Source organism: Exiguobacterium sp. s149 (genome assembly GCF_018618395.1).
GTDB classification, from domain to species: Bacteria; Bacillota; Bacilli; order Exiguobacteriales; family Exiguobacteriaceae; genus Exiguobacterium; species Exiguobacterium chiriqhucha.
Map to the genome: position 1 here is coordinate 1 of NZ_JACSLZ010000016.1, position 43,653 is coordinate 43,653.

Below are 43,653 nucleotides of genomic sequence, written 5' to 3' on the forward strand. Positions count from 1 at the left end.
ATAGCTCTTTAAAAATGACGAAGCTTGCGCTTCATTCAAACATTGTAAAACTTTTTTTGCCTCATCGTTCAGTTTTCAAAGTTCGTCTGTCGCTCATTGGCGACTCTTAAAATAATACAAGTCATCGACACAGTTGTCAACCACTTTTTTTATCCTTTTCCGCTGCCATCAGCGGCAACGTTTATTACTTTACCGCATCCCTAAATAGAACGCAAGACTTTTTGCAAAAGTTTTTCTAAAAAAGTTTTTATCCTCTTTAAATCAGCAACATTCTCTATAGAAAAACCTCTCGCCCGTAAGAGCGAGAGGTTAAAACGATTCTTTACTGTTGGTGTCTCATCGTCGGGAACAATAGAACATCACGAATCGATGGTGCATTCGTCAACAACATGACGAGGCGATCGATTCCGATTCCAAGACCGCCCGTTGGTGGCATTCCGTATTCGAGTGCCTCAAGGAAATCGTTGTCCAATTCATGGGCTTCGTCATTCCCTGCTTCTTTCTCAAGAAGTTGAGCTTCGAAACGCTCACGCTGATCAATCGGATCATTCAATTCCGTGAAGGCGTTAGCATGTTCACGACGAACGATGAACAATTCAAATCGATCCGTGAAGCGTGGATCTGTATCGTTCTTTTTCGCCAATGGCGATACTTCGACAGGATGACCTGTGACAAACGTCGGTTGTAACAATGTTTCTTCAACTTTCTGCTCAAAGAATTCATTGACGATGTGACCGAATGTCATATGGTCTTGAATCTCGACACCGTGCTCTTTTGCAAGCGCACGTGCATCTTCATCAGACATCTGTTGCCAGAAATCGACGCCTGTTTCTTCTTTAACCAAGTCGACCATGTGCGCACGTTTCCAACCGACAGCCAAATGAATCGTATCTTCTCCATACTGAACGTCCGTCGTGCCAAGAACTTCTTGGGCTACGTGAGCTACGAGTTCTTCTGTCAAATCCATGATGTCATTATAGTCCGCATACGCTTCATACAATTCAATCATCGTGAACTCTGGGTTATGACGTGTTGAGATCCCCTCGTTACGGAAGACACGGCCAATCTCATACACGCGCTCGAGACCACCGACAATCAAGCGTTTCAAATGAAGCTCGATGGCGATCCGCATATATAACTCCATATCAAGTGCATTATGGTGCGTCAAGAACGGACGGGCCGCCGCTCCACCTGCGATTGTATGCAACATCGGCGTTTCGACTTCCAAGTAACCGCGATGGTTCAAGAAATTCCGAATTTCCGAGATAATCCGGCTACGCAGAATAAACGTTTGACGCGAATCGTTATTCGTAATTAAATCCAAATAACGTTGACGATAGCGTTGCTCAACATCTTTTAAGCCATGGTATTTATCAGGAAGCGGACGAAGTGCTTTTGTTAAGAGTTCGAACTCTTCAACATGAATCGACAATTCGCCGACGTTCGTCTTGAACAGCTTCCCTTTCACCCCGACGATGTCACCAAGGTCAGATGACTTAAATAAATCGAACGGTTCGTCACCTACGTCATTTTTACGCACATAGATTTGGATTTGTCCTGTGACGTCTTGGATGTGGGCAAAGAAGACTTTCCCTTTTCCACGTTTCGTCATGATTCGTCCGGCAAGCGTCACTTCGACGTCTTGTTCGGCCAAGGCTTCTTTTTCAATCGCCTCATATTGTTCATGTAATTCACCGGCGTGGGCAGAACGTTCGAACCGACGTCCGAACGGGTCAAGCCCTTGTTCACGCATCTCGGTCATTTTTTCAAACCGAACCTGCATTTGATCATTCATTTCCAACTCGTGACTCACTACTCCATTCACTCCTCTATACGTATTGGGGATGTTCCTAATAAAAAACTGTCAGCCTCACGGCCAACAGCACAGCCTAAACCGTTTGCTTGTGTGGTTCACTTTTTCGCCAAACAAGCTTACCACAAATCAATTTTTTTCACTAGTTCACACTTCTTGCATGTGTCGCTCGAGCTGTTCCACAAAATGATACAACACGATGCCAAACGCATCTCGCGATTCCGTTTCGTTGATTTGCTTCCGAACCGGGCCGCTGCCTTTCAACCCTTTCAAGTACCATGCCGCATGTTGACGCATCTCGCGAACGGCGGTTACTTCTCCTTTGATGGCAATCAAGCGATCGAGATGCAACATACAGATGTCGATCTTTTCACGCGCCGCTGGTTCTGGCGGAAGTTCACCAGTCTCCAAATACTGCACCGTTTGATACAGCATCCATGGGTTACCGAGCGCTGCCCGTCCGATCATGACAGCATCGACACCATAATGATCAATCGCATGTTTTGCTTCTTGTGGTGTCGAGATATCGCCGTTACCGATAATCGGAACTGTCGCAATCTTCTTGGCTTCGCCAATCCAATCCCAGTTTGCGGTTCCTTCATATTGTTGAGACCGCGTACGACCATGAATCGCAATCGCCGCCGCTCCGCCAGATTGAGCCGCCCGAACATTGTCGAGAATATAAATATGGTCTTCGTCCCAACCGAGGCGCATTTTGACCGTGACCGGCTTATCGACCGCATTCGAGACGGCGTTCACCATCTCGTAAACTTTGTCCGGGTCGAGCAACCATTTGGCACCCGCCTCACACTTCGTGACTTTCGGGACTGGGCAACCCATATTGATATCGATGATGTCCGCATTCGTGTTTTGATCCACGTACTGGGCCGCTCTGACGAGTGTGTCTTTCGAACCTCCGAAAATCTGAAGGCTGAGCGGTTTTTCCCGTTCATCGACGTACAGCATCCGGAGCGTTCTTGCATTCTCCAATAAAATCCCTTTATCGCTGACCATTTCCGCACAGACGAGTCCCGCGCCGAATTCTTTCGCGATCAAACGAAACGCAGGGTTTGTCACTCCGGCCATCGGGGCAAGGACGGCGCGGTTCTTTATATCGATGTTACCAATCTTGAACCCTGACACTTCTCCACTTCCTTTGCTAACGTTAAACCGAGCTGACCAATGATTGTAACGGTCCGAGACGGACGACATCTTGTCGTTCCGACGCAGGAAGGGCTTCTAGCCATGCCCGCACCGTCATTCCCTTTACCTCGACCGCCGGAGCAATCTCCGCGAACGGGGCAAGGACAAAAGCGCGTTCATGCATCCGTGGATGCGGAACAGTTAACTGCTTCGATTGTATATCTTCGCTGTTATAGACCAAGATGTCAAGGTCGATTGTACGCGGTCCATTCTTGAATAGTCGTTCTCTCCCTAGGTCCCGTTCAATCTGTTGGAGTTGAAGCAAGGCCGCTTCCGCAGAAAGGGACGGCTCGACTTCGACGACCATATTATAGAAGGATGGCTGATCTGTGTATCCGACCGGTGCCGTCTCATATACGGATGACTCTTTCGTTACCTGAAGACCGTTTACCGCCATCGCTTGAATCGCTTCTGCTAGATAGTTGGCACGCTCCCCAATGTTCGATCCCAACGCTACGTACATCATACGTTCCGTCTCCGTGTCATCTCGATCGCGACCGAGTCATAATGACCCGGGATGGGCGGGTCCGGCTTGATGACTTTGACGGTGACGCTTTGAATTTTGTCACTGTGGGCCAAGACAGCCTTCGTGATGCGTTCACCCAGCGCCTCGAGCAGATTGACCGGCTCACCGGTGACGATCTCTTCCGTCAATTGATAGAGACCCGCATAACTGACTCCGTCTGATAAATCGTCCGATTGTCCCGCCGGCGCCAAATCCAACTCACACATCAAATCGATGTTAAAGCGTTGACCGAGTCGATTCTCTTCTTCAAACACACCGTGATAGCCATAGAAACGCATCCCATTCACAAACATCTTATCCAATTTGTCCGCCTCCCAGCATCGCGTCCATCATGAGTGACGCTCGTTTATTCTCTCTTACGTCATGGACCCGAATCCACGCACAGCCTTTCATGATGCCTAGACACGTCGTCGCCAGTGTCCCTTCTAGTCGTTCTTCAGTCGGTAAATCAAGCGCTTGCCCAATAAATGATTTCCGCGACGTTCCGAGTAACACCGGATAACCGAGGTTCGTGATCACGTCGAGTCGATTCATCAACTCCATGTTTTGCGCATAGTCTTTCGCAAAGCCGATTCCCGGGTCTAACCAAATCATCTCATCCGGCACACCGGCCGCTTGGGCGATTTCAATCGATTCGTACAAGTCACCGACGACCTCCTCAATGAAATGGCTATAATTTCGATTGTCGCGATTGTGCATCAAGATGATGGGAACGTTAAACGCCCTTGCCACTTGTGCCATCGATTGATCGCCCCACTTCGAGCCCCAGACGTCATTGATGATATCTGCCCCGGCTTCTAATGCCGCCTTTGCCACCACCGGTTTGTACGTATCGATCGAGATGAGCACGTCGAGCTCTTGCTTCAGTTGACGAATGACAGGAACGACTCGCTCGATTTCTTCTTCCACCGAGACGAACCGGGCTCCCGGACGTGTCGATTCCCCGCCGATATCAATCGCGTCCGCTCCGTCTTGAACGAGTTGCTTGGCGTGAGCGACCGCCTGTTCGAGCGCCGTATATCGTCCTCCGTCCGAAAACGAATCCGGTGTCACATTTAAAATTCCCATGATTTTTGTCATCGCGTTTCTTCCCTCTCAATCGCATGCAACAAGACAGACCAACATGCTTTAAATTTTGCCCCGTCTTTTCCTGGATAGCTGTTCCCGGCATAGTCTGTGACCGGAGCAATCTGTTGAACCGAATTGGTCAACCAAATCTCGTCTGCCTGTGTAAGTTCCGCAAACGTCACATCACGTTCCTTCACATCAAACGTATCCATCACCCAACGTCGCGTGACCCCAGCCAGAGGTCCTGTCGCGAGCGGCGTCGTCCAAAGTTGGTCAGCTTCGACCCAGAAGATATTCGAGACAAGCCCTTCTACGACATGTCCTGAGTCATCGGCGAACAGCCCTTCCGCCTCCCGATCAACGAGCATGCGCTTCCCTAATATATTGTTCATATAATGATGGGATTTTAAGCGGAATGAAGCTTCGGGCCGACTTCTTGGAAACGGAATGGCTTCCAACCGTTTTTCGACGGGTTGAAACGACTCCGGCAGCGGTTTGACGAGTAGCGTCACGTTCGGATGCGTGTAGCGTCCGTCATAGAGTCCAAGTGGCGCCACCCCCGCGGACACGTTCAAGCGCACATACAGGTTCGGGGTCCCGTTTTGACGAACGACGTCTTGAATCGCCTGCTCCATCTCTTGTTTCGTATACGGTAAATCAATCCATAGTTCCGCTAAGCTCTTCTCGAGACGTTCCCAGTGAAAATCAAACAAGAATGGGATGCCATTGAACGTTCGAAACGTCTCGAATAGGCCCATCCCATATAAAAATCCGTGATCTTCAATCGGAATCGTTACTTCAGAGCTGCCCCTTAGTTCGCCGTTATGCCAAAGCCACATGACGATACACCTCGACGAAATTACGAATCATGTCTTTGCCGTGTTCTGTCAAAATCGCTTCCGGATGAAACTGGACCCCTTCAATCGGTAACGTTTCATGCCGGAGTGCCATAATTTCTCCTAGGCTCGTCTCGGCCGTGACTTTCAAGCACGACGGTAACGCATCTCGTTCGACCGCGAGCGAATGGTAGCGTGTCACGATTGTCTGTTGCGGGATGCCGTTAAACAGCGTGTTTCCGTCATGTTGAATCGCTGACGTCTTACCATGCATGAGCCGCTCGGCATGGACGACTTTTCCGCCGAACGCTTGAGCAATCGCTTGATGTCCTAGACAAACGCCAAGAATCGGGATGCGACCGGCAAACGCCTGAATCGCATCGATGCTGATACCCGCCTCACTCGGTGTGCACGGACCAGGCGAAATGACGAGATAACTTGGGGCGAGCGCTTCAATTTCCTCGATCGTGATGTCATCGTTACGACGGACGACGAGTTGTTCACCGAGCTCCCCAAAGTATTGAACTAAATTGTATGTGAACGAGTCATAGTTATCGATGAGTAAAATCATACCGTCGCCTCCGTCATTTCTTTCGCCGTCCATAGCGCTTTCGCCTTGGAAAGTGATTCGGCGTACTCCGCTTCAGGATCCGAATCAATCACAATCCCGGCACCAGCCTGAACATGGGCGATTCCGTCCTTCACGACCATCGTCCGAATCGTGATGTTGAACACGAGGTCATCATCCCAACTAAGCCATCCGTATGAGCCGGTGTAAATCCCACGCCGGACCGGTTCGAGTTCCTCGATGACTTCCATCGTCCGGATTTTCGGCGCCCCGGTGATGGTGCCGCCCGGGAACATCGCGCCAAGTGCTTCGGCTCCCGATACGCCGTCCCGCATCAAACCGCGCACGTTCGAGACGATATGTTGGACGTGCGAGTATTTCTCGATGACCATCAGCTCATCGACATGCACTGTCCCGTAAGCCGCGACTTTGCCCAAGTCGTTTCGTTCAAGGTCAACGAGCATGACGTGTTCGGCCCGCTCTTTCTCATTGTCGAGCAGCGTCCGAGCCAGTTCCAGATCTTCCGCCTCATCCCGGCCTCGCGGTCTCGTTCCGGCGATCGGACGGGTCGAGATGGCGGCGCCATGTTTCTCGAGCAACAGTTCCGGTGAAGCCGACACCATCGTAAGCGAGTCGTCAGCGAAATAACCCATATACGGTGACGGGTTCACTTTCCGGAGCGTGTCGTAGATGTGACGTGGATGCGCGAGCAACGGTTCCGATTGCCGCACGCTCAAGTTCACCTGAAACACATCACCCTCGACGATATAGTCTTGAATCTTTTGCACCGCCGTCACGAACTTCTCTTGTGACAGCGAGCGTGAACGTTCGAGCGTCCCGCTTGCGACCGGCGGGAACGCATAGTGCGTCTCGGTGTGCCAAAGGGCGGCAAAGCGATCGAGTTTCACCTCTACCTGGTCGTCCGCCGTGACGAGCATATATAAGAGCGATTCTTCTTCATCGAAGACCGCCACTTCATCGAACAGTAAGAAGGAGACATCCGGTGTCGCCAAATCGTCCGCTGCCTGCCGTGGTAACCGTTCGAGCGTTCGGGCCACGTCATAGCTCACATAACCGATCATCCCGCCAAAAAACGGGGGAGCGCCAGCCGGTCGCTCGGTAGCGTACCGGGTCCGGATTGTTTCGACGATGTCGAGCGGCTCACCGTACAGTGTTTCCGTCGCATCTGATGTAGCGAACGTTCCGACCCCATCTTTCACGTGAAGCGTAGCGAACGGTTCAATCCCGGCCATCGTATAGCGGCCGACGCGTCCACTCTCTAACCACGCGTAGTGCTTCTCCCCTTCCGTCAATGTCATATACGTGTCGTACATTTTCTCTTTTGTCATGCGCATGGTTTTGAACGCTGTTTGTCTCACGCCACATTCCCCCGTTCCACTGATTCATGCCTTTAATTGTACACAAGAAAAGGCAGTTACCGAAAGAAGTTGTCTCCCGGTAACTGCCGTTTGTTTACGAGCGTACGCTATCTGATTCTTCATCGAATTGATAGAGCGGTGTGCTGAGGTAGCGTTCTCCGTTTGATGGGATAATCGCCAGCACGTTTTTCCCTTTGCCGAGACGTTTCGCCGTATCGACAGCGGCAGCGATCGCCGCCCCAGACGAGATGCCTCCGAGCACGCCGTTCGTTTTGGCCGCAAGACGTGCGTATTCGAACGCCTGATCGGTCGTGATTTGAAGGACACCTTCATAAATCTCCGTATCGAGAATCGACGGGATGAACCCGGCCCCGATGCCTTGGATTTTATGCGGGCCTGGTTTACCGCCCGATAAAACCGGTGAATCGACCGGTTCGACCGCTAGGATTTGTACGTTCGGATAGTGGGCTTTCAACACTTTACCCGCTCCCGTAATCGTTCCACCTGTCCCGACGCCGGCGATGAACGCATCGACTTGGAGGCCTGACGCATCGAATGCGTCGACGATTTCAGGTCCCGTCGTCATCTCGTGCACGTTCGGGTTGGCTTCATTGTTAAATTGCTGCGGGAGGAAATAACCGTTTTGTTCAGCCTCTTCCGTCGCACGACGAATCGCTCCGCCCATCCCTTCAGGACCCGGCGTCAAAATGAGTTCCGCACCGTAGCCACGAAGCAGATTGCGACGTTCCATGCTCATCGTTTCCGGCATGACCAAAATCGCTTTATAGCCTTTGGCCGCACTGACCATGGCAAGACCAATCCCTGTGTTCCCACTGGTCGGTTCGATAATCGTATCTCCTGGCTTCAAGACCCCTTCTCGTTCCGCCGCTTCAATCATCGCGAGCGCAATCCGGTCTTTTACGCTAGAGCCTGGGTTCATATACTCCAATTTTAAGTAAACCGTGGCATCTTCAGCGCCAGTCAATCCATTCAACTTCACAATCGGTGTCTTTCCAATCAGGTCTGTTACTGAATCTACGATACGCATTTCATTTCCTCCTCCATAATTCCGACTATTCCGATATTGTAATCATACCCTATCAGATTCAAAATATGCAATTTGGAGCAAAGCGGTCAGCGTGCTTGTTGTTTCATCGTTTCTAACTGTTCCGCCGAGAAGTGGTATTTCTCGCCACAGAAATGACAAACCGCTTCAGCGCCGCCATCTTCTTCAATCATGTGACGAATCTCTTCGGCACCGAGTCCGATAATCGCGCTCTCCATACGGTCGCGGCTACATGTGCAATTAAATTGGACCGGTTTTTGATCCAACACTTCGAGGCTGTCGCCAAGGAGCATCTGCAGCATTTCTTCTGGCGTTTTCTCTTCCCCGATGAGGACCGACACCGGTGGGAACGTCTTGAGCGCCTGTTCAAGCGCTTGAATCGTCTCTTCTGACGCATCCGGCATCAATTGAACGATAATGCCACCAGCCGCAAGAATCGATTCATCTTCCGGGAGGACGAGCACACCCGCACCAACGACTGACGGCACTTGTTCTGACGTCGCGAAGTAGTACGTGAAGTCTTCGCTAATCTCACCCGTTTGAATCTCAGACGAGCCGCCGACAAAATCTTTCAAACCGAGGTCTTTAATCACCGAAATCGTCCCGCGTCCGACGGCTTCACCGACTTTCAACTTCGTCAAACCGTGATCATTCACAAACGTGCCGCCTTCGACACGAGGATGTGACACGTAACCGCGCACGTCTCCCGCCGTATCAGCATCGACGATGATTTTCCCAATCGGTCCATCGCCTTCGACTTTGAGCGTCACGCGAGCGGCGCCTTTTTGCATCGCACCGATCATCGTCCCAATCGTCATCGTGCGTCCGAGCGCTGCTGAAGCGACCGGTGTCGTCTGGTGACGGAGTTGCGTTTCAAAGATTGTTTTCGTCGTCCGGACGGCAAACGCGCGGACTTCCCCGTTGAACCCGAGGGCACGGACAAGATAATCGGCTTTCATTTGGTCAAGTAATGCTTGTTGTTCTGGTTGAATCATATCGAGTAACTCCTTTAAGTTTATTTCTGGTTGCGCTCATAGATGAGACGAAGCCCATCGAGCGTCAAAAATGAATCGACGACATCAATCGTCTCTGCATGCTCGCTAATCAAACGCGCGAGACCGCCTGTGGCGATCACAGTCGCTTCTCCGACTTCACGCTTCATACGACCGACAATCCCGTCGACTTGTGCGACATAGCCGTAATACGTCCCGGACTGCATCGCTTGAATTGTATTTTTCCCAACGACCGTAGGTGGTGTCGCGAGCTCGATGCGCGGCAACTTGGCCGCCCGTTGATAGAGCGCCTCGACCGAAATCATGATCCCCGGTGAAATGATGCCTCCGTGATAACGGCGGTTCTCATCAATATAGCAGTACGTCGTCGCCGTTCCGAAATCGACGATGATGAGCGGTCCATCATATTTGGCAATTCCAGCGACCGCGTTGACGATGCGGTCTGCACCGACTTCGCGCGGATTATCGACATGAATGTCGAGACCGGTTTTCACGCCGGGACCGACGACAATCGGCCGGACATTAAAATAACGTTGCGACATCTGTTCGAGCGGAAAGATGACCGGTGGAACGACCGAAGACAGAATCACGCCGTCAATCTGATCGAACGAGACGTTCGAATGATCGAACAGTGATTTCACGAGCATGCCGTATTCATCGGTTGTTTTCGTACGGTCTGTCGAGATGCGCCAATGATGGACGAGCGTCTCGCCGTCATACATCCCAAGGACAATATTTGTATTCCCAACATCAATCACTAAAATCATGATAGCGTTCCTCACTTTGTTGTCAATTACAGTTCGCTCGAATTATAACACGAAAAAAGACGAATGCCTTGTTTAGGGCATTCGTCTCTTAAACTTAGCGTGATTCGTTATTCGGGCGTTCCGTCGGCGTCGCTTCCGGCTTATCGCCTTCAGGGACCACGTCAGGCTTCGCTTCTTGAACGACTCCAGGCTGATCGATGACTTGTCCGTGCTTGACGGCCGCCTCATCTTTTTTCGCTTCGTCGCTTGCATCATCTTTCGATGGTTCAGACGGCTCTTCCGGTTCGTGTGGAAGATATTCGCGCGTCTTAATCAAGTGACGAATCTGTTTCGAATCGAGCGTCTCAACTTCGAGCAACGTCTTCGCGACGAGTTCGAGATCGTCTTTACGATCCGTCAAGATTTGTTTCGCTTTCGCGTAACAACGGTTGATGATATCCCGGATTTCGAGGTCGATATCTTGTGCAATCGCATCCGAGTAGTTTTGTTCCGTTTGGAAATCACGGCCGAGGAAGACTTGTCCCCCATGGTTCGATCCAAGTTGGAGCGGTCCGAGCTTGTCGCTCATCCCGTAATCCATGACCATCTTCCGCGCGATACCAGTCGCACGTTGGAAGTCATTGCTGGCTCCTGTTGACACTTCACCGAAGATGACGTCTTCCGCCACACGGCCCCCGAGGAGACCGACGATTTTATCTTCAAGCTCAGGTTTCGTCATGAAGTAGCGATCTTCTTTTGGAAGCATGACGACATAACCGCCTGCGTTACCGCGAGGAACGATTGTCACTTTATGCACTTCATCTGCATTCTCAAGTTCAATCCCGATAATCGTATGACCTGCTTCATGATAGGCGACGATTTGTCGTTCTTTCTCCGAGATGACACGGCTCTTCTTAGAAGGACCAGCGATGACGCGGTCAATCGCTTCCTCGACATCCACGACTGATACCGCTGAACGGTCAGACCGGGCTGCGACGAGCGCTGCTTCGTTCAATAAGTTTTCAAGGTCGGCACCTGAGAACCCAGGCGTCCGCTGCGCAATCGACTTCAAGTCGACTGTCGAATCGAGCGGTTTGTTGCGCGCATGAACTTTAAGGACTTCTTCACGCCCTTTGACATCTGGACGATCAACCGTGATTTGACGGTCGAAACGACCTGGACGAAGCAAGGCTGGGTCAAGAATATCCGGACGGTTTGTCGCGGCAATCATGATGATGCCCTCGTTGTCACTGAATCCATCCATCTCAACAAGCAATTGGTTAAGCGTTTGCTCACGCTCGTCATGGCCACCACCAAGACCGGCACCACGCTGGCGTCCGACCGCATCAATTTCATCGATGAAGATGATACACGGTGCGTTCTTTTTCGCATTCTCGAACAAGTCACGAACACGTGACGCCCCGACACCGACGAACATTTCGACGAAATCAGAACCTGAGTTTGAGAAGAACGGTACACCGGCTTCTCCTGCAGCTGCACGAGCGAGCAATGTTTTACCTGTTCCCGGAGGACCGACGAGCAAGACACCTTTCGGAATCCGTGCCCCGAGTTTCGAGAACTTACGTGGGTCTTTCAAGAATTCAACGACTTCGATGAGCTCTTGTTTTTCTTCGTCTGCTCCGGCGACGTCTTTAAACGTCACACGGCGCTTCTCTTGGTCGTATAGTTTGGCCTTCGATTTCCCGAAGTTCATCACACGACCGCCACCGCCGCCACCTTGGGCTTGGTTGAGCAAGAAGAAGAATAAGATGAAGATGATGATGAACGGTAAGATCGCGAATACGATGCTGAACCAGCTACCACTCGACTCTGCTTCTTCGATTTGGATGTCGGTATCCGCGCGAAGCGACGAGAGCACTTCGGCGTATTCGGCCTCGTTGGCCGGGATATTCGTTTCAAAACGCTGATCTTCGTCTCCTGTTAGATCTCCTGTAATTGAGATGGCTCCCGGAATTTCTTGTACGGTTGCCGTTTCAATCCGACCTTCTTCCACATATTCCAAGAACTTCGAATACGTAAGCGTCTCGCTCTGGCTATTCGGGTTTTGTAAATATTGAAGGAACAAGATCAAGGCTAGGAAAATCACACCGAAAACTAAGGTGTTTTTCACTGCACGATTCATTCTCTGCCTCCTATTCCGAGAAACGATGTTCTCGCCCATTCAGTATATGTGTATACTTTGGGTATTTCTTTTATCTTAACACGACGCATTTTCAAAAGAAAAACGTTAGCCCCCGTAAATGCTCGGCTTGAGCACACCGACGTACGGAAGGTTACGATATTTCTCTTCGTAATCGAGACCATAGCCGACAACAAACTCGTGCGGAATAACGAAACCGCTATAATCTGCCGACAATCCGTTCTTGCGGCCCGTCGGTTTATCGAGAAGCGTCACGATTTTAACCGATTTGGCTTTGCGGTACTTGAGCAAGTCGACGAGATAGCCGAGCGTAAGTCCACTATCAATGATATCTTCTACAATCAAGATGTCGCGTCCTTCTACAGATGTATTTAAATCTTTCTCAATTTTAACTTCACCCGTCGATGACGTTCCGCCATGGTACGTCGACACGTCCATGAAATCCATTTCTAAATGGATGTCCATTTCTTTGACGAGGTCTGACATGAATGGCATCGCACCTTTTAACACGCAGACGAGGAGTGGAAACTCTTCTTTATATTCTTCGCTAAGTGTTGTAGCGAGTTCTTTCACTTTACCTTGAATTTCTTCGCTTGAAATCAGTACTTTCTCCATATCGTTCATTAATGACATCTTAAAATCCTCCTCTTTCTTATCCGACACAATCATCATTTTACCATTAATCGTGGGCACATCGCACCCGACTTATCCGGAAAATCGGAAACTCTTACCCCTACTATAGCGATAATCCGTCCCGTTGCGTCAACTACCAATGGGACGAATGGCCGTTTTTCTCGCGGAATCTTCGCGTCAATGAAGATGCGGGCGACTTTTTTCGTCCCGATGGACAGTTTCATCGCGTCCCCAGCCTCGACAGAGCGGATAATCAACGGCAACTCGATTGCCTCGAGCGGGATGCCTTCCGTATCATCCTCAACGTCTAGTGAGAATAACGAAGTCCCGAACACTACATGTGCTGGGAAGGTCGTTACCACTTGTTTGTGTGGGGCTAGGAGCGATTGACCAGTTGCCTGTAACGATAAGAGCCCGTCTTGTTTCCGCAGGCCCCATGGCCCCTCTAAGTCGAAGTGGCCAGAACCTTGGGCACTCGTTAACAGACGGTCGATCGCGGTCCCCACCTCTACCCCGTAGCGCATTGATAGCAGGCGCCCGACGGTGTATCGTTCGACAGGATTTAGACACATTAAGTTATCCAATTTCACGTGAAACGCTTTCATCTCGAGCCGCACGTTGTCCTGGATCCAATTCTCCATCTGTCGGTAGCGGGTCCGCCACAGTTCGCGTTGATGCCGAGCTGTTTCGCTCACAACTTGAACAAGATCCGGTTGCGACGCGAGGAGCTGGGGCACGATCTGATGCCGCACTTGATTGCGCAAATATTCGGTCGTGGCGTTGCTCGCATCTTCTCTCCATTCAAGTCCGTATCGTTTGGCATAGGCAATCAATTCCCGCTTCGGTTCCGATAAGAGCGGACGAACGAGTTCTCCTCCTGCGAACGGACGACGCTCGGGAATTCCCGTCACTTCGATGACGTTACGCTGCAGTTGGATGAGGACGGTCTCGAGTTGGTCGTCCGCGTGATGGGCCGTCATCAGTTGTGTATAGCCGAACTTCTGCATAACCTGTTCAAAGAACGCATATCGTGCCGTCCGGTAACTCGCCTGCGAACCGCCATCCGGAAAAGTGAGTCGCTTTCCGTGAAATGGAACCCCATAGGATGCGGCGAGACATTGCACGAACCGATATTCCTCGTCCGATTCGGGACGTAACCCATGATGGACATGGGCCACGCCCACTTCCATACCGGTTCGAATGACTCGATCCAATAAGACGATCGAATCGACCCCACCGGACACGGCAACCAATACTTTCGTCATCCGTCCGCCTCCTTGATATAACAAAAGAAGCCATCTCGAGTGAGATGGCTTCTTTTCGCTTAGGTAAGTGACCCGTACGGGATTCGAACCCGTGTTACCGCCGTGAAAGGGCGGTGTCTTAACCGCTTGACCAACGGGCCTAAATAAAATGGTAGCGGCGGAGGGAGTCGAACCCACGACCTCACGGGTATGAACCGTACGCTCTAGCCAGCTGAGCTACACCGCCATGTTATTGTTGTGTCCTAAGCACATTTTCTATAATAACCAGTACCCACGTCAGTGTCAATTCTTTTTTAAAAGTTTTTTCACAAAAAAATCGTGTATAGTGTCGTCTTATCCACTATACACGATTTTCAGTTCGTTGTGCATCACGCTTCTGACGTCGTCAGCCGATATTTTTTCTTCCAGGCGATGCGGAAATATCCCCAGAGCAAGAAGAAGCAAGCGGTCGAGACGGACGCCAAATAGACGATCGCTTGTTGCAAGTAACTCCAGCCGTCCGCTGACAGGATTTCTTTATAGCCCGAGACGGTATACGTCATCGGTAACCAGGCGTTGAACGGTTGAAGGGCGCTCGGAATCAGTTCGAGCGGGAACGTTCCAGCCGACGTCGTCAATTGAAGGATCAATAAGACGATGGCGACGAAACGCCCCGGATTTCCGAGCGTCGTGACGAGCAGCTGCACGATTAAAAGGAACGTGATGCTGACGAGCCAACTGAATCCGAAGAACTGGAGCGGTGCATCGACTTCAAGTCCGAGCAACATGACCATCGCCACATCCAAGACGAGCGCTTGAATAAATCCGACGACGAGCAACACACCCGATTTTGAGACGAGCCATGACAGACTGCGTTTCGGTTTTCCAGCTGGATCGTACAGCGGATAGACAATCGAGAGCAAGAGAGCCCCGACGAATAGTCCGAGTGACATGAAGTACGGTGCAAAACCTGTTCCGTAGTTCGGGACTTTGTGAATCGAGTCGTTGACGACCGTGACCGGTCCGGCCATCATGTCGACGTTATCGTCTCGGATGTCGATTGCGGCCGCTTCGGCCCCATCGGCGAGCGCATCCCGTAACTTGCTGTTACCAGCCGCAAGTTCGGACACTCCGTCTGCGAGCTGGTCGCTACCTGTCTGAAGGTCTTTACCGCCCTCTGCCAAACGTACAGCCCCGTTCGCGAGTGTATTCGTGCCCGCGCCGGCGCTCTTCGCCCCGTCCGCGAGTTTCGAACTACCCTCTGACAAGGCGCCCGTCGCCTCGGTCAACTGCGTACTGCCGGACGCGAGTTCGGCGGTCCCGTCTTTCAACGCTCCGACGCCGGCGTTTAAGCGATTGCTTGCCGAAGCCAACTCTTTCGAACTCACGGCTGCCGTTTGCGCCCCTTGTTCCACTTGTGTCGACCCATCCGCCAACGCCTGTGCCCCGCTTGCGAGCTCGGCTTGTCCGTCACGTAACGTCACCAGTCCCGAAGCGAGTTCATTGGCACCAGCCTCCGCTTGCGTCAATCCGTCACCGAGCGCGGCCTGCCCTTCTTTCACACGCGTCGCTCCCGTGGACAGTGCATCGAATCCAGCTGCCGTCGCTGTTTGACCTTCCGCCAATTGGGCCACAATCGCCTGTAGCATCTCTGGTGAAGCAGGTTGCCCTGCCTCAGCGAGTGCTGACAGCTGGGCCATCAACTGATCTTGACTGGCCAACATTTCCGTCTTCATCTGACCAATCCCGGCCACAAGTTCCGTCTCTCCTGCCATCAAGGCGGCATTTCCTTCTTTCGCCGCCGTCATCGCGGCCGCCAATTCATTTGAACCGGCACTCAATTGCTCACTGCCGTCCTTCGAACGCTGAATCCCGGCCGCGAGTTGTTGAACGCCTTGATTGAGAGAAGCCGTCCCGCTGTGCAATTCCTCCAACTTCGAGGCGAACGTGCCTGTCCCTTCGACAAGTTGGCTCGTTCCGTCTTGAAGGGCAGACGCCCCGTCATTCACTTGACGTGCCCCGTCTGATAAGGCGGCGCTACCTGCATAAACTTGCTGGCTTCCCTTCGCCAATTCCGTTGTCCCTGTTTCGAGTTGGGCCACACCTTCATTCAACCGACTCGCCCCGTCAGCCAATTCTTGTTGTTTTGAAGCGAGCAATGCGGTCCCGTCGGCCAATTGGGTCGCCCCCTGTTCGGCCGTCTGCGATCCATCTGCCAGTTTTCCCGCCCCAGCCGCCGCTTCATCGAGTCCAGCAGCGGCATCTTGAATCCCGTCACGCATCGCACTGACGTACTGTTTCGCGACTTCGGTCGACAGTTCACCTTTCACTTGCTCCATCGCGGAACCGCCGATTTGAGCCGCTAAAAAGTTATACGATTCATTGGCGATATATTTGAGTTCGAGCTTCTCAGGTTGTTCACTGAGAGCCGTCGTCGCTTTTTCTGAGAAGTTTGCCGGAATCTCAATCGCCATGTAATAGTCATGATCGTTCAACCCTGACTCGGCTTCTTGTTTCGTCGTCTCGATAAATTCGAACGCCTCAGACGTCTTTAACTTCTCAACGAGTTCGTCCCCGACGGCAAGTTGCTCCCCGTCGAACGTCGCTCCCTGGTCTTCGTTCACGATCGCCACCGGCAAGTCTTTCATCTGTCCATACGGATCCCAAAACGCCCATAAGAACATCCCGGCATACATGAGCGGTACGAGTGCGACCGCGAGAATCGGGACCCAGACCCGAGGGTTCTTCCCGATGCTTCTCCATTCCGCCAACCACAGTTTCCATCCATTCATCTTCATTCTCACCTTTCACTTATAAAACATAACTATTTTTTCATGTTACCTATTGTGCTCGCTTCCTCGAAAAAATGCAACCCTTTTTAGTTATTTTTCATAACAAAAAAAGAATCAAAAAAAACCACAGACTATAAAAGTCTGTGGTTCGTCGTCTTCTTGAGGAAGACCGTCTATCGTTACGAGTAGAAGCTGATGGTTTACGAAGGGTTACCCGCGCTTGGCTCCACGTCCACCGCGTTTTGAGTCGGTTTGACGTTTTAACGTCGTCAAGCGCTCGTCGCTGTCTTTCAAGAACTTGCTCATCAACGTATCGAACGTTTCTGGCTCACGGCGTACTTCGCGACGTCCGCCGCCGCCACGTGGACCGCCACCGCGTGGACCGCCGCCACCGCGTGGGCCACCTTGTCCTGGACCACCTGGGCGTGGGCCGCCTTGACCCGGGCCGCCTGGGCGTGGGCCACGAGAGAAACGCTCGCCGGCTGGACGCTCTGGACGTTCACTGACAGGGCGATCGACGGCCTTTTTGATAGACAACCCGATTTTGCCATCTGTTTCGACGTTCAAGATTTTGACCGTCACTTCTTGACCGACCGTTAGCACTTCATTGATGTCTTTGACGTAAGAATCTGCCACTTCACTGATGTGCACCAAACCCGTTTTGCCATTTGGAAGTTCTACGAACGCTCCGAAATGCGTAATCCCTGTAACCTTACCTTGTACCTTGCTTCCTACTTCAATTGACATAAAATAATGTACTCCTTTTTTTGATTGATTCCCTACAATTATACGAGTCGATTCGTCAACGGTCAACGAACCCACTTATTCCTCTGGTGAGAAGTAAAAAATAATCTCGCCATCTTTCGAGAACAACAGCTCGTTGCGCGCTAGATTAGCGATGTATTCTTCGTCTTGTAAACGCTCGACCTGCTCTTTCAGTTCTGATTGTTCGTCCTTCGTTTCCCGAAGTTCGACTTGCGCTTCATTTTGTTTCCGTTCTTGCTCGGACACATATCCGACTTTCGAGAAGTAACTCTGACCGATGAAGACAACCATTAACAAAAAGAGAAGTGAGGCCGCAGCCAGGCGGCGTCGAAGATGGATACGTCGCCGGTTCTGTTCTTTTTCCAGCTGTTCTCTCCGTTCATCAAGAGCCCGAATCCGCTGTTTGCGTTCCATCGGGTTACGTCCATTCATCGAATCACCTTCCTCCTGTCCTGTTACGTTCAGTATACCTTTTTTTTACGCTTCCGTACCACTGTTCACCTTTTCTTCTTTGAGCAGGCGGTACATTTCTTTCGCATCCTCTTTGCGGGCATGCTCGGCAATCGAGTCAATGACGACCGTAACGAGCTTGTTCCCGAATCGAATTTGCAACTCGTCACCGACTTTGACGTCGGTGCTCGCTTTCGCTACTTGTCCGTTCAATTGAATCCGGCCTTGGTCGGCGACTTCTTTCGCCAACGTACGCCGCTTAATCAAGCGGGATACTTTCAAAAACTTGTCTAGTCTCATAATCCCTTCTCCTTCGCTTCATCCCAGAGCCGATCCATCTCTTCGAGCGTCATCTCTTCGAGGGAGCCGTTCGCTTCAATGTATTCGAATCGTCTCTTAAATTTTTGATTGGTTCGTTCGAGCGCCTGTTCGGCGTTCAACTTGAAATAGCGCGCCACGTTGACGATTGAGAAGAGGACATCGCCAAGTTCTCGTTCATCTTCAGGCTGACTTCTCCACTCGTGGAGTTCTTCTTCCAATTTCTCAAACGCGCCTTGAACATCATCCCATTCGAAACCGACTTGCGCAGCTTTTTTCTGCAATTGCTCGGCCCGCATCAAACCAGGTTGCGTCATGAGAACACCATCTAGCTGCGATTTTCTCTTTTCCCCTTTTTCCACTTGTTTAATCGCATTCCAATTCGTCACCACTTCATCGGCATCATCGACCTTCACATCCCCGAACACATGAGGATGACGGCGGACCATCTTCTCACTGACGGTGCCAATGACGTCTCGGATATCAAAATAGCCTTCGTCCGCTCCGATTTGGGCGTGGAGCATGACTTGGAGCAACACATCACCGAGCTCTTCGACAATCGCATCATCGTCTTCCGTATCGATTGCTTCAATCAATTCATACGCTTCTTCGAGCAAATATTTTCGGAGCGACTCATGCGTCTGTTTCCGGTCCCACGGGCAGCCGTCCGGACCGCGGAGCGTCGCGATGATGTGCTTCAACGTCGAAAATTCGCGCGCCAAATGCGTCTCGTCCGTCAACGGCGGCACATAGAGCGTCGTCAAGTTGTCGACTTCTGCCACGCGGTCCATCTCGTAGAGCGGGATTTCACTGACCCGCTCATGTTTCGTCCCAGCGGCTGTCACGAGTTTGACGATATGCTCATCCGGATATCGTTCCATCAATTGGACTTTCACGTCTCCGGCCACGAAGCCGTCATACACTTGACCAATCAATACGTGTTGGGTCACTTGAATCCGTTCGACATCGAGCGCCGTCGCATCGAGTAATTGGAAGCCGTTGATTGGATCGATGCGGAGGGCTTGGAACATGGCGTCCAAAAAGCTCTGACCGCCGAGGAACGTGACGTCCGCACCTTGTTCGACGAGCAGCTCGACCGTCCGCTCCGCCACGAACGGATGCCCCGGTACGGCATAGGTGATGGCTAGCTCTTCACTCTTTTCAAGCAACGTCTCAACGATTTGTCGGTAGACGTCCTCGAACGTGTCACTCGCTTCGTAAATCGCATCAAACGATTCGAACGTCACGCCTTCCGCCTCAAGTTCGCTGACGACAGGGTGTTCTTTCGTGCGCAACCAAACGAGCGGTTGCTGCTTCAAATGACGATAGACGCCGAGCGGTAGTTGATCAAGTTCGCCAGACCCGAGGCCGACGACCGTAATTCCGTAACTCATATCAGTTCTCCTTTTTTTCTAGCAGATTGATGAGACGACCTCCGAACGGAATCATTTCCCATTCTTCTATCGTCAAAATTTGTTCTTTCCATAACCGCCAGACATAAATGCCGGCCCCGAGCACGAGCATGAAGACGAGCCAGATGAGGGCATCGAGACGATGCGTCAGGCCATCCAGCGCCACGACGTTCAAGCCGAGCAAGATGACGCCCATCGGCGCCACCGTTTTGACGAGACGTCCATAATGTCGAAACCGGAGCATGCCGAGCGGGATGATTTGATCGAGCCGATTGAAATTGAACGCGGCCATCGCTAAAAAGGCAATCGAGGTCCCGAGGGCAGCCCCGGCGATGCCATAGGAAGGGACGAGCCACAAGTTGCTGCCGAGCTTCACGCCGATGGCGAGAATCATACCGACAGCAGCTGTGCGTTCCCGGTCAATCGCCTGTAGACACGTCATGCTCGCTACGGCAAGCGACGCGGCGAACGTACTCGTCGAGAGCAAGACGAGCGCTGTAGTCCCGGCCGCGTTTTCAAATAGCGCGACATTCAACGGGAACATGACACCCATCAAGCCGATTGTGGCCGCAGCAGCGACCGTTGTCGTCACGCGAATCATCGAACTGAGTCCGGAAGAGGTCGCTTCTATACGACCGGCACGATAATGCCGCACCAAGTTCGGGACATTTGCCATTCCGAGCGCCGTCGTGAAAAGAATCGCAAATTGAACGAGCGGATAGCCTCGGTCAAATACCCCTTTCCCGACTTTCGCCGCATAATCCCCGCCCATCAGATTGACAATCGTGAACGAGTCGACGAGTTGCATCCATAAAATTCCGAGCGAGGCGAAACCGACGGCAAACCCCGTCGTCAGTAAGATTCGAAGGACAGACCGCAACGTCGCGGGTTGTACCGGTACGAGCCGTAACTGCTTCGCCCATAATGACAAGATGACGATGGCGATGACACCTCCGACGAGCGTCGCCCCATACGCGTATCGACTGAGCGTATAGGCGTCTTGACCGAAGCGCACGCCAATCAACAAGGCGACGAGTAAGACCGTGACGCGAACGAGGTTCTCAAGCACTTGAGAAATCGCACTCGGCCGCAAGTCATCGACAGCCTGAAATGAACCGCGGAGCACGGCCAAAGCCGGCATGAGTAAATAACTCAGGCTGATGATCCGCAGCGTCGGTGCGAGTTCCATGTCCCCGAGGAGACGAGCGATGACCGGTGCTAGCATCCACATCGTGACGACAAGGATGACGGCTAGACCGAACAAGACATAAAAACTGCCCCATAACACCTCGAGCTTTCGCCTCGGTCCATGGGCCCCGACACCGATTTTGGCAATCACTACCGGCATCGCATACATGCCGAGCGAAGCGACGATTGCGGCAAACGGATACACGGTTTGATAAGCATACAACCCGAAGTCTCCGGCGATATTTTGGTAAGGCACTCGGTACGCGAAACTGATGAACTTTGAAAGATAGCCCGCGAGCGCAAATAAGACGACGCCGGTCGCAAACTTACTTGGCGACCGCATGCGCCAACCTCTTCACGAGCTCCTCAAGCACCGTATCGGCATCGTTCAACAGTTCGACGACCGGCATGCGGCCACTGAGCGACAATTTGAGGGCGCCGTTGTCTTGTCCGACACCGAGTTTCCGACCGAGTGGCATCGTCCATTCCATGAATGACGGGACATCGAGCGCCGTCGTTGATTCGAGCGACAATACCATCTCGATGCGGCCCGGCGACTGTTTGATGCGCGCCACTTTCGCCATCTCGCCATAGATGCGCAGACGCGTCAGTTGGATGAGTAGCGCGACCGGTTCCGGGAATTCGCCGAACCGTTCAATCAACTCGTCCTGGAGGGCGAACAACGCCTCTGGTGTATCGACATACTTGAAGCGTTTGTACATCTCGATTTTCAATTCGCTGTCCGATAAATAGTCGTCCGGAATGTACGCATCCGCTTGGAACGCGATTTCTGGTTTGAAGACGACTTGTTTCGCCTGGCCGCGCATCCGGTCTTTCCGTTCCTCGATGGCTTCGGACAACATCTGCGAGTATAAGTCGAACCCGACCGAATCGATGAACCCGGACTGTTGGGCTCCGAGCAGATTGCCGGCGCCGCGAATCGATAAGTCGCGCATCGCAATCTTGAACCCGCTCCCGAGCTCCGTGAACTCTTTGATGGCCTGTAGCCGACTCTCCGCGACCTCCGTCAAACGCTTGTCTTTCCGATACGTGAAGTAGGCGTAGGCGATCCGGTTGGAACGGCCGACGCGACCACGCAACTGATACAGCTGTGACAGCCCCATCTTGTCCGCATCGTGGACGATGAGTGTGTTCACGTTCGGGATATCGATGCCGGTCTCGATGATCGTCGTCGAGACGAGCACGTCCGCCTCTCCTTCAAGGAAGCTGATGAGCTGGCTCTCGAGTTCGGTCTCGGTCATCCGACCGTGTGCCGTCGCAATGCGTGCTTCCGGTAACAAGGCCCGAATCTCTTCTGCCTTCCGCTCGATACCTTCGACGCGGTTGTAGAGGAAGAATGCCTGTCCGCCTCGCGCGAGTTCGCGCTCAAGTGCTTCCCGCAAGACGATACCATCGTATTCCATGACGTACGTCTGCACCGGGTAGCGGTTCTCTGGCGGTGTCTCGAGGACCGACAAGTCTCGGATGCCGATCATCGACATATGGAGTGTCCGCGGAATAGGTGTCGCCGTCAGCGTCAGGACGTCGATATTCGTCTTCAACTGTTTGAGCCGTTCTTTATGTTTGACCCCGAACCGTTGCTCTTCATCGATGATGACGAGACCGAGGTCGGCGAACGTCACATCTTTCGACAAGACGCGGTGCGTCCCGACGACGACGTCAATCGTTCCTTCCTTCAAGCCTTTCTTCGTCGCCGCCATCTCACTTTTAGAGCGGAAGCGGCTCATGACGGAGACGTTAATTGGAAATTCACTGAACCGTTCAAGCATCGTCTCGTAATGCTGTTGCGCCAGCACGGTCGTCGGAACGAGGAACGCGACTTGCTTCCCAGCGAGCACGGCTTTGAACGCGGCTCGAATCGCCACTTCTGTTTTACCGTAACCGACATCGCCACAAAGGAGACGATCCATCGGCCGTGACCGTTCCATATCCGCTTTGATTTCAGCGATGGAGCGGACTTGGTCTTCCGTCTCCGCATACGGGAACGAGCTTTCGAACTGACTCATCTCCTCGTCATCACCCGGGAACGCGTAACCGACGGACGCTTCACGCGCCGCGTACAGCTTGATCAGTTCATCGGCGATGTCTTCCACCGATTTGGCGACTTTCGATTTGACCTTTTTCCACTCAGTCCCGCCGAGTTTGTAAATCTTCGGCTCTTTGCCTTCGGCCCCGACATACTTTTGAACGAGATCGATTTGATCGACGGGGACGTACAGCGCATCGTCGCCGGCATAGACGAGATGTAAGTAGTCTTGATGAATGCCGCCGACTTCAATCGTCTTGATGCCCAGGTACTTCCCGATTCCGTGATGGATGTGGACGACGTGGTCGTTCGGCTTCAATTCTTGGTAACTTTTAATCCGTTCGGCGTTCGTCAAATTCTTCGTCTGACGTTTCCGCTTCGTGACGCGCTTGAACAGTTCTTCTTCGGAAACGACGACGAGACGACTCGTCGAGAGTTCAAAGCCGCCTTCGATTTGGCCGATCATGACATGAACGTGACGCGACAACAGCTCACCGTCCACATTTGTGAACGTGGATGAGATTCCATAATCGTCAAGTAGCTCCACCACTTTATCGGCCCGTGTTTGATCGCCTGCCAAGAAGACGATACGATGGTCACCTTGTTGCCACCGTTCGACTTCTTGTTTCAACAAGTGCATCTGCCCATGGAACGCCGGGAGAGGGCGACAGCTGAGGTGGACCGTGTTCGTCTCCGGAATCCCGGACCGTCGTGACGGTAACAAGGAGAACGCGACTTGTTTCAACGTCCGGAATACTTTATGCATTGGGACGGCGAGCGTGTAGTTGCTGACCGACTCCCCTCGTTCGATGAGCGACGAGAACCATTCCGCTTCCTCGCGGTCTTGCACGTCGGCAGCATCTTCAATCCGTGCCACTTCATCTAACATCAAGACCGCTTCCGCCCCGACATAATCGAGGAGCGTCGAGCTATACAGGAGCGGTGTGTACTTCCCAACTTTTTCAGGAGCCTCGCCTCGACCGAACTGTTCGATGTCCCGGGCGATTCCATCTTCGAGCGCTTGCCGGATCGTCTCGGTCTCGATGAGCGAGAGCGTCCGCTCGTATTGACGTTCGAGTGCTTGTCCGGCCTGCTGCAACTGGTCGCGTGAGGCGATGAACTCGGTGGCGGGTGGGATGACCGCTTCGCCGACGACACCTAGCGAACGCTGCGTCTCGGCATCAAACGTAAAGATGGAATCGACTTCGGTGTCGAACAAATCGATACGATACGGGCGCGCTGCCGTGAGCGGATAAACGTCTAAAATACTGCCGCGGACGGAGAATTCACCCGGTGCGGTCACGGTGGCCGTCCGTTCATAACCGAGCGTGATGAGTGTCTCGGCGAACGGCTTTAAATCAAGCTCTTGTCCAGGTTTGATGTGATGATGGCTCATCTGCCAGTCTGACGGGTTCGGGATATAACGGCGCAAGCCACCGAGAGGCACGACAATGACGCCTCCCGTTTCGTCAAGGAGACGTGTCCGAGCCTCAATCCGAGCGGCAAGCAGTTCTGGGCTCGATGTGAGGGATAGTTCGCCAGCGAGCGTCTCATCAATCGGATAAAGCAACGTTTTGCTCGGACCGATGAGCGACTCGAGTTGATCGTACATTTTTTGTGCTTGATACATGTTATGCGTGACGACGACGAGACGTCTCGGCGAATTTTTCGCCAAACCCGCCAATACAAGCGCCTTTGCACTTGTCGTTAATCCGGTGACGAGTTGTCGATCGACTTTTGGCAACCGCTCCCGAATCACATTCGTCTCAGGTAACGTCACCATGAATTTCTCTAAAGCATTCATTTGTTTTCCTCCACCTCATACGACAAAAAAGGGTACGTTGACCCTTTAGTTATATCGATTCATGAGCGCAATCCATTCAGTATCCACAAAATCGGTTGCGGCGGACACAGCTTGATCGAGCGTATCATTTAATTCTGGCATGTCTTCTTTACGGTAGTTCATAAGCACCCAATCGACCACTTTAATCGGATGCGGCGGACGGCCGATTCCCAGTTTCAGACGTTTAAAGTCTTGTGTGCCTAAATGCTGAATCAACGACTTGATGCCGTTATGTCCGCCGGCACTGCCTTTCGGACGGAACCGCAGTTTTCCTGGGACCATGTCCAAGTCATCATAAATGACGAGCAAGTCGTCAATCTCAATCTTATAATAATCTAAAATCGGACGGACCGACTCGCCTGATAAATTCATGTACGTGAGCGGTTTGACGAGGACGACACGTTCTCCATTGATTCTTCCCGTTCCAATCAATGCTTTAAACTTGGCTTCATCGAGTTTGATCCCATGTTTGTCGGCAAGGCGATCAATCGCCAAAAATCCGACGTTGTGACGGGTCATCTCATACTTTTTGCCTGGATTCCCGAGGCCGACGATACATTTCATCTTATTCCTCCTGAACAAAAAAGCCCAAAGGCGAACGCCTTCGGGCCTCGTTTTTTAATCGAACAGTGTGCTCACCGATTTGTGCTCGTGGACACGCATGATCGCTTCTCCAAGCAAACGGGCAACCGACATCTGCTTGATTTTGCTTGAACATTCGCGACCTTCTAAATCGATCGTGTTCAAAACAACAAGTTCCTTGATTGACGAGTTGTCGATCCGTTCCATCGCCGGTCCAGATAACACTGGGTGTGTACACGAGGCGTACACTTCTTTTGCACCAGCTTGGACGATGGCATCGGCCGCGAGCGTGATTGTTCCAGCTGTATCGATGATGTCATCGATCAAGATGGCCGTCTTGCCTTCAACACTGCCAACGATGTTCATGACTTCAGCCACGTTCGCTTCAGGACGACGCTTGTCGATGATGGCGATTGGAGCCTTCAAGCGTTCGGCAAGCTTACGGGCACGCGTGACGCCACCATGGTCCGGTGAAACGACGACAATGTCTTTCGCTTTAAATTCATCTGTCTCAAAATACGTCGAGATGAGTGGAACACCTAATAATTGGTCTACTGGGATATTGAAGAAACCTTGGATTTGAGCAGCATGCAAGTCCATCGTGATTAAACGCGTGGCACCTGCAACCGTCAATAAATCAGCGACAAGTTTCGCTGTAATCGGCTCACGTGAGCGCGCCTTGCGGTCTTGACGAGCGTAACCGTAGTATGGCATGACCACGTTAATCGTCCGAACCGATGCTCGTTTCAACGCATCGATCATGACGAGTAACTCCATGAGCGTTTCGTTCACCGGTGAGCTCGTCGATTGAATGATGTACACATCATCGCCTCGCACGCTCTCCTCGATGTTGATGTAAAGTTCTCCGTCGCTAAACCGCTTCACTTGGCAATCGCTGAGCGGGATGCCAATTTCCTTGGCAATCTCTTCGGCGAGTGGGCGGTTTGAGTTTAAGCTAAATAGGCGAATTTCACGTTCATATACAGTAGACATGTTTAGGATTCTCCTCCATCGTTTTCCATAATAATAGGCAGCAACTTATCGTTTCGTGTAACCTTCTTTATTCGTTTGGCGTTCGCGTGCAATCGCAAGCGCCTCTTCAGGAACGTCATCCGTGATCGTCGAACCGGCTGCTACGATTGAGCCTTTTCCGACTTTCACCGGAGCGATCAAGTTCACATTGCAGCCGACGAATGCATCGGCTTCGACGACCGTTTCGAACTTGTTCTTGCCGTCATAGTTGACCGTAATCGAGCCACAGCCGAGGTTGACGCGTTCCCCGATCGAAGCATCTCCGATATAGCTGAGATGTGATGCTTTCGCACCGTCTCCGAACGTTGATTTTTTGATTTCCACGAAGTTACCGACGCGCGTATTCGCGCCGAGGACTGCTTGTTGACGAAGGTGGGCGAACGGCCCGACCTGTGCTTCAGTTCCGACACGGCTGTCACTTACGACCGATTGACGAACCGTCGCACCGTCTTCGATGACGCTATTGCGGATATCTGAATTTGGACCAATCACGCACTCTGAACCGATAATCGTTTTCCCGAGAATGACCGTCCCTGGATAGATGACCGTATCCGAACCGATGACGGCATCTGGTGAGATGTATGTCGAAGTTGCATCCATGAATGTGACACCTTCACGCATGAGGCGTTCGTTCGTCCGCTTGCGCATGACCGCTTCAGCTTGTGAGAGAGCGACACGATCGTTGACGCCAATCGTTTCATCGAATGTCGGCGCCGTGTGTGCTGCCACGACTTCGCCTGCTTCTTTCGCAATCGAGATGACGTCCGGCAAGTAGTACTCGCCTTGAGCGTTGTTGTTTCCGACTTGCTTCAATGCATCAAACAAGAGCTCGTTATCGAACACGTACGTTCCGGTGTTGATTTCACGGATCTCTAGTTCAGTGTCAGACGCATCTTTATGCTCGACAACTTTTGTGACATTTCCGTCTTCCCCGCGGATGACGCGGCCATATCCAGTCGCATCATCAGCAATCGCAGTTAACACGGTCACTTTTGCCTGTTGCGCCTCGTGATGGGCCAACAACGCCTCGAGCGTTTCCGCTGTCAATAGCGGTGTATCGCCGCAAACGACGAGCGTCGCGCCAGGTTTGCCTGCGAGTTCAGCTTCTGCCATCTGTACCGCATGGCCCGTACCGAGCTGTTGTTCTTGGACCGCATACTCCACGCGTGAGCCTAACGTCTCTTGTACCGCTTCAGCCCCATGGCCGACGATGACGATTTGACGACTGACCCCGATCTTGTCGAGTTGATCGACGACGTGTTCGACCATCGGTTTTCCAAGGACCGGATGAAGTACTTTATAAAGCTTCGACTTCATGCGCGTCCCTTTACCTGCTGCCAAAATGACTGCAAAACGATCCATTCTTGATTCGCTCCTATCTCATATCGACTGTAATGTACTCAAATGTTCGGTTTTTTATACATTCAAACCTTATTTACACCGTATCTACTATATCGAAACCATGACGCGGTTTCAACCGTTGTACCTATTCGTAACCAATGAAACGTAAAAAGGCAGCGGAAGGGTCCCCCATCCGCTGTCAAATGTTACTCGTTCATGGCATTATATTGGGCTTGCGTCTCGGCGATAGCGACGTCCTCTTGACCGTACGCCTCTAAAACGGCAGCCTCGACTTTCTGACGCATATCTCCATTAATCGGGTGAGCAATGTCACGGAAAATCCCTTCTGGCGTCCGCTTGCTCGGCATCGCTACGAACAGACCGGTACTCCCTTCAATAATTCGAAGGTCGTGTACCACAAATTCGTGGTCGAGTGTAATGGAGGCCAGTGCCTTCATTCTACCTTCCGTCGCGACTTTGCGAATTTTTACGTCTGTGATCTGCATGTTTCGCATCCCCTTTTCATCGTTGTCTGGACCGTGGTGTACTTTCTAAAAGGCTGAGATGATTCCAAGCGAACCGATTGACTTCGTACGAATCTTATACCCTTTCATCATAAAACGAAATCAAATTTTTGCCAATCACTTTAAGAATTGTTCGACGTTTCCACGCGAAATCGTGACGAGACCTTCATCCGAGTCGACGTTCGTCAATTTCATCAAACTGACGTATTCGCTCACCATTTTCTTCTCGGCGCCTTCTGCTTCCATAAGTACGCCGACACCGGCAAGGTTCGCTTCGAACTCGTTCAAGAGACTCATCATCCCGCGAATCGTTCCGCCAGCTTTCATGAAATCGTCAATCAACAGCACGTTCGCACCACGTGGCAAACTACGACGCGCGAGCGCCATCGTGCGAATCGCCTTCGACGAACCGGAGACGTAGTTGATACTCACGGTCGAACCTTCGGTGACACGACTATCGGACCGAACGATGACAAACGGTACCCCGAGTTGCTCGGCGACAGCGTAGGCGAGCGGAATTCCTTTCGTCGCAATCGTCATGACGACATCGACTTTCCGATCGGCGAATACCGAGGCGAAGACTTGGCCCATCGGCTTCACTTGACGCGGGTTACCGAGAACGTCTGTCAAATAGAGGTAGCCTCCCGGAAGCAACCGTTCTGGCTTCGACAACTGTTCACATAGCCCATCGATCATCGAGAGCGACTTATCTTTGCTCCACCCCGGGATGAACATGACGCCACCGGCCGCTCCTGGCACCGTGACCAGTTTACCTGTGCCATCGTGGGCCAACATTTCACTGACGATGACCAAATCTTCACTGATAGATGACTTGGCTGCTTTATAACGGCTCGAAAACATCGATAACGAGACGAGCTGGTGCGGATGGTCCAGCAAATAACGGGTCATATCAACGAGACGACCACTTCTACGAATTTTCATACGGATTCCCCTTCACTTCTTCAATAATAGACGAATGTTCTAAACAGAATATATCATTCTCATTCGTCTTTGTTCAATGTTTTTTGCCGAGAATCCGAACGACGAACACTTCAGGACAAAATCCTTTCAGCCCGTTATAGACACGATGTGCTTTTTGTTCATGCTCAATTAGTGCGAATACGGTCGGACCACTTCCGCTCATGAGCACCCCATCCGCTCCGCAGTGGAGCATCGTTTCTTTGATTTGGCGAACCTCCGGATGAAGTTCGAGCGTGACCGCCTCAAGGGCATTGCCTAAGTTTGCACAGATGCCATCAAAATCACGATCACGAATCGCCGTGACCATCGCCTCGGTATTCGGATGCACAATCTTCTCCATCTCCACCGCGCGATAGACGTCGGCCGTCGACACACCGATTTTCGGTTTCGCCAAGACGACGTAACACGGTGGCGGTGACGGGATTGTCTCTAACTGTTCACCGCGTCCGCGCGCTATGGCTGTTCCCCCCATGACACAAAACGATACGTCCGATCCAACGGCGGCCCCAAGTTCGGCTAACTCTTCTAACGACAGGCCGAGATCGAACAGGTCGTTCATGCCTCGAAGCGTCGCGGCAGCGTCACTCGATCCGCCAGCTAGCCCTGCGGCGACCGGAATCTGCTTATCCAATACGATTTCGACACCTTGCTTGATGCCAAATCGCTTCCGCAACAACTCGGCTGCACGATACGCCAAGTTCCGGTGGTCATTCGGCACATAGGCATGTTCAGATTGAATCCGAATCTCGTCTGTATCAAGGACGGTCAATTCCAGTCGATCCGATAAATCTACTGTCGTCATTACCATTTCTACTTCATGATAGCCATCTGCCCGCTTCCCAAGGACGTCAAGCGTCAAATTGATTTTTGCCGGCGCTTTCACACTGATCGTGCGCATATCGTTCACCCTTCCCATGTATCTCCTGTTCGCCATTGTACCGTAAACGAGCGCACAAAAAAAGAAGCAGCTGCCAATGCATCCGCCTCTCATTTATCGTTCAATTGCTGAATTCAATTTTAACTGTATCCGTTAGGACATCAGCGTAGCTATATGAGACACGTTCCACGTTATGGTGGTCTTCATCCAATTTGACGACGAACACCGCGGGATACGTCTCAACGAGCGTTCCAAACCGAGTAACGACTTTCTTACGACCGCCGTTTGCTTTCAACGTCAATCGTTCTCCAACATGCGATTCGAGTTTCTGTCTGATTTCTTGCAACGTCTTTGGCATACGCTTCACCTCACTGTTACAAGTATAACACATTCAGAAATGAAAATAAAGATTAATATTATATCGATTCGCTATCCGGTCGTCAACTGTTTTTAAGTGGTAAAATTGTGTCCGCTAACCGGGCAAACTCTTCAAGCGAAAGCGTTTCGCCTCGCCGTTTTGGATCGATTTCAGCCTCACCCAAGAGACGTTCGATTTCCATTTTTTTATCTTTGCCCAGGTGGTTCGTCAAGTTATTCAAGATCGTTTTCCGACGTTGCGCGAAACTGGCACGGGCAATCTCGAAAAAGAAGGCTTCATCTTTCACGTCGACCGCCGGTTTGGGACGCATCTTCAACGTGATGACCGCTGAATCGACGTTCGGAGCCGGCATGAACACACTTTTCGGGACGATAAAGCTTACGTTCGCCTCTGCGTAATATTGAATTGCAATCGAGAGAGAGCCGTATGCTTTCGTACCAGGCTTCGCTCCAATCCGCTCGGCAACCTCTTTTTGAATCATCATGACGAGTGAACGGAACTTGATTTGGCTTTCCAGTAAACGCATGATAATTGGCGTCGTCACATAATACGGCAAGTTCGCCACGACCGAGATGTCTTCGATGCCTTGACTGAAAAACTCACGCTCGACGATGGCTTGAATATCGAGCTCGAGCGCATCGCCGTGGATGACATGCACGTGTGGATAAGGAGACATCGTGTCTTCCAAAATCGGAAGCAGACGTTGGTCGATTTCGAGGGCGACGACCTTCTTCGCCCGCTTGGCAGACTGTTCCGTCAATGACCCGATACCGGGACCGATTTCGAGCACCCCGCTCGCCTCTCCCAGCTCCGCGGCGTCCACGATTTTATTCAAAATATTTAAATCGATTAAAAAGTTCTGCCCAAGCGACTTTTTAAACGAGAAGCCGTGACGTTCTAGAATTGATTTCGTGCGTTGAATTGTGGCGATGTCTTTCAATGATTTTCCTCCTCTAACTGAGCCAGTGCTCGTTCCCATTCTTCAATCGTGACCCGTAACGCTTCCACGCGTTTCACAAACTGTTTCGCGTTCGGTTCACCAATGCGAAGTAACACCCCGAGCCGTTTGCGCCGCCGCGCCGCGTCTGGTCCGCCAATCAAATCGGCCTCGAGCACCATCTGACGGGTGACGAGCGGCATGTCAGTCTCAATCCGCTGTTCATACAACGCTTCGAGCACACGGCGAATCGTCGCTGGAGAAGCATGCTCGACCCCGATTTTACCGCGCTTGTCTTTCGCTTCGGCTCGAGGGAGATAGGCATGCTTGCACCCTTTGACTTGCTCCTCGACGATGGCCCGGATCCGGTCACCCGGATAATCCGGGTCCGTCAAAATAATCACGCCTCGTGTCTCTTGGGCACGTTTGATTCGCTCGATGGTTTGCTTCGAAACGGCCGACCCGTTCGTCTCAATCGTATCGACGTCATATACTTCCTGTAGCCGCGTCGTGTCGTCTCGACCTTCGACGACGATCACTTCTTGTATCTTTTCACGCATCATCGGTTCCTTCTTTCTCTTCTTGCTTCGGGATGACCCAAATCGTGAGTGGCTGACGCCCAAACGTCACCGCCTCTTCTTTTGAGTCCATCATCACATCGATTTTATTGCCTTTGATGGCACTGCCTGTATCTAAGGCAATCGCCATCCCAAACCCTTCAACGTACACGCGTGTGCCGAGTGGGATGATGGCTGGATCGACCGCGATGATTCGCATGCCTTCATACAGAATCGTGTCCGTCACATCATAACCGCTGCGCGTCAGTACCCTGCCGTCAAACGTAATTGTATCTTCTGCATTGTTCGTATACGCCGTCGCCTCGACGAGAAGCTGTTTCGCAGAGGTGAAATCTAAGACATCCTCGGCTCGAGGCGTCTCTTCGATTTTAATCTCTGCTTCCTCTCGAAACGGGCTCGACGGTTCGGTCGTTGCCGTCTCCTCTTGTTCTTGCTCGGTCTCTTGATTCGCCTCTGGTTCAGCTACGATTCTCGTTCCAAGTTTTATAATTTGAGGGCGTACGGTTCGCAGCGTTTCCACGCTCGTTTCGGTCCGATTTGTAATTGTACCATTTTCCACTGTCAGTGCATACCGCGTCCGTTCGAGTCCAGGGACACCGACTTGAACAACCTCGGTTTCTCCGAGCGCAAGCGTGTCATCCTCTTTTCTGACGATTTCAAATGGGATGAGTCGATTCTCATACTGCACGACGTCTCGACTCACGTTGACCGTGATTGTCATCCCGTCTCGTACTGGTGTCGCCAGAACCGGTTCGACGGTATCCTTGTCAGAAACCGTCACATTCGCCTCCTGTAGCGCCTGCTCGACAGTTTGAGCCATCGTATAAACCGTCTTTGCCTCATCGCCGACAATGACATCGAGGGTGACGACAGGCTGATACCGGATGGTCATACCCGATGTAATCGGGGTACGGACGCTCGGGTAGACATCGTCCCCGTCACGGACACTCACTCCATAACGAAGCAACACGTCTTCGACAGTTCGTTCACGCGTCTCAATCGTTTCGATTTGTCCGTAACCAATTTGTAGCGAGACGGTGCGGGCCCGCTCAATCTGAATAACTCGGTCGAGCGGAATATCCGCACTCAAGGCCGGTGTCACGACGTCTGACTCGTCAACGACAATCCCTGTCTCTTCAAGCACGTCTAACACCGACTCGCCCCGACTTTCATGCACCATCGTCACTCCGTCATCGATGATGGTGACAGGTTCTGGTTGCATCGCCATATAAGCGAACACAGCGGTGGCCACGACGCCGACGCTTAACACGATCCGTCTGAGCATCATGGAAGACGGAACAGGCGCTTCGCATTAGCGGTCGTCGCCTCGGCAAGTGCGTCGTAAGACATGTCACGTAGCGATGCAATCTCTTCAGCGACATACGTGACGTAAGCCGGTTCGTTCCGCTTGCCACGGAACGGTGTCGGCGTTAAATACGGACAGTCCGTCTCGACGAGGAGTCGATTGAGCGGGACTTGTTGTGCCACCGCTTTCGGTACTTTCGCATTCTTGAACGTCACTGGTCCCCCAAGAGAAATATAGAAGTTCAAACGCAGACAGCGCTCCAACAATTCGACGGACATGCTGTAACTATGGAACACACCACCGACCTCTTCGGCGTGTTCTTCCTCTAAAATATCGAGCACGTCCGCGGTCGCTTCCCGATTGTGAATCACGATTGGCATATTCGTCCGTTTCGCGATGGCAATTTGTTGCCGGAACACGCGTTGTTGGACGTCTTTAGGCGATTTGTCCCAATGGTAGTCGAGCCCAATCTCCCCGAGCGCCATCACTTTAGGGTGATCCATCAACGTCTCGATTCTTGCCAAGTCGGCCTCCGTGCAATCGACGGCGTCGACCGGGTGCCAGCCAACGATCGCGTAAATGTCTTCATACTTTTCCGCGAGCTCGACGGCACGCGTGATGGTCGGATTGTCGAACCCGACGACGAGCATCGGGGAAACGCCAGCAGCACGAGCCCGTTCAATCGTCGCTTCGACGTCTTCATTGAACTGTTCTGCATTGATATGTGTGTGTGTATCAATCAACATGATGGTTCCTCCTTGTATAGACAAAGAGGGAGACCGAAGTCTCCCCCAAACGATTATTTGACGATGGCCCCGTTCGGCATATTCTCAGATACGGTCGCAAGTTCAAGCTTGCCGTCTTTATCAGCCGCTAAAATCATCCCTTGTGACAACTCGCCACGCAGTTTGACCGGCTTCAAGTTGGCCACAACGATGACTTTCTTGCCAACCAAGTCTTCCGGCGCATACCATTCCGCGATACCCGAGACGATTTGACGCGTCTCCCCGCCAAGGTCGACTTGAAGTTTCAACAACTTCTTCGCCTTCTTGATTTTATCGGCTTCGATGATTTGACCGACACGGAACTCGACTTGATCAAAGACGTCAATCGTGATTTCTGGACGCACGTCCTCATCTTCGATCTCGCCCGCTTCCACTTCGGCTTCTTCGACGCGTGCTTGCGAAGCTTGACGCATCATCTCTTGAATCGCATCGACTTCTTCTTTGACGTCACGACGCGGGAAAATCGGTGTCCCGTCTGTGACGAAGGCTCCATCGAACGCCGCGAACGTATCGAGTGCTTCCCATGACATATCTTCTCCTTCGAGACCGAGCTGACGGAACATCTCTTTTGGCGCCCGTGTCATGAACGGTTGAATCATGACCGCGACGTGACGGAGCACGCCGGCGAGGTGAGTCATCACCGACGCCAGTTCGTCTCGTTTCGTTTCATCCTTCGCAAGGACCCACGGTTGTGTCTCGTCAATGTATTTATTGGCACGGCTGACGAGTTGCCAGATGCTTGTGAGCGCGACTGAAAACTCCATGTGCTCCATGGCCGCTTCCGTCTTCTCTGTCGTCTCGTTGACGACTTGAAGCAACGAGGCATCGAACTCCGTCACATTACCCGCATAAGCAGGGATTTCGCCATCAAAATACTTCTTAATCATGGCCACGGTCCGGTTGAGCAGGTTTCCGAGGTCGTTCGCAAGATCAAAGTTCAAGCGATCAACGAACGCTTCCGGTGTGAACGTGCCGTCTGCTCCGAATGGAACTTCACGAAGAAGATAGTAGCGGAGCGAGTCGAGTCCGTAACGGTCGATGAGTGGAATCGGGTCAACGACGTTGCCTTTTGATTTCGACATTTTGCCGTCTTTCATGAGCAACCAACCATGCGCGAAAACTTGTTTCGGCAACGGGAGGTCAAGCGCCATGAGCAACGCCGGCCAAATGATTGTATGGAACCGGACGATCTCTTTTCCGACCAAATGGACGTCGGCTGGCCAATAGCGGTTGAACAACTCGTCGTTGTCCGATCCGTAGCCGAGGGCAGAGATATAGTTCGTGAGGGCATCGACCCATACATATACGACGTGCTTCGGGTTCGATGGGACTTGTACACCCCAGTCAAACGTCGTCCGTGAGACAGCCAAGTCTTGAAGGCCCGGCTTCAAGAAGTTGTTGATCATCTCCGTTTTACGCGATTCTGGCAAGATGAAGTCAGGGTGCGACTCGAAGTACTCAATCAAACGATCCGCATACTTGCTGAGACGGAAAAAGTAACACTCTTCGCGTACAAGTTCGACTGGGTGACCGCTGTCCGGGCTCTTCCCGTCGATGAGCTGAGACTCCGTATAATACGTCTCATCAGGAATCGAGTACCAACCTTCATACTCTCCTAGATAAATATCATCATTTTTAAGAAGCGTCTCGAACACATGCTCGACGACAGCTTTGTGGCGTGCGTCTGTTGTACGGATGTAGTCATCATATGAGATTTCGAGACGGTCCCATAACACTTTGATGTCTTTGACAATTTCATCCACGAACGCTTGCGGTGTCACACCGGCTTCTTTCGCTTTTTCTTGAATCTTTTGACCGTGTTCATCCGTCCCCGTCAAATAACGAACGTCAAAACCTTTCAAACGCTTATAGCGCGCGATCGCATCGCCGGCCACCGTCGTATAAGCGTGACCGATGTGTAGTTTGGCACTCGGATAGTAAATCGGAGTCGTAATATAAAAAGTAGGCTTCGCCATTGTATGTTCTCCATCCTTTCGACATTTGCAATTTCCATTATACACGGTTCGACAAAAGAATTTCCAAACCAATTGTTTGGAATTTTTTGTTGTTATCTCATAAAATATGTTCCAAAAAAAACCTTTCTTTGTTTCAGGTCCTAACTTTCGGGGAATTTTAGGTATATATTGCTCCTACATCGTCATTTTTCGAAAATGTAGATTTCCAATAGTAAGCAGTTGACTGCAATTGGAAAGTTTAGTATGCTTTTTGCTGTAGTAACATTGTCGAATTTTGACGACTCATGTCACCAAGAGATTTCGACACCATTGGAGGAGGAAACACAAAATGAAATCTACAGGTATCGTACGGAAAGTTGATGAGCTCGGTCGTGTCGTCATTCCAATCGAATTGCGCCGCACACTCGGGATTGCTGAGAAAGATGCACTTGAAATCTACGTCGACAACGATCAAATCGTGTTGAAAAAATACAAACCGAACATGACTTGCCAAGTGACGGGCGAAGTATCGGATGACAACTTCAAGTTGGCTGACGGTAAATTGATCCTTTCACCGGAAGGCGCACAACGCGTTCTCGTCGAGTTGAAAAACATGCTCGAAAACTACTACAGCGAAGAGTAAGCAAGGGATTCCTTGCTTACTCTTTTTTGTCGACTTGATGATACGCGTCATACACTTCACTTCGTGACAGACCCCGCTCTTTAGCGGCTTGTTTAATGGCGGCGTTTGGTTTTAAGCCATCCTCAATGTAACGGTCGACGTGCTCGAGGGGCGATAGCGCCTCCCACCAATCGTGTGTCGGTGCCGCTTCCGTCGATCCTTCCACCATGACGACGAATTCGCCGCGTACTTCGCCTTCGCACCAGACAAGCGCTTCTTCTACCGTCCCTCGTAAAAACTCTTCAAACGTTTTCGTCAACTCTCGTCCGAGAACGAGTTGCCGATTGCCGAATACGTCTAGAATCCCGGTCAGCATCTCTTTTAACCGATGTGGCGCTTCATAAAAAATGATGGTGCCCGGTTCATATTGTAAGGATGACAACACCTCGAGCCGCTCTTTCTTTTTACGGGGCAAGAATCCATAATACAAAAACCGCTCGGTCGCAAGACCAGAGGCGACAAGAGCCGTCAACGCTGCGTTCGCTCCAGGGAGTACGACGACGGGGAGCCTCGCTTGAATGGCCAACCTCACGAGGTCACTCCCAGGGTCCGAAATACCCGGCATGCCAGCGTCTGAGACCACGGCGACCGACTTGCCCGCCTCAATATCTTCGATTAAGCGCGGGCCACTCACGTGCTTATTATGCTCATGGTAGCTGACCAGTTTCGTCTCAATGCCGAAATGACGACAGAGTTTCATCGTTTGGCGCGTGTCTTCAGCCGCAATCAAATCAACTTCTCCTAGAATTCGAACCGCCCGATACGTCATGTCTTCTAAATTTCCAATCGGCGTCGGCACAACATAGAGCGTGGGCCCATCAGTCTGATAACTTTTCTGTGAGTTCATTACTCGTTCCCTCCATCAATTGCTGTTTTTGAGCCCGCGTGAGTTGTTTGATGGACCATTCGTACTGCATGGCTTCACGTTTGGTCGCAAACGACCTGACATATCGCAACGTCACCGGGAGACGAGCTCGTGTATATTTCGCACCTTTGCCGTTGTTATGCACTTTCATCCGCTTATCAACGTCCGTCGTATAACCGGTATAGTACGTTCCATCGTTGCACTCGAGAATATAGGCAAAGTACTTACGCATCGAGGATTGCCCGCATGTTGCTCGTATACGTGTCATCTTCCTCATAAACGATAAACGGAGGTAAGATTGTGAGCCCTGCTTTTCCATCTTTCGACCCCTCTATTAACAATGTGTTCGCGTCTCGACCTTGCTTCGGATAAACGAGTTGCATTCGCTTTGGTTCAATCCGATATGCCCGCATGAGCGTCAGAATGTCGAGTAATCGCTCCGGACGATGGACGAAGGCCACTTTGCCACCCGGTTTGACAAGTTGACTGGCTGAACGAATACAGTCTTCTAGTGTGCAAAGGACTTCATGGCGTGCAATCGTATGATGTTCATTTTGATTGCGTAGCGATGTCTCGTTCGCCAAAAAATAAGGGGGATTGCATGTGACAACATCGTAACGGGCATGACCTAATAGACTGGCAGCAGTTTTCACGTCCCCTTCAACGATGTGGAGCCTCTCGTCCAACTCATTGATGGCAATGCTTCGATTGGCCATGTCGACGAGGCGAGGCTGGATTTCAACACCCGTGACCGTCCCTTTCGTTCGATATGATAAAAAGAGCGGAATCGCCCCCGTGCCGGCGCACAAATCGACGAGCTTTCCTTTTTGAATCGGCACCCATACAAATTCGGCGAGTAATACGGCATCCAATGAAAATGAAAAAACGTCATCACTTTGAATGATCTTGCCGGGACGCCCTAACAAATCATCAAGACGTTCACCTTGTTTAACAGTCACGCCATTTCCCTCCTACATAACGTACAAAGGCGACGGACGGGAATACCCCCGTCTATCGCCCCTTATTAATGTTTATTTAGCATCGACATGCAGAAGAGACAGTCTCCGTCTTTTCTGACTTGTCCATAGTGCAAATTACAAATGTGAAATCCTTCTTGGTATAACGCCGCCAGATTGTTCTGTCCTTTTCCGGACAACGCAATTTGGGGATCTCCATCAGGCGTCTCGACTTCTGCAAGTTGCTCCACTTTTTCACGCAAATGATGGTTTTCGAGATACATGTGTTGGTTTTCTTCGAGCAAATAGGCGAGTTGCTCTTTGAGCACCCCTAAATGCTCCGTCAACAATTGCATTTGTTGCTCGATCGCATCGACCCGCATCATGACTTCCTTTTTATCCATTCTTTCCACTGCTCAGCACCCCATCACTGTTTCGACGGTTTTCGTTTGACTGCACCGACCTCGACGAGCTCGTCGATTGTATACGTCACAACACGGGTCCGATCATTCAACTCGACTTGAATCAATTGATCCAAGATATTGAGACCGATGACACGTCCGTCACCTTCTGGAATTTTGATTCGTTTTCCGACGTCTGGTAAGTCCCGCTTCAATTCTTCATACGTATCATTCTCGTATTTCAGACAGCACATGAGACGACCACACACACCGGAGATTTTATTCGGATTCAAGGATAAGTTCTGATCCTTGGCCATTTTAATCGATACCGGCTCAAATTCCCCTAAAAACGAGGAGCAGCACAACACACGACCACAAGGCCCGATTCCGCTCAGCAGTTTTGCTTCGTCCCGAACTCCAATTTGACGGAGTTCGATCCGGGTGCGAAACACACTTGCTAAATCTTTGACGAGTTCCCGAAAATCAACGCGCCCCTCTGCCGTGAAATAAAAGATGACTTTATTACGATCAAATGTATACTCAACATCTACTAACTTCATTTCAAGTCGATGTTCACGAATTTTTTCTTCACAGACGGCGTGAGCGTCAAATGCTGCCAATCGATTGTCTTGAACGATTTCGGCATCTTTTTGATCGGCGACACGAAGGATTGTCTTTAACGGCAATACTACTTCGTCTTCACCCAGTTGCTTACCAACTTGGACGACTTCACCGTATTCGATGCCTCGTACCGTCTCTACGATGACATGGTCTCCACGTTCAAGCGTTGCTTCGCCTGGTGAAAAGTAATAGATTTTTCCCGCTTCTTTAAAACGGACTCCGACTACTTCAAGCACGCTCTCCTATCCTTTCTGCAAATCGAACGTTAACCGTTCGAACGTTAATTGAGGATTGACGTTTGCCTCAAGCCGTCGAATCGCCTCATGGACAGATTCAATAGCATGGACGATTTTATGAACCGGACGATCTTTTACAAACGTGGTATATAGCGCCTGTTCTTTCGTAAACAATTCCGGAACATAGTCTGTTCGCACTTTGAAGTGGAGCGCTTGCTCCAACCAATTTCCGAATAGCTCGAGACCGACTCGCAATTCATTCCGCCCTTTAAAATGACCGAGCCATTTTTCTTGGGCAAATAAAAGCAATTCTTGCGGGCGTTTTGTCAATACTTCAACTAATTGTACCACTAGCCCATACGCCTGTACAAACCAGTCGTTATGAAGCGCCTCACGCGCGTCTTCGAATTTCGGATATGTCTCTAAAGCAAGACGCGCTAAATCGCTCGTACATTGCACGTCTGCGACCAACGTTTCCACAAGCCGTTCTCGATTAATCGGTCGAAACACTAAATGCTGAGCCCGCGAGCGAATGGTTGGTAATAGGAGTTGCGGCTGGGTCGTGACCAAGATGGCCAGTTTTCCAACGCCCGGTTCTTCGAAAAATTTTAAGAGACTGTTGGCCGCCTGAGGTGTCATTTTATGCGCTTGATGAATGACATATATTTGACGGTCCCCTTCTGCTCCACGTAGCGACAAGTCGCTCAACAATTGTTGAACTTGTTCTTTTTTGATACTGGCCCCATCCGGTTCCACTTCCATATAGTCGACGAGGTTGCCCGAATCCATCCGTCTACAGTTTCGACAACTGCCACACGGCTCTACCCCGTCAGGCGACTCGCAAAAAAGGGATCTTGCAAACAGTTGCGCCGTCTCAATTAAATAAGGTTCATAATCTCCCGAGAAAATATAGGCGTGACCCACCTTTTGAGCGACAATCGAATTTTCAATCACTTTGGCGATAACCGTTTGAGATTTCGCTAAATCTTGAAAGCTCATATTCGTGACCGTTCCCATTAAAACTGATGGAATCCTTCAATCGGCAAGACGAACACCGTCGCTCCGCCAACTTGTACTTCTACCGGATACGGAATATATGAATCAGCGTGACCGCCCATCGGTGAAATCGGCGTGATCATTTGATCTCGGCTCGAACAATTCGATTTGATTAGCGCGAGCAAATCGTCTAACCGTTCTTTTGGTACACCGATCATAAACGTTGTGTTACCTTCTTTCAAAAAACCTCCGGTTGTGGCTAATTTTGTTGCGCGGAAGTCCTCTTCGATTAAAGCATCTGACAACCGAGCACTATCCTTATCATGTACAATCGCGATTACCATCTTCATCATTGCGTCACTCCTCTTTCATGTAATCGTTCTAACGTAATATCTAACACTTCATCTTGAATCATTTCAATTGTAGCGTTCGCATCGATACGAACCATCCGATCCGGATGTTGTTCTAATAATTTTTTGAACCCATCGTATACGCGTTGATGGAAAGACTCATCTCGGCTCTCGATACGGTCTAATTGACCTCGATCTTTCATGCGACGGCTCGCTTGATCAGGGGTCAAATCAAAAAGGAAAGTCAAATCGGGTTTAATCCCGGCCGTTGCCCACTCGTTCAGTGATAGAATTTGATTCAAATCATATTGGAGCCCATATCCTTGATAGGCAATTGAGGCATCGACAAATCGATCACACACAACAATCGCCCCTCGTTTAAGGGCAGGTCGAATCACTTGATCGATGTTTTGGGCACGGGACGCGGCATACAGCATCATCTCGACGCGTGGGGTCATTTCATCATGTTCTGGTGATAATAAGACCTCTCGAATACTGTTTCCGACTTTGGTCCCTCCTGGTTCTCGAGTGACGACTACTTCGTATCCTTTTTCAGTCAATGAACGAACTAACAATTGCAACTGCGTGGTTTTCCCCGAACCGTCGGGACCTTCTACAGTAATAAACATACCTTTCACGATTAAAACTCCTCTACGATAACATCAATTTGTTTCATCATAACATGCCTGCTCGCTTGAAGGTTCCGTCCTAGTGAAATCCATTCATTCAATACTCTAATTTTCTCGTGTGTGATGACTTCTCCTCTTAGTATCCACGGAATTCCTGGTGGATAAGGGATAACGGTTTCTGCAGCAACGGCTCCTATTGCTTGTTCAAACGATTTGCGAATGATATCCGCATCATCTGAAATAGCATGCAACACCGAAACACGTTCTGTCATCGGGTAAGGATAGATCGTTTCATCTTCGACTATGAGTGGGACGTGTTGTGATGCATTTTTAATCAGTTTCACCCAATGTTGAATCTCTTTGCTTTTTAATTCCCTTAACGGCAGGCAGAATAACACATGATCTTCTGCAGCCAGTTCCGTATCAATACCGATTGACGCCAAATGTTGACTGAAGATGAGACCATTTTTCGGATATGTCAGCAAGGTCATTTTGGTAAAATCATCGCCCACTTTGATTGAAAAGCCAGCACGTCTCATTTCCATGATGAATGCAAAATGACTTTTTTGAATATGTGTCCAATCTCGTTCACTCAAATTTTCGAGATACTCTCTAGCGTAATCGAGTGAAGCCATAATCAAATAAGACGGACTAGACGTTTGAAAAGAAGAGAGTGCATGAAATAAACGTTTCTCATTAATCTCTTCCTTATAATGGACCCATGCCCCCATCGTGAGCGCTGGAAGGGTTTTATGAGCAGACTGGACAACGGCGCTAGCTCCTTCGAAGATAGCGGATCGCTTTGGAAATGTAGGATGAATCAAATGAGCGCCATGTGCTTCATCAACTAAAAGAGGAATATGCAACGGACGCAAATAAGCACTGATCTCCGGGATGTTTGCCATGTCTCCGTAATAAGTAGGAGATGTCAGTAGGAGGGCCTTCCCACCTGGGTACTGCGTGACAGCATCTTGAATTGTTTCTAATGCGACGACAGTCGGTAAACTGCTCCCCCTATCTAATTCAGGAGTGAGTAAAATGGGTTCTAAACCGAGCCACTCAATGGCGTTCCACACGGATTTGTGGGAATTACGTTGTACATATACTCGTTCTCCCCGTTTCACAGTTGCTGCCAACAGACTCCAGTTTCCCGCCGTTGACCCATTCACTAACCATTTACTTTTACTTTGATAAAGAGATCCTAGTGCCCTCTCTCCTTCTAGAATAATACCTTCAGCATGGTGTAAATCATCCAAGTGTCCGAGTTCTGTTAAATCGTATGGCATTATTTTTTGGAATACAGTCGGAAGTTTCTCATCTCTTACTGTTCCATTGTGATGACCAGGTACATGAAAAGAGACACGATCTTCGCGTACATGTTGCTCCAATGTTTCCATAAATGTGAAAGGATTATGTTTAGGTTTTCGAGTCATATAGGCAACCTTCCTATCCGAAATAGATGCGACTTATATACAAAAAGAGACGATCAAGCGGATGCTTGATCGTCTTTCGCGTTGGCCTGGCAACGTCCTATCCTCACAGGGGGAGACCCCCAACTACTTTCGGCGC

Annotated in this window: 43 protein-coding genes and 2 tRNA genes; 1 reads left to right on the forward strand and 44 read right to left on the reverse strand. The window is 50.9% G+C overall.

Annotated features, from left to right (window positions below; genetic code table 11):
- Positions 1 to 322: 322 nt before the first annotated feature.
- The 35 genes from lysS to metG all read right to left on the reverse strand — a co-directional run bounded on the left by lysS (position 323) and on the right by metG (position 36,369).
- Positions 323 to 1,813, reverse strand: coding sequence for a lysine--tRNA ligase (gene lysS, locus KNP81_RS14465; RefSeq protein WP_021068200.1), 1,491 nt, complete (start codon positions 1,811 to 1,813; stop codon positions 323 to 325).
- Positions 1,814 to 1,960: 147 nt separating this feature from the next.
- A complete protein-coding gene (dusB, locus tag KNP81_RS14470) occupies positions 1,961 to 2,956 on the reverse strand; it encodes a tRNA dihydrouridine synthase DusB (protein WP_214720441.1) in 996 nt (331 codons plus the stop codon).
- Between the two features lie 22 nt (positions 2,957 to 2,978).
- Positions 2,979 to 3,482, reverse strand: a complete 504-nt coding sequence (gene folK / locus KNP81_RS14475; RefSeq protein WP_214720442.1) for a 2-amino-4-hydroxy-6-hydroxymethyldihydropteridine diphosphokinase — start codon at positions 3,480 to 3,482, stop codon at positions 2,979 to 2,981.
- Positions 3,479 to 3,844, reverse strand: a complete 366-nt coding sequence (folB, locus tag KNP81_RS14480; RefSeq protein WP_214720443.1) for a dihydroneopterin aldolase — start codon at positions 3,842 to 3,844, stop codon at positions 3,479 to 3,481. The genes folK and folB overlap by 4 nt, the downstream gene beginning before the upstream one ends.
- Positions 3,837 to 4,622 carry a dihydropteroate synthase gene (gene folP, locus KNP81_RS14485; RefSeq protein ID WP_214720444.1) on the reverse strand — a complete coding sequence of 262 codons (786 nt, stop codon included), beginning with the start codon at positions 4,620 to 4,622 and terminating at the stop codon, positions 3,837 to 3,839. Before folP ends, folB begins: the two co-directional genes overlap by 8 nt.
- A complete protein-coding gene (locus KNP81_RS14490; protein WP_214720445.1) occupies positions 4,619 to 5,449 on the reverse strand; it encodes an aminotransferase class IV in 831 nt (276 codons plus the stop codon). The genes folP and KNP81_RS14490 overlap by 4 nt, the downstream gene beginning before the upstream one ends.
- Complete coding sequence (gene pabA, locus KNP81_RS14495; RefSeq protein WP_029594412.1) at positions 5,433 to 6,017, reverse strand: aminodeoxychorismate/anthranilate synthase component II; 585 nt, start codon at positions 6,015 to 6,017, stop codon at positions 5,433 to 5,435. Before pabA ends, KNP81_RS14490 begins: the two co-directional genes overlap by 17 nt.
- A complete protein-coding gene (locus tag KNP81_RS14500) occupies positions 6,014 to 7,393 on the reverse strand; it encodes an anthranilate synthase component I family protein (protein ID WP_214720446.1) in 1,380 nt (459 codons plus the stop codon). Before KNP81_RS14500 ends, pabA begins: the two co-directional genes overlap by 4 nt.
- 94 nt (positions 7,394 to 7,487) lie before the next feature.
- Positions 7,488 to 8,441, reverse strand: a complete 954-nt coding sequence (cysK, locus tag KNP81_RS14505; protein ID WP_021068192.1) for a cysteine synthase A — start codon at positions 8,439 to 8,441, stop codon at positions 7,488 to 7,490.
- 86 nt (positions 8,442 to 8,527) lie between these two features.
- The gene (gene hslO / locus KNP81_RS14510; protein ID WP_285800955.1) at positions 8,528 to 9,454 is read right to left on the reverse strand and encodes an Hsp33 family molecular chaperone HslO; all 927 of its coding nucleotides are present in this window, start codon (positions 9,452 to 9,454) and stop codon (positions 8,528 to 8,530) included.
- 20 nt (positions 9,455 to 9,474) lie between these two features.
- Positions 9,475 to 10,239: a type III pantothenate kinase gene (locus KNP81_RS14515; RefSeq protein ID WP_021068190.1), complete on the reverse strand. Its 765-nt coding sequence runs from the start codon at positions 10,237 to 10,239 to the stop codon at positions 9,475 to 9,477.
- Between the two features lie 94 nt (positions 10,240 to 10,333).
- On the reverse strand, positions 10,334 to 12,361 hold the full coding sequence (gene ftsH, locus KNP81_RS14520; RefSeq protein WP_214720447.1) for an ATP-dependent zinc metalloprotease FtsH: 2,028 nt from the start codon (positions 12,359 to 12,361) through the stop codon (positions 10,334 to 10,336).
- Between the two features lie 105 nt (positions 12,362 to 12,466).
- On the reverse strand, positions 12,467 to 13,012 hold the full coding sequence (gene hpt / locus KNP81_RS14525) for a hypoxanthine phosphoribosyltransferase (protein ID WP_021068188.1): 546 nt from the start codon (positions 13,010 to 13,012) through the stop codon (positions 12,467 to 12,469).
- A 35-nt stretch (positions 13,013 to 13,047) separates the two neighbouring features.
- The gene (gene tilS / locus KNP81_RS14530) at positions 13,048 to 14,277 is read right to left on the reverse strand and encodes a tRNA lysidine(34) synthetase TilS (protein WP_214720448.1); all 1,230 of its coding nucleotides are present in this window, start codon (positions 14,275 to 14,277) and stop codon (positions 13,048 to 13,050) included.
- 68 nt (positions 14,278 to 14,345) lie between these two features.
- A tRNA-Glu gene (locus KNP81_RS14535) sits at positions 14,346 to 14,417 on the reverse strand.
- A gap of 9 nt (positions 14,418 to 14,426) precedes the next feature.
- Positions 14,427 to 14,503: transfer RNA gene (locus tag KNP81_RS14540), tRNA-Met, on the reverse strand.
- A 142-nt stretch (positions 14,504 to 14,645) separates the two neighbouring features.
- On the reverse strand, positions 14,646 to 17,048 hold the full coding sequence (locus tag KNP81_RS14545) for a YhgE/Pip family protein (RefSeq protein WP_214720449.1): 2,403 nt from the start codon (positions 17,046 to 17,048) through the stop codon (positions 14,646 to 14,648).
- Positions 17,049 to 17,258: 210 nt separating this feature from the next.
- Entirely contained in the window at positions 17,259 to 17,795 is a 537-nt protein-coding gene (locus KNP81_RS14550; RefSeq protein ID WP_029594406.1) for a S1 domain-containing RNA-binding protein, read from the reverse strand.
- A 75-nt stretch (positions 17,796 to 17,870) separates the two neighbouring features.
- Positions 17,871 to 18,245 carry an FtsB family cell division protein gene (locus KNP81_RS14555; RefSeq protein WP_021065740.1) on the reverse strand — a complete coding sequence of 125 codons (375 nt, stop codon included), beginning with the start codon at positions 18,243 to 18,245 and terminating at the stop codon, positions 17,871 to 17,873.
- A 45-nt stretch (positions 18,246 to 18,290) separates the two neighbouring features.
- Complete coding sequence (locus KNP81_RS14560) at positions 18,291 to 18,563, reverse strand: RNA-binding S4 domain-containing protein (protein ID WP_021065741.1); 273 nt, start codon at positions 18,561 to 18,563, stop codon at positions 18,291 to 18,293.
- Positions 18,560 to 19,975, reverse strand: a complete 1,416-nt coding sequence (gene yabN / locus KNP81_RS14565) for a bifunctional methyltransferase/pyrophosphohydrolase YabN (RefSeq protein ID WP_214720450.1) — start codon at positions 19,973 to 19,975, stop codon at positions 18,560 to 18,562. The genes KNP81_RS14560 and yabN overlap by 4 nt, the downstream gene beginning before the upstream one ends.
- Before the next feature lies 1 nt (position 19,976).
- The gene (locus KNP81_RS14570; RefSeq protein WP_214720451.1) at positions 19,977 to 21,524 is read right to left on the reverse strand and encodes a polysaccharide biosynthesis protein; all 1,548 of its coding nucleotides are present in this window, start codon (positions 21,522 to 21,524) and stop codon (positions 19,977 to 19,979) included.
- Positions 21,508 to 25,032 (reverse strand): transcription-repair coupling factor, encoded by a 3,525-nt coding sequence (mfd, locus tag KNP81_RS14575; protein ID WP_214720452.1) that lies wholly within the window; start codon positions 25,030 to 25,032, stop codon positions 21,508 to 21,510. Before mfd ends, KNP81_RS14570 begins: the two co-directional genes overlap by 17 nt.
- Positions 25,033 to 25,077: 45 nt before the next feature.
- The gene (gene pth, locus KNP81_RS14580; protein WP_058765144.1) at positions 25,078 to 25,635 is read right to left on the reverse strand and encodes an aminoacyl-tRNA hydrolase; all 558 of its coding nucleotides are present in this window, start codon (positions 25,633 to 25,635) and stop codon (positions 25,078 to 25,080) included.
- 54 nt (positions 25,636 to 25,689) lie between these two features.
- Positions 25,690 to 26,646: a ribose-phosphate diphosphokinase gene (locus KNP81_RS14585; protein WP_021065746.1), complete on the reverse strand. Its 957-nt coding sequence runs from the start codon at positions 26,644 to 26,646 to the stop codon at positions 25,690 to 25,692.
- A gap of 45 nt (positions 26,647 to 26,691) precedes the next feature.
- Positions 26,692 to 28,047 (reverse strand): bifunctional UDP-N-acetylglucosamine diphosphorylase/glucosamine-1-phosphate N-acetyltransferase GlmU, encoded by a 1,356-nt coding sequence (glmU, locus tag KNP81_RS14590; RefSeq protein WP_214720453.1) that lies wholly within the window; start codon positions 28,045 to 28,047, stop codon positions 26,692 to 26,694.
- A 185-nt stretch (positions 28,048 to 28,232) separates the two neighbouring features.
- Complete coding sequence (spoVG, locus tag KNP81_RS14595; protein ID WP_021065748.1) at positions 28,233 to 28,532, reverse strand: septation regulator SpoVG; 300 nt, start codon at positions 28,530 to 28,532, stop codon at positions 28,233 to 28,235.
- A 135-nt stretch (positions 28,533 to 28,667) separates the two neighbouring features.
- Positions 28,668 to 29,492, reverse strand: coding sequence for a pur operon repressor (gene purR, locus KNP81_RS14600; RefSeq protein WP_021065749.1), 825 nt, complete (start codon positions 29,490 to 29,492; stop codon positions 28,668 to 28,670).
- Between the two features lie 73 nt (positions 29,493 to 29,565).
- The gene (gene ispE, locus KNP81_RS14605; protein WP_214720454.1) at positions 29,566 to 30,429 is read right to left on the reverse strand and encodes a 4-(cytidine 5'-diphospho)-2-C-methyl-D-erythritol kinase; all 864 of its coding nucleotides are present in this window, start codon (positions 30,427 to 30,429) and stop codon (positions 29,566 to 29,568) included.
- A 100-nt stretch (positions 30,430 to 30,529) separates the two neighbouring features.
- The gene (locus KNP81_RS14610) at positions 30,530 to 30,766 is read right to left on the reverse strand and encodes a Veg family protein (protein WP_021065751.1); all 237 of its coding nucleotides are present in this window, start codon (positions 30,764 to 30,766) and stop codon (positions 30,530 to 30,532) included.
- A gap of 82 nt (positions 30,767 to 30,848) precedes the next feature.
- The gene (gene rsmA / locus KNP81_RS14615; RefSeq protein WP_058765146.1) at positions 30,849 to 31,727 is read right to left on the reverse strand and encodes a 16S rRNA (adenine(1518)-N(6)/adenine(1519)-N(6))-dimethyltransferase RsmA; all 879 of its coding nucleotides are present in this window, start codon (positions 31,725 to 31,727) and stop codon (positions 30,849 to 30,851) included.
- On the reverse strand, positions 31,724 to 32,284 hold the full coding sequence (gene rnmV, locus KNP81_RS14620; RefSeq protein ID WP_214720455.1) for a ribonuclease M5: 561 nt from the start codon (positions 32,282 to 32,284) through the stop codon (positions 31,724 to 31,726). The genes rsmA and rnmV overlap by 4 nt, the downstream gene beginning before the upstream one ends.
- Positions 32,277 to 33,572, reverse strand: coding sequence for a ubiquitin-like domain-containing protein (locus tag KNP81_RS14625; RefSeq protein WP_353048098.1), 1,296 nt, complete (start codon positions 33,570 to 33,572; stop codon positions 32,277 to 32,279). The genes rnmV and KNP81_RS14625 overlap by 8 nt, the downstream gene beginning before the upstream one ends.
- Positions 33,573 to 33,586: 14 nt before the next feature.
- A complete protein-coding gene (locus KNP81_RS14630; RefSeq protein WP_214720457.1) occupies positions 33,587 to 34,354 on the reverse strand; it encodes a TatD family hydrolase in 768 nt (255 codons plus the stop codon).
- A 53-nt stretch (positions 34,355 to 34,407) separates the two neighbouring features.
- Positions 34,408 to 36,369, reverse strand: coding sequence for a methionine--tRNA ligase (gene metG / locus KNP81_RS14635; RefSeq protein WP_214720458.1), 1,962 nt, complete (start codon positions 36,367 to 36,369; stop codon positions 34,408 to 34,410).
- Positions 36,370 to 36,697: 328 nt separating this feature from the next.
- Here metG and KNP81_RS14640 point away from each other — a divergent pair, with 328 nt between their 5' ends.
- Positions 36,698 to 36,991, forward strand: a complete 294-nt coding sequence (locus KNP81_RS14640; RefSeq protein WP_012727742.1) for a transition state genes transcriptional regulator AbrB — start codon at positions 36,698 to 36,700, stop codon at positions 36,989 to 36,991.
- 16 nt (positions 36,992 to 37,007) lie between these two features.
- Here KNP81_RS14640 and rsmI read toward each other — a convergent pair whose 3' ends face one another.
- The 9 genes from rsmI to KNP81_RS14685 form a co-directional block, all read right to left on the reverse strand.
- Positions 37,008 to 37,877, reverse strand: coding sequence for a 16S rRNA (cytidine(1402)-2'-O)-methyltransferase (rsmI, locus tag KNP81_RS14645; RefSeq protein WP_214720459.1), 870 nt, complete (start codon positions 37,875 to 37,877; stop codon positions 37,008 to 37,010).
- On the reverse strand, positions 37,849 to 38,127 hold the full coding sequence (locus tag KNP81_RS14650; protein WP_214720460.1) for a GIY-YIG nuclease family protein: 279 nt from the start codon (positions 38,125 to 38,127) through the stop codon (positions 37,849 to 37,851). Before KNP81_RS14650 ends, rsmI begins: the two co-directional genes overlap by 29 nt.
- Complete coding sequence (locus tag KNP81_RS14655) at positions 38,120 to 38,854, reverse strand: tRNA1(Val) (adenine(37)-N6)-methyltransferase (protein ID WP_214720461.1); 735 nt, start codon at positions 38,852 to 38,854, stop codon at positions 38,120 to 38,122. The genes KNP81_RS14650 and KNP81_RS14655 overlap by 8 nt, the downstream gene beginning before the upstream one ends.
- Before the next feature lie 65 nt (positions 38,855 to 38,919).
- Positions 38,920 to 39,255 carry a DNA replication initiation control protein YabA gene (gene yabA / locus KNP81_RS14660; RefSeq protein ID WP_021065760.1) on the reverse strand — a complete coding sequence of 112 codons (336 nt, stop codon included), beginning with the start codon at positions 39,253 to 39,255 and terminating at the stop codon, positions 38,920 to 38,922.
- A gap of 23 nt (positions 39,256 to 39,278) precedes the next feature.
- Entirely contained in the window at positions 39,279 to 40,109 is an 831-nt protein-coding gene (locus tag KNP81_RS14665; protein WP_021065761.1) for a PSP1 domain-containing protein, read from the reverse strand.
- Positions 40,110 to 40,115: 6 nt separating this feature from the next.
- Positions 40,116 to 41,126: a DNA polymerase III subunit delta' gene (locus KNP81_RS14670; RefSeq protein ID WP_353048099.1), complete on the reverse strand. Its 1,011-nt coding sequence runs from the start codon at positions 41,124 to 41,126 to the stop codon at positions 40,116 to 40,118.
- Positions 41,126 to 41,455 (reverse strand): cyclic-di-AMP receptor, encoded by a 330-nt coding sequence (locus tag KNP81_RS14675; protein WP_029594397.1) that lies wholly within the window; start codon positions 41,453 to 41,455, stop codon positions 41,126 to 41,128. The genes KNP81_RS14670 and KNP81_RS14675 overlap by 1 nt, the downstream gene beginning before the upstream one ends.
- The gene (gene tmk, locus KNP81_RS14680; protein ID WP_214720463.1) at positions 41,455 to 42,093 is read right to left on the reverse strand and encodes a dTMP kinase; all 639 of its coding nucleotides are present in this window, start codon (positions 42,091 to 42,093) and stop codon (positions 41,455 to 41,457) included. Before tmk ends, KNP81_RS14675 begins: the two co-directional genes overlap by 1 nt.
- 2 nt (positions 42,094 to 42,095) lie before the next feature.
- Positions 42,096 to 43,517 carry an aminotransferase class I/II-fold pyridoxal phosphate-dependent enzyme gene (locus KNP81_RS14685; protein ID WP_251129033.1) on the reverse strand — a complete coding sequence of 474 codons (1,422 nt, stop codon included), beginning with the start codon at positions 43,515 to 43,517 and terminating at the stop codon, positions 42,096 to 42,098.
- Positions 43,518 to 43,653: the final 136 nt, after the last annotated feature.

Coding starts and splice junctions, on each gene's coding strand:
- KNP81_RS14640 (WP_012727742.1), top strand. CDS start 36,698: ATGAAATCTACAGGTATCGTACGGAAAGTTGATGAGCTCGGTCGTGTC.
- mfd (WP_214720452.1), bottom strand. CDS start 25,032: ATGAATGCTTTAGAGAAATTCATGGTGACGTTACCTGAGACGAATGTG.
- cysK (WP_021068192.1), bottom strand. CDS start 8,441: ATGCGTATCGTAGATTCAGTAACAGACCTGATTGGAAAGACACCGATT.
- KNP81_RS14685 (WP_251129033.1), bottom strand. CDS start 43,517: ATGACTCGAAAACCTAAACATAATCCTTTCACATTTATGGAAACATTG.
- ftsH (WP_214720447.1), bottom strand. CDS start 12,361: ATGAATCGTGCAGTGAAAAACACCTTAGTTTTCGGTGTGATTTTCCTA.
- yabN (WP_214720450.1), bottom strand. CDS start 19,975: ATGAGTTACGGAATTACGGTCGTCGGCCTCGGGTCTGGCGAACTTGAT.
- KNP81_RS14610 (WP_021065751.1), bottom strand. CDS start 30,766: ATGCCAAAGACGTTGCAAGAAATCAGACAGAAACTCGAATCGCATGTT.
- ispE (WP_214720454.1), bottom strand. CDS start 30,429: ATGCGCACGATCAGTGTGAAAGCGCCGGCAAAAATCAATTTGACGCTT.
- KNP81_RS14650 (WP_214720460.1), bottom strand. CDS start 38,127: ATGCGTAAGTACTTTGCCTATATTCTCGAGTGCAACGATGGAACGTAC.
- KNP81_RS14555 (WP_021065740.1), bottom strand. CDS start 18,245: ATGAATGGACGTAACCCGATGGAACGCAAACAGCGGATTCGGGCTCTT.
- pabA (WP_029594412.1), bottom strand. CDS start 6,017: ATGATTTTACTCATCGATAACTATGACTCGTTCACATACAATTTAGTT.
- rsmI (WP_214720459.1), bottom strand. CDS start 37,877: ATGAACTCACAGAAAAGTTATCAGACTGATGGGCCCACGCTCTATGTT.
- KNP81_RS14515 (WP_021068190.1), bottom strand. CDS start 10,239: ATGATTTTAGTGATTGATGTTGGGAATACAAATATTGTCCTTGGGATG.
- pth (WP_058765144.1), bottom strand. CDS start 25,635: ATGAAATGTATCGTCGGCCTCGGGAATCCAGGCAAAAAGTATGAGATG.
- hslO (WP_285800955.1), bottom strand. CDS start 9,454: ATGATTCAACCAGAACAACAAGCATTACTTGACCAAATGAAAGCCGAT.
- hpt (WP_021068188.1), bottom strand. CDS start 13,012: ATGTCATTAATGAACGATATGGAGAAAGTACTGATTTCAAGCGAAGAA.
- glmU (WP_214720453.1), bottom strand. CDS start 28,047: ATGGATCGTTTTGCAGTCATTTTGGCAGCAGGTAAAGGGACGCGCATG.
- KNP81_RS14675 (WP_029594397.1), bottom strand. CDS start 41,455: ATGAAGATGGTAATCGCGATTGTACATGATAAGGATAGTGCTCGGTTG.
- KNP81_RS14630 (WP_214720457.1), bottom strand. CDS start 34,354: ATGTTGATTGATACACACACACATATCAATGCAGAACAGTTCAATGAA.
- KNP81_RS14585 (WP_021065746.1), bottom strand. CDS start 26,646: ATGTCTACTGTATATGAACGTGAAATTCGCCTATTTAGCTTAAACTCA.
- KNP81_RS14670 (WP_353048099.1), bottom strand. CDS start 41,126: ATGGGAACGGTCACGAATATGAGCTTTCAAGATTTAGCGAAATCTCAA.
- folP (WP_214720444.1), bottom strand. CDS start 4,622: ATGACAAAAATCATGGGAATTTTAAATGTGACACCGGATTCGTTTTCG.
- folK (WP_214720442.1), bottom strand. CDS start 3,482: ATGATGTACGTAGCGTTGGGATCGAACATTGGGGAGCGTGCCAACTAT.
- spoVG (WP_021065748.1), bottom strand. CDS start 28,532: ATGCAGATCACAGACGTAAAAATTCGCAAAGTCGCGACGGAAGGTAGA.
- purR (WP_021065749.1), bottom strand. CDS start 29,492: ATGAAAATTCGTAGAAGTGGTCGTCTCGTTGATATGACCCGTTATTTG.
- KNP81_RS14545 (WP_214720449.1), bottom strand. CDS start 17,048: ATGAATGGATGGAAACTGTGGTTGGCGGAATGGAGAAGCATCGGGAAG.
- KNP81_RS14490 (WP_214720445.1), bottom strand. CDS start 5,449: ATGTGGCTTTGGCATAACGGCGAACTAAGGGGCAGCTCTGAAGTAACG.
- KNP81_RS14560 (WP_021065741.1), bottom strand. CDS start 18,563: ATGAGACTAGACAAGTTTTTGAAAGTATCCCGCTTGATTAAGCGGCGT.
- tilS (WP_214720448.1), bottom strand. CDS start 14,277: ATGACGAAAGTATTGGTTGCCGTGTCCGGTGGGGTCGATTCGATCGTC.
- KNP81_RS14570 (WP_214720451.1), bottom strand. CDS start 21,524: ATGCGGTCGCCAAGTAAGTTTGCGACCGGCGTCGTCTTATTTGCGCTC.
- yabA (WP_021065760.1), bottom strand. CDS start 39,255: ATGGATAAAAAGGAAGTCATGATGCGGGTCGATGCGATCGAGCAACAA.
- rnmV (WP_214720455.1), bottom strand. CDS start 32,284: ATGCGTGAAAAGATACAAGAAGTGATCGTCGTCGAAGGTCGAGACGAC.
- metG (WP_214720458.1), bottom strand. CDS start 36,369: ATGGCGAAGCCTACTTTTTATATTACGACTCCGATTTACTATCCGAGT.
- KNP81_RS14550 (WP_029594406.1), bottom strand. CDS start 17,795: ATGTCAATTGAAGTAGGAAGCAAGGTACAAGGTAAGGTTACAGGGATT.